This is a genomic window from Micromonospora sp. BQ32 (assembly GCF_059358895.1).
Genome location: NZ_JCADBI010000009.1, coordinates 1 through 57,671, shown reverse-complemented (window position 1 = coordinate 57,671; position 57,671 = coordinate 1). Strand labels below are relative to the sequence as shown.

Annotated in this window: 51 protein-coding genes and 2 pseudogenes (1 of these 53 running past the window's edge); 19 read left to right on the top strand and 34 right to left on the bottom strand. The window is 68.2% G+C overall.

Annotated elements, in window-relative coordinates:
• Both AC5L30_RS18440 and AC5L30_RS18435 read right to left on the bottom strand, forming a co-directional pair.
• Positions 1 to 1,194: the 5' end (the start) of a glycoside hydrolase family 3 protein gene (locus AC5L30_RS18440; protein ID WP_494868664.1), read on the bottom strand. 1,791 nt of this gene lie to the left of the window's left edge; 1,194 of the gene's 2,985 nt are visible here — the first part of the coding sequence; its start codon is at positions 1,192 to 1,194; the stop codon falls past the left edge of the window.
• Positions 1,195 to 1,390: 196 nt separating this feature from the next.
• Complete coding sequence (locus tag AC5L30_RS18435) at positions 1,391 to 1,861, bottom strand: S26 family signal peptidase (protein WP_494868663.1); 471 nt, start codon at positions 1,859 to 1,861, stop codon at positions 1,391 to 1,393.
• 163 nt (positions 1,862 to 2,024) lie between these two features.
• On the opposite strand from AC5L30_RS18435, the gene AC5L30_RS18430 reads away from it, so the two are divergent.
• The 5 genes from AC5L30_RS18430 to AC5L30_RS18410 all read left to right on the top strand — a co-directional run bounded on the left by AC5L30_RS18430 (position 2,025) and on the right by AC5L30_RS18410 (position 6,151).
• Positions 2,025 to 2,570: a MauE/DoxX family redox-associated membrane protein gene (locus tag AC5L30_RS18430; RefSeq protein WP_494868662.1), complete on the top strand. Its 546-nt coding sequence runs from the start codon at positions 2,025 to 2,027 to the stop codon at positions 2,568 to 2,570.
• A 64-nt stretch (positions 2,571 to 2,634) separates the two neighbouring features.
• The gene (locus AC5L30_RS18425) at positions 2,635 to 3,159 is read left to right on the top strand and encodes a TlpA disulfide reductase family protein (RefSeq protein WP_494868660.1); all 525 of its coding nucleotides are present in this window, start codon (positions 2,635 to 2,637) and stop codon (positions 3,157 to 3,159) included.
• 17 nt (positions 3,160 to 3,176) lie between these two features.
• Positions 3,177 to 4,970, top strand: a complete 1,794-nt coding sequence (locus tag AC5L30_RS18420) for an ABC transporter ATP-binding protein (RefSeq protein ID WP_494868659.1) — start codon at positions 3,177 to 3,179, stop codon at positions 4,968 to 4,970.
• A 20-nt stretch (positions 4,971 to 4,990) separates the two neighbouring features.
• A complete protein-coding gene (locus AC5L30_RS18415; RefSeq protein ID WP_494868657.1) occupies positions 4,991 to 5,737 on the top strand; it encodes an AfsR/SARP family transcriptional regulator in 747 nt (248 codons plus the stop codon).
• Positions 5,738 to 5,932: 195 nt separating this feature from the next.
• Positions 5,933 to 6,151 (top strand): hypothetical protein, encoded by a 219-nt coding sequence (locus AC5L30_RS18410; protein WP_494868655.1) that lies wholly within the window; start codon positions 5,933 to 5,935, stop codon positions 6,149 to 6,151.
• 182 nt (positions 6,152 to 6,333) lie between these two features.
• Here the strand turns inward: AC5L30_RS18410 and AC5L30_RS18405 are convergent, their stop codons facing one another.
• Entirely contained in the window at positions 6,334 to 6,903 is a 570-nt protein-coding gene (locus AC5L30_RS18405; protein WP_494868919.1) for a kinase, read from the bottom strand.
• Between the two features lie 28 nt (positions 6,904 to 6,931).
• Complete coding sequence (locus AC5L30_RS18400; protein ID WP_494868918.1) at positions 6,932 to 7,282, bottom strand: DoxX family protein; 351 nt, start codon at positions 7,280 to 7,282, stop codon at positions 6,932 to 6,934.
• A 126-nt stretch (positions 7,283 to 7,408) separates the two neighbouring features.
• On the opposite strand from AC5L30_RS18400, the gene AC5L30_RS18395 reads away from it, so the two are divergent.
• On the top strand, positions 7,409 to 10,531 hold the full coding sequence (locus AC5L30_RS18395) for a hypothetical protein (protein WP_494868653.1): 3,123 nt from the start codon (positions 7,409 to 7,411) through the stop codon (positions 10,529 to 10,531).
• 113 nt (positions 10,532 to 10,644) lie between these two features.
• Here the strand turns inward: AC5L30_RS18395 and AC5L30_RS18390 are convergent, their stop codons facing one another.
• The 13 genes from AC5L30_RS18390 to AC5L30_RS18330 form a co-directional block, all read right to left on the bottom strand.
• Positions 10,645 to 11,592, bottom strand: a complete 948-nt coding sequence (locus AC5L30_RS18390; protein ID WP_494868652.1) for an LLM class flavin-dependent oxidoreductase — start codon at positions 11,590 to 11,592, stop codon at positions 10,645 to 10,647.
• Positions 11,589 to 13,433 (bottom strand): ABC transporter ATP-binding protein, encoded by a 1,845-nt coding sequence (locus AC5L30_RS18385; RefSeq protein ID WP_494868651.1) that lies wholly within the window; start codon positions 13,431 to 13,433, stop codon positions 11,589 to 11,591. Before AC5L30_RS18385 ends, AC5L30_RS18390 begins: the two co-directional genes overlap by 4 nt.
• Positions 13,430 to 16,543 (bottom strand): lantibiotic dehydratase, encoded by a 3,114-nt coding sequence (locus AC5L30_RS18380; protein WP_494868650.1) that lies wholly within the window; start codon positions 16,541 to 16,543, stop codon positions 13,430 to 13,432. Before AC5L30_RS18380 ends, AC5L30_RS18385 begins: the two co-directional genes overlap by 4 nt.
• Positions 16,540 to 17,901 carry a lanthionine synthetase C family protein gene (locus AC5L30_RS18375; protein ID WP_494868649.1) on the bottom strand — a complete coding sequence of 454 codons (1,362 nt, stop codon included), beginning with the start codon at positions 17,899 to 17,901 and terminating at the stop codon, positions 16,540 to 16,542. Before AC5L30_RS18375 ends, AC5L30_RS18380 begins: the two co-directional genes overlap by 4 nt.
• Positions 17,902 to 18,005: 104 nt before the next feature.
• Positions 18,006 to 18,188: a hypothetical protein gene (locus AC5L30_RS18370; protein WP_494868647.1), complete on the bottom strand. Its 183-nt coding sequence runs from the start codon at positions 18,186 to 18,188 to the stop codon at positions 18,006 to 18,008.
• Between the two features lie 54 nt (positions 18,189 to 18,242).
• A complete protein-coding gene (locus AC5L30_RS18365) occupies positions 18,243 to 18,506 on the bottom strand; it encodes a helix-turn-helix domain-containing protein (RefSeq protein WP_494868646.1) in 264 nt (87 codons plus the stop codon).
• Positions 18,507 to 18,877: 371 nt separating this feature from the next.
• On the bottom strand, positions 18,878 to 19,396 hold the full coding sequence (locus AC5L30_RS18360) for a hypothetical protein (protein ID WP_494868644.1): 519 nt from the start codon (positions 19,394 to 19,396) through the stop codon (positions 18,878 to 18,880).
• 256 nt (positions 19,397 to 19,652) lie between these two features.
• Positions 19,653 to 20,060, bottom strand: coding sequence for an arsenate reductase ArsC (locus AC5L30_RS18355; protein ID WP_494868643.1), 408 nt, complete (start codon positions 20,058 to 20,060; stop codon positions 19,653 to 19,655).
• On the bottom strand, positions 20,060 to 20,242 hold the full coding sequence (locus tag AC5L30_RS18350) for a hypothetical protein (RefSeq protein WP_494868642.1): 183 nt from the start codon (positions 20,240 to 20,242) through the stop codon (positions 20,060 to 20,062). Before AC5L30_RS18350 ends, AC5L30_RS18355 begins: the two co-directional genes overlap by 1 nt.
• Positions 20,239 to 20,985: an aquaporin gene (locus AC5L30_RS18345; RefSeq protein ID WP_494868641.1), complete on the bottom strand. Its 747-nt coding sequence runs from the start codon at positions 20,983 to 20,985 to the stop codon at positions 20,239 to 20,241. Before AC5L30_RS18345 ends, AC5L30_RS18350 begins: the two co-directional genes overlap by 4 nt.
• A gap of 57 nt (positions 20,986 to 21,042) precedes the next feature.
• Positions 21,043 to 21,681, bottom strand: coding sequence for an arsenate reductase ArsC (locus AC5L30_RS18340; RefSeq protein ID WP_494868640.1), 639 nt, complete (start codon positions 21,679 to 21,681; stop codon positions 21,043 to 21,045).
• A 16-nt stretch (positions 21,682 to 21,697) separates the two neighbouring features.
• The gene (locus AC5L30_RS18335) at positions 21,698 to 22,399 is read right to left on the bottom strand and encodes an arsenate reductase/protein-tyrosine-phosphatase family protein (protein ID WP_494868639.1); all 702 of its coding nucleotides are present in this window, start codon (positions 22,397 to 22,399) and stop codon (positions 21,698 to 21,700) included.
• Positions 22,400 to 22,712: 313 nt separating this feature from the next.
• A complete protein-coding gene (locus tag AC5L30_RS18330; RefSeq protein WP_494868638.1) occupies positions 22,713 to 23,090 on the bottom strand; it encodes an ArsR/SmtB family transcription factor in 378 nt (125 codons plus the stop codon).
• Between the two features lie 86 nt (positions 23,091 to 23,176).
• Between AC5L30_RS18330 and AC5L30_RS18325 the strand changes: the two genes are divergently transcribed.
• The 9 genes from AC5L30_RS18325 (at position 23,177) to AC5L30_RS18285 (ending at position 28,515) form a co-directional block, all read left to right on the top strand.
• Positions 23,177 to 23,326: a hypothetical protein gene (locus AC5L30_RS18325; RefSeq protein WP_494868637.1), complete on the top strand. Its 150-nt coding sequence runs from the start codon at positions 23,177 to 23,179 to the stop codon at positions 23,324 to 23,326.
• 57 nt (positions 23,327 to 23,383) lie between these two features.
• The gene (locus AC5L30_RS18320) at positions 23,384 to 23,710 is read left to right on the top strand and encodes an ArsR/SmtB family transcription factor (protein WP_494868636.1); all 327 of its coding nucleotides are present in this window, start codon (positions 23,384 to 23,386) and stop codon (positions 23,708 to 23,710) included.
• Positions 23,710 to 24,204, top strand: coding sequence for a GNAT family N-acetyltransferase (locus AC5L30_RS18315; RefSeq protein WP_494868634.1), 495 nt, complete (start codon positions 23,710 to 23,712; stop codon positions 24,202 to 24,204). Before AC5L30_RS18320 ends, AC5L30_RS18315 begins: the two co-directional genes overlap by 1 nt.
• A gap of 76 nt (positions 24,205 to 24,280) precedes the next feature.
• Positions 24,281 to 25,699, top strand: a complete 1,419-nt coding sequence (locus AC5L30_RS18310; protein WP_494868633.1) for an NAD(P)-binding domain-containing protein — start codon at positions 24,281 to 24,283, stop codon at positions 25,697 to 25,699.
• The gene (locus AC5L30_RS18305; RefSeq protein ID WP_494868632.1) at positions 25,699 to 26,952 is read left to right on the top strand and encodes an MFS transporter; all 1,254 of its coding nucleotides are present in this window, start codon (positions 25,699 to 25,701) and stop codon (positions 26,950 to 26,952) included. Before AC5L30_RS18310 ends, AC5L30_RS18305 begins: the two co-directional genes overlap by 1 nt.
• Positions 26,953 to 27,086: 134 nt before the next feature.
• The gene (locus AC5L30_RS18300; RefSeq protein WP_494868631.1) at positions 27,087 to 27,419 is read left to right on the top strand and encodes a hypothetical protein; all 333 of its coding nucleotides are present in this window, start codon (positions 27,087 to 27,089) and stop codon (positions 27,417 to 27,419) included.
• A complete protein-coding gene (locus tag AC5L30_RS18295) occupies positions 27,416 to 27,862 on the top strand; it encodes a MerR family transcriptional regulator (RefSeq protein WP_494868630.1) in 447 nt (148 codons plus the stop codon). The genes AC5L30_RS18300 and AC5L30_RS18295 overlap by 4 nt, the downstream gene beginning before the upstream one ends.
• Positions 27,846 to 28,136 (top strand): mercuric ion transporter MerT, encoded by a 291-nt coding sequence (gene merT / locus AC5L30_RS18290; protein WP_494868629.1) that lies wholly within the window; start codon positions 27,846 to 27,848, stop codon positions 28,134 to 28,136. The genes AC5L30_RS18295 and merT overlap by 17 nt, the downstream gene beginning before the upstream one ends.
• 34 nt (positions 28,137 to 28,170) lie before the next feature.
• Positions 28,171 to 28,515: a YnfA family protein gene (locus tag AC5L30_RS18285; protein ID WP_494868628.1), complete on the top strand. Its 345-nt coding sequence runs from the start codon at positions 28,171 to 28,173 to the stop codon at positions 28,513 to 28,515.
• A gap of 234 nt (positions 28,516 to 28,749) precedes the next feature.
• On the opposite strand, the pseudogene AC5L30_RS18280 reads toward AC5L30_RS18285, so the two are convergent.
• The 17 genes and pseudogenes from AC5L30_RS18280 to AC5L30_RS18200 all read right to left on the bottom strand — a co-directional run bounded on the left by AC5L30_RS18280 (position 28,750) and on the right by AC5L30_RS18200 (position 51,778).
• Positions 28,750 to 28,859: pseudogene (locus AC5L30_RS18280) on the bottom strand.
• Between the two features lie 294 nt (positions 28,860 to 29,153).
• Positions 29,154 to 32,258, bottom strand: a complete 3,105-nt coding sequence (locus AC5L30_RS18275) for a type I restriction endonuclease subunit R (protein WP_494868627.1) — start codon at positions 32,256 to 32,258, stop codon at positions 29,154 to 29,156.
• Positions 32,259 to 32,261: 3 nt separating this feature from the next.
• Positions 32,262 to 33,491, bottom strand: coding sequence for a restriction endonuclease subunit S (locus tag AC5L30_RS18270; RefSeq protein WP_494868626.1), 1,230 nt, complete (start codon positions 33,489 to 33,491; stop codon positions 32,262 to 32,264).
• Positions 33,484 to 35,070, bottom strand: a complete 1,587-nt coding sequence (locus tag AC5L30_RS18265; RefSeq protein ID WP_494868625.1) for a type I restriction-modification system subunit M — start codon at positions 35,068 to 35,070, stop codon at positions 33,484 to 33,486. Before AC5L30_RS18265 ends, AC5L30_RS18270 begins: the two co-directional genes overlap by 8 nt.
• A 282-nt stretch (positions 35,071 to 35,352) precedes the next feature.
• The gene (locus AC5L30_RS18260; RefSeq protein ID WP_494868624.1) at positions 35,353 to 35,583 is read right to left on the bottom strand and encodes an AbiTii domain-containing protein; all 231 of its coding nucleotides are present in this window, start codon (positions 35,581 to 35,583) and stop codon (positions 35,353 to 35,355) included.
• 107 nt (positions 35,584 to 35,690) lie between these two features.
• Positions 35,691 to 36,788: a hypothetical protein gene (locus AC5L30_RS18255; RefSeq protein ID WP_494868623.1), complete on the bottom strand. Its 1,098-nt coding sequence runs from the start codon at positions 36,786 to 36,788 to the stop codon at positions 35,691 to 35,693.
• 123 nt (positions 36,789 to 36,911) lie between these two features.
• Positions 36,912 to 38,999 (bottom strand): methyltransferase, FxLD system, encoded by a 2,088-nt coding sequence (fxlM, locus tag AC5L30_RS18250; protein ID WP_494868621.1) that lies wholly within the window; start codon positions 38,997 to 38,999, stop codon positions 36,912 to 36,914.
• Between the two features lie 14 nt (positions 39,000 to 39,013).
• Positions 39,014 to 40,228: a lanthionine synthetase C family protein gene (locus AC5L30_RS18245; protein ID WP_494868620.1), complete on the bottom strand. Its 1,215-nt coding sequence runs from the start codon at positions 40,226 to 40,228 to the stop codon at positions 39,014 to 39,016.
• Between the two features lie 44 nt (positions 40,229 to 40,272).
• Positions 40,273 to 43,302: a lantibiotic dehydratase gene (locus tag AC5L30_RS18240; RefSeq protein WP_494868916.1), complete on the bottom strand. Its 3,030-nt coding sequence runs from the start codon at positions 43,300 to 43,302 to the stop codon at positions 40,273 to 40,275.
• A gap of 113 nt (positions 43,303 to 43,415) precedes the next feature.
• Complete coding sequence (locus AC5L30_RS18235; protein WP_328366546.1) at positions 43,416 to 43,550, bottom strand: FxLD family lanthipeptide; 135 nt, start codon at positions 43,548 to 43,550, stop codon at positions 43,416 to 43,418.
• Between the two features lie 328 nt (positions 43,551 to 43,878).
• The gene (locus tag AC5L30_RS18230) at positions 43,879 to 44,649 is read right to left on the bottom strand and encodes a class I SAM-dependent methyltransferase (RefSeq protein ID WP_494868619.1); all 771 of its coding nucleotides are present in this window, start codon (positions 44,647 to 44,649) and stop codon (positions 43,879 to 43,881) included.
• On the bottom strand, positions 44,646 to 45,494 hold the full coding sequence (locus AC5L30_RS18225; RefSeq protein WP_494868618.1) for a hypothetical protein: 849 nt from the start codon (positions 45,492 to 45,494) through the stop codon (positions 44,646 to 44,648). Before AC5L30_RS18225 ends, AC5L30_RS18230 begins: the two co-directional genes overlap by 4 nt.
• Positions 45,495 to 45,733: 239 nt before the next feature.
• Entirely contained in the window at positions 45,734 to 46,948 is a 1,215-nt protein-coding gene (locus tag AC5L30_RS18220; protein WP_494868617.1) for a histidine decarboxylase, read from the bottom strand.
• Positions 46,945 to 47,916: a hypothetical protein gene (locus AC5L30_RS18215; RefSeq protein ID WP_494868615.1), complete on the bottom strand. Its 972-nt coding sequence runs from the start codon at positions 47,914 to 47,916 to the stop codon at positions 46,945 to 46,947. Before AC5L30_RS18215 ends, AC5L30_RS18220 begins: the two co-directional genes overlap by 4 nt.
• A gap of 11 nt (positions 47,917 to 47,927) precedes the next feature.
• A complete protein-coding gene (locus tag AC5L30_RS18210) occupies positions 47,928 to 49,373 on the bottom strand; it encodes an APC family permease (protein ID WP_494868914.1) in 1,446 nt (481 codons plus the stop codon).
• Positions 49,374 to 49,865: 492 nt separating this feature from the next.
• Positions 49,866 to 50,573: an N-acetyltransferase gene (locus AC5L30_RS18205; RefSeq protein ID WP_494868614.1), complete on the bottom strand. Its 708-nt coding sequence runs from the start codon at positions 50,571 to 50,573 to the stop codon at positions 49,866 to 49,868.
• Entirely contained in the window at positions 50,570 to 51,778 is a 1,209-nt protein-coding gene (locus AC5L30_RS18200) for an FAD-binding oxidoreductase (protein ID WP_494868613.1), read from the bottom strand. The genes AC5L30_RS18205 and AC5L30_RS18200 overlap by 4 nt, the downstream gene beginning before the upstream one ends.
• Positions 51,779 to 52,261: 483 nt before the next feature.
• Between AC5L30_RS18200 and AC5L30_RS18195 the strand changes: the two genes are divergently transcribed.
• The 4 genes and pseudogenes from AC5L30_RS18195 to AC5L30_RS18180 all read left to right on the top strand — a co-directional run.
• Positions 52,262 to 53,605: an NsdA family TPR-like regulatory protein gene (locus AC5L30_RS18195; RefSeq protein ID WP_494868611.1), complete on the top strand. Its 1,344-nt coding sequence runs from the start codon at positions 52,262 to 52,264 to the stop codon at positions 53,603 to 53,605.
• Positions 53,602 to 54,309: an SDR family oxidoreductase gene (locus tag AC5L30_RS18190; RefSeq protein WP_494868609.1), complete on the top strand. Its 708-nt coding sequence runs from the start codon at positions 53,602 to 53,604 to the stop codon at positions 54,307 to 54,309. Before AC5L30_RS18195 ends, AC5L30_RS18190 begins: the two co-directional genes overlap by 4 nt.
• Positions 54,310 to 54,397: 88 nt before the next feature.
• Positions 54,398 to 56,296, top strand: a complete 1,899-nt coding sequence (locus tag AC5L30_RS18185; RefSeq protein WP_494868607.1) for an Hsp70 family protein — start codon at positions 54,398 to 54,400, stop codon at positions 56,294 to 56,296.
• A 22-nt stretch (positions 56,297 to 56,318) separates the two neighbouring features.
• Positions 56,319 to 57,671: pseudogene (locus AC5L30_RS18180) on the top strand (hypothetical protein); the annotation flags it as partial.

The window sequence follows — 57,671 nt, the reverse complement described above, 5'->3', positions numbered from 1 at the left end:
CAGCGTCTGCCGCTGGTTCTTCAGCAGCACCATCGCCTCGCCGGCGGCCTGTCGGGCGAGTCGCTGGTGTTCCGGGCTGTTGATGACGTCCGGGGTGATGCCGCCGTGCCGGCCGCCGCCCGGGTCGAACTCACCCAGCCGGAACCGGACGTTCAGGATCTCGCGGATCCGGGCGTCGATGTCTGCCTCGGTGAGCAAACCGGTGGCGAGGGCCTGCTTGATGGCGGTGATGGTCGGCTGCGCGTTGGTGTCGTCGGTGATGAAGCTGTTGAGGCCGGCCTTGATGATCGCGGCGTTCCCCTCGGCCTGGGTCGGGTAGTAGCCCTGGGAGGCGACGAGGTTGTTCGGCGCCCAGGCGTCCGTGACGTTCATCAGCGGCTGGTCGGTCCAGTCGCGGACCACCGTGGCCAGGTCCGGGTCCACCGTGGCCGGACGGCCGTTGACCAGGTTGTAGGCGGCCATCATCCCGGTCGCCGCGTCGGCGGCGATGGCCGGTTTGAAGGCGGCGCGGTCGTACTCGTTGAGCACCCGAGGTGGCACGTTGGAGGAGGTCACGTCGCGCCGGACCTCGTTGTTGTAGGCCAGGTAGTGCTTGAGGGTCGGTGCGCTCTTCAGGTGGTTCGGGTCACCGCCGGTCATTCCCGAGCCGTACGCGGTGGAGATCGCGGCGGTGAGCAGCGGGTCCTCGGAGTAGCCCTCCTCGTTGCGGCCCCACCGGGGGTCGCGCAGCAGGTTGACCACCGGCGCCCAGAGGTTGAGCCCCCAGACCCGCGGGTTCTGCGCGTGGTAGCCGCGTGCCTCGTCGCCGACGGCCGAACCGACCTGCCGGATCAGGTCGGTGTTCCAGGTGCTCGCCATGCCCACCGGCTGTGGGAAGACAGTGCCGCGAGCCTTGACCACCGCGCCGTTGTTGTCGATGTCGGTGGACCAGGCCACCCCGTGCAGCGCCTCGGTGCCGGTCTTGAACAGTCCGATGCCGAGCCGGGGAATGGCCGGCTGGTACTGGTGCAGCCAGGAGATCTTCTCGTCCTGGGTGAGCCGGCCGAGCAGGTCGTCGACCCGGGCGTTCACGGGCAGGTCGGGATTTCGGAACGGGTAGGTGGGTTCGGCGAGCGCGGGGCCGGGAACGGCCGGTAGGGCTAGCAGGGCGAGCGCGAGCGCGGTGATTCCGCGCCGAAGGCGCCAGTTCCGCATGCGGTTCTCCTCATGTCGTACGACAGACGCCCCTTGGGGCGCCGAGACCGGCGTGACCAGGCTCGACACCCGGCTGACGGGCCTGAACGACGAATCGTCGAAGCGCTTCGACGACCCGGCCGCGTCACCACGGCCATGATTGTTGTGATCCGCGAACTATAGATGCACGCCAATGACTCGGCAATACCGGCTCGCCCTACCCGCCCTTGGACCTCAGCCGCCCGACCATGACGCCCTCAATGTCTTCCAGCGGAACGAAGCCCCACCGGCGCGAGTCGACGCTGTCCGGATGCTCGCCGAGCAGCACGGCCATGCCGGCCGGCACGTGTCGCACCCCGGCACCGACGGCCGGGACAACCGCTTCTGGGACGGCGTCGCCCGGCAGCGCCACGAGGCGCTTGACGAGCCAGGCGGACGCCGGGGAGCCAGCGATGACAGCTCGGGGCCGACCCTCCTGATGGCGCGCGACGACGATGCCGCCCGCCCGGAGCCGGTGCGTCCGGCGAACCACGAGGCGGTCACCGTGGGCCAGAGTGGGCACCATACTGTCGCCCGTCACATCGACCAACATCAGTCGCCGACGCGCCACGACAACGCCGAGGACGGGTGCCACAAGCGCGGCAAAACCACCCAGGACGGCGAGCAGGAATTGCGACCCATCGGTCATGAGACCCCCTCCATGGGGTATTACTCTCATCCTTGCGCCATCAAATCAACCCGTTGACATCATCGAAGAGCGCCGATACTGTCGGGATTCCCAGCCGAGGTTCTTGAGACCTGCCTGACTCGCACCCCTCGGCACCTGGGCGCCACGGGGAATGGGGGACGATGTGGGCGTCGCTGTTATCGCGTCAATATTGACGCTGGCGGGCGTTCTTGCGATATCCGTCATCGGCAAAGTGCGCAGTCGAATGAGTTTCCATGCGTTTGCCGATGCCATTGCCGAACTGCGGGTCTCCCCCGCGCGTTGGTCCCGCCCGGTGGCGGTGGCGTCGATCGCGTCCGAGATTGTCGTACTGACCATTGTCGTCTGGCCCGGTGGCACAGTCGTCGGCCTGGCCGCAGCGGTGCTGCTCTTCGGTGCGTTCACCGTCGTGCTCGCGCGGGCCGTCCGACGAGGGTCCACGGCGGGATGCCACTGTTTCGGCCCGACGAACACGCCCGTTGCCTGGCGGCACGTCGTCCGCAGTGGTTTCCTCGCCGGCGTGGCCGGCGGTGCACTTCTTGGCGCAATCACCCTGCCCGCAATATCGCTCAGAAGTCTAGAGCCGCCCCACCTCATATTGACCCTTTCCCTAGCGGGATTCATCGTCACGACGCTGGTCAGGCTTGACGACCTCACCTGGCTCCTCGGTGGAGCGTCACACGCGCGCTGAATCTCCCACTGAATGCGCACTACTCGCGCGCTGCGTTTTGACGCACCGATCCAAGGAGCCCACCGTGCTGTTCCTGTCCACCGCTGTCGCCATACTCGCGGCGCTCGTCCTTGTCGATCTCGCGCTGAGCGCCGCGGTCATCCGGCGGCTCCGCGAGACGGAGACGAAACTCATCGAGATGACATCGCCGCCCGCCTCGGGCCTGCCGGTCGGCACCGCCCTGCCCGAGTTCGTGTCACCGGACGGCCAGATCTCCAGCGCCGACCTCGCGGGCAGTCCGGCCCTCATCGGCTTCTTCTCGGCCGGATGCCGGCACTGCCCCGCCCAGGCGGAGAAGCTGGCCGACCGCGCCGAGGTGTTCGGCGGCACCGGCGTACGCGTGATCAGCTTCCTCACGGTGGGTGAGGGCATGACCGACGAGCTCGGCCCGACGCTGCGAAAGGCCGGCCTCCTCGTCATGGACGACAGCCCGAGCGCGGTGATGGCCGCCTTCCAGGTGCAGGGCACCCCGTCATTCGTGCTGTTCGGCGCGGACGGACGGTTGGCCGCACGCGGGCATGACCTGAGCGAGGTATTGGGCAGCCGATGAGGCGGTCGGCAGCGTTGATGCGTCGCGCGTTCGGGATCTACTTCGGCGCCGCGCCCTGGGCGGCGGCGGTGAGCGTCGTGATCATGGTGGTGGGTGGCCTGACCGCGGTGGCCACCGCATGGTTCACCCGAGCGCTCATCGATGGCCTCTCCGCCGACGCCACGTCGACGATCTGGCTCGGTGTCGCCGGGTTCGGCGCCCTGGCCATCGTGTCGCCCCTCATCCTGCACGTCTCCCAGTACGTACAGCGGGACGCGGAACGCCGGGTAACGGTACGCACCCAACAGGAACTGTTCACCTCGGTGTCGGCGCACCCCCGGCTGACCGAGCTGGAGGACAGCAAGTTTCATGATCGGCTCCGGCTCGCCCACGAGGCGAGTCGTTTCGCGCCGACCCAGCTGAACAGCATGGTCCTGGGCATCGGGCAGGAGATGATCACCATTGTGGCCTTCGGCGTGACGCTGGTGCGCTGGTCTCCCCTGGTGAGCGCGCTGGTCATGCTGGCGGTGCTGCCCACTCTCGTGGCCCAGATCCGGTTGGCTCGGATGCGCGGGGCGATGCTGGAACGCACCGTGCCGATGTTTCGCCGGCAGACGTTCTACGCGGCACTCCTGCTGGACATGCGCGCCGCGAAGGAGATCCGACTGTTCGGGCTCGGCCAGTTCTTCCAGGGCCGCCTGCTGCGCGAGTTGCGAGCGGCGCAGGCACAGGAGCGACACCAGGATCGCCTGGCCCTGTGGGTCGACAGTGCTCTCGCGACGCTGACCGGCATCGTGTCACTGGTCGCCCTGGCCGTCTTCGTCGCTCGGGTGGCCGACGGCCACGGCACCGTCGGTGATCTCGTGGTCGTGATCGCGGCCCTGACCGCGCTGCAGATGTCCGCGTCAAGCCTGGTCCGGCAGATCGCGATGCTCGGCGAGACGTTGATCGTCTTCGGCCACTACGTCGACATCACCGCGGTGATCCGCGAGGCCCGACGTACCACTCCGCTGCCCGCCTTGCCGCCGCTGAAACGAGGCTTGGAGTTCGACGACGTCTGGTTCCGGTACGCCCCCGAGCACGACTGGGTCCTGCGCGGTCTCACGTTGCGGATCCCCTGCGGCTCGTCCCTCGCGCTGGTGGGCGACAACGGCGCCGGCAAGTCGACGGTGGTCAAGCTCCTCTGCGGCTTCCACGTCCCGGACAGGGGCGTCATCCGATGGGACGGCGTCGACATCACCACCATCGACCCGGCTTCGCTCCGCGCCCGTCTCGGGGCAACATTTCAGGACTTCATGACCTACGAGTTCTCCGCCCACGACAACATCGCGGTCGGCGACATCAGCGCGTTGGACGACCGCGCCCGGGTACGGGCAGCAGCCGCCACGGCCGACATGGACGCCACCTTGGGCGCGCTTCCGAACGGCTACGACACCATGCTGACGCGAGCCTTCAGCGACGGCGATCTGCCCGGGGTGGGGGTGGTGCTGTCCGGGGGGCAGTGGCAGCGGCTGGCGCTGGCCAGAGCCGTGCTCAGGGAGGGCGCCGACATGTTGATCCTCGACGAACCGTCGTCAGGTCTCGACGTGGCGACCGAGCACGAGATCAACCAGCGGCTGATGTCGCTGCGCCGAACGCACACCAGCCTGCTCATCTCGCACCGGCTCAACACCGTGCGGGAGGCGGACAGCATCGCTGTGCTGTCCGACGGCCGCATCCTCGAACAGGGCAGCCACGATGAGCTGATGGCATCGGGAGGACGCTATGCCGAGCTGTTCCAACTCCAGGCATCCGGATACGACGACGCGATCACGACTCGGACATTGATGTGAACGCTAACACCCTGCTCAGAGTGTCACTGCTGGGTCCGATCGAGGCAAGTGTCGGCGGGCAGCCGATGGCCGTCGGCGGCCTGGGCAGGCGGGCACTGCTGGCGGCGCTCGCCTTCAATCTGGGCACAGTGGTCGCCGTCGACCGTCTCATCGAGGTCATCTGGGACGACCACCCGCCGGTGACGGCGACGACGAAGCTGCAGGGCCACGTCTACGCCCTGCGGCGAAGCCTCGTACGGCTCGGCGGCCCGGATGCCGTGAAAATCCTGCAGACCCGCCCGCCGGGTTACCTGTTGTGCGCCCGTCTCGCGTCGACCGATCTAGCCCGTTTCGACGATCTGACCCAACGTGGTGCCGGCGCACGACTCCCCGAAGGCGCCGAACGCCGCGTTGCCGCCCTCTCCGCGGCACTGCGGCTCTGGCGGGGGGACGCCTGCGTCGATGCCAGGTCAGCCGGGGTGGCGGTCGTGGCAGCGTCACTGGACGAGCGACGGTGGCGGGCGATGGAGGATCTCGCCGAGGCGCAACTCGTCCTCGGTGATCACAACTCCGTCATCGATGCGATGGAACCTCTCGTCCGCCAGTGGCCGTATCGGGAACGGGCCTGGGAACATCTCATCGAGGCACACATGAGGCGCGGTGACGTCGCGTCCGCCCTGGCCGCCCACGACCAGTTGTGCGAGATCCTGGCCCGGGATCTCGGCGTCGCACCGGGTCGACGAATCAGCCGGCTGGTCGGCCTCATTCGCGAGAGCAGCCAGCGGTAGCGCCATCGCCCACCCGCCGTCGCAGCCGACCTCCCAGGGGGCAGCGTCGCCGTGCGATGTCGCCTTTACCAGTGAAAATGCCGCCCCACCGACGGCTGCTGTGGCATTAGCGCACCGTTAGCGGATCGTAAGCCGTCGATGACATCGTGACCCTGTCGACGAACCGCCGTACCGGCGGAGAAGGAGAGAGGTCATATGACTATCAACAGGCTGGCCGACAAACTACTGGCCACGCTGCTGCCGAAGGCCACGGCATCCGCGTGCAACGTGTGCTCCCTCGCCTATGTCGGGTGTGGAGGCCCGTACTGCTACTACTACTACAACAAGGTGGTCGCGGGACAGGTCCGCTGTTACGCCAACACGGCGAGGGACTGCAACGCGTCCTCGGTGAGCTACACCACGGGCTGCTGCTGATCGTCGATTCACGGCCGTCGGCCGGACGTCACCCATCCGGCCGACGGCCTCATGCCGAAGGACCAACGATGTGAGGCACGGTGCGTCATGGTCACCCATGACACCGGTATCGCCGCCCGCTGCGACCGGGCCGTCCAGATGCGGGACGGGTGCCTCACCAGCATCGACGGATGAGGCACGGGCTACGGGACGATCGGGAGCACGTCGTCGTCGCGGCCCGTCTGGGGCAGTCCGGCGGCTGCGGCGATGCCCGTCACGGCGTCCTCCAACGTGGTGGTCTCCGGGAGGACGAGTTCGTCGGGCCAGCCCAGGACGTCGTGGGCGGCGTACCAACCGCTCATCTGCTCGGCGGTGAACTCACTGACCTGCGGGCGCGTGAGGTGCCGACGCAGGGTTTCGGGCAGAGTCACGTCGAGGTAGCAGAAAAACGATCGTCCCCGGTGGTCGTCCCGCAGGCCCACGAGCATGCTCCGGTAGAGGCTGGCGTGCAGGATCCCCTCCAGCACCACGTGGTAGCCGTGGTCGAGCGCGAACCGGACGGTCTGCCCGATCAACGCCGGTGCGGCGCCGCCGGGACGGTCCCGCTCGCGCAACACGATCCGGCGCAGGTAGTCCTGCTCGACCAACGCACAGCCCCGGCCATGTCGACGTCGCAGCTCACGAGCGATGCTGCTCTTGCCCGAACCGGAATTGCCGCGAATACAGACGAGGATCGTTCCCGGGGAACCAGTCGGATCGACGCCTACGCCCATCATGCCCCCTCGCCTCGGAGCTGGCGATTCACCAGTGGTAGAGCACATTCACGGTCAGTGCCGCTACCACGGTGACGAAGAATACGGCCCAACCCGCCAGCTGACGGGAGCCGACGCGCAGATGCGCGATGAGCGCGCCGATGAAGTACAGCACCAGCCCGGCGGCGGCGAGAGTGCCCAGCAGCGGTACGGCGAAGCCGGCCAGCAGCCCCAACGAACCCGCCGCGAGCGCCATGCCCAACAGCGGTAACCACGACCGTGGCACGCGCTTCATGTCCGCCTGGGCCTTCGGATAGGCGTGGCCGATCAGGTAGGTGACCGCGGCGATGCCGGTGAAGACCGACGCGAGAATGGTGACCGTGAGATAGGCAGCGAACATTTTTCCTCCGGTGTGGTTGCTCGCCACCCGGACGATCTGGCGCGGCGGATTGTGACGGCTGCCGGGCGCCGAGCGCGAGTCAGCGCGGTTTCAGCGCCCTTTCCGGCCGCTCAATACGTTCGCGGCATGACAATCAAACGTTCCACGCGCACCAGGCGCGGGACCGCTGTGCTGGCGATGATCGCGGTCACAGCGGCAAGCGTGCTCTTCGGCGAACCCGCGTCGGCCGATCCCGTCCCCGTCCCCGTCCCCCAGGCGACGCTCACCGACCGGGCCTTCGGCCAGGTGGCCGAAGTCCATCTCCAGGGCCCCGCTCGGATCACGGCCGCCGTGCTGTCGGCCGAATTCGTCCAGTGGCACCGGCTGCACCCGAACGCCACGGCCGAACAGGCACAGACCCAGCTCACGGCACGCCGGCAACTGCTCGACAGCTCGCTGACCACGTTCGACCTCCTGCTGCCCGAGCAGGACCTGCTGCTCAAGTCCGTCGACATCCTGCTCGGCACGGCCGGCGGCGACACCCGGACCTCACCGGAGATCACCGGCCTGGTCGGGTCCGTGATCGGCAAGACGGTCGAACCGTGGGACACCCGCGAGGAGTTGGCCTCCGGCGCGCTGCGGACCGCCCAATGGCTCCGCGGCCGTGATGACGCTCTCGCCGCGGTGTGGTCCACGGCCCGGCAGGCGGGGGCAGCCAGCGCGCCGGTCGCCACCGCGTGGAACGCCGTTCTCGGTGCGCCCATCGGGGTGGACATCACCAGCAGCTACGAGGAGTTCCGGCAGGATCCCGGACTCTCGCACGTGGACCTCGACGCGATCCTGGCGCTGCGAGGCGACTCGGTGGCGTACGTCGCGGCAGCCAAGCAGCAACTGGCCTCCCTGCACGCGCAACTGCTCGGCCTGAGCCTGGAGATCCGTCTCGAGATCGGCGAGAACAACAGCACGTGCCCGCCCGAAGGGCCGCCGAGCGCCGCGTGCACCGCGGCGGCCAAGAAGGCCGCCGAGGACCGGGACAAGGAACGCCAGCAGACGATCTCCGACATCAAGGCCGGGGTGGGCATGGTGTCCACCCTCATCGGGTTCGCCGACCCCGACGCCGGCAAGAAGTCGAAGGTGATCGGCGAGGCGGTCCTCACCACGATCAGCGCGATCTCCAAGTACGCGGCGGCGATCACCGGCCGCGGACTGGCGGGCTCGATCTTCAGCACCGCGACCTTGGCGATGACCGGCAACATCTTCGGTGCCGTGATGTCGGTCGTCGGGCTCTTCGGCAGCAGCGCGCCATCGCTGGACGCGCAGATCCTCGCCCAGGTCAAAGCGTTGCGCGACGAGGTGCGGGCCCTGGGCGACGAGATGCGCGCCAGCTTCGCGCGGGTCGAGGCCCAGATCAACACGGTGTACGCGAACATGATGGCCCAGTTCGACAAACTGAACGCGGCGATCGCCGGCAACACCGCCCAGATCACCCTCGTCCAGCAGCAGGTCGCCCAGCTCGGCCTACGCCTGGAGGACATCGCCGCCACCGTCCTGGCCGCGATCGGCGACGCCACCCTGCACGACGCCCGCGCCGACATCAACAAGTACATCGGCTACCTGGAGAACTTCGGTCAACCCATCCCGACGTACGGCGAGTTCGTCGGCCCGGAGAACGAGTTCCATCTGACCTCGACGCAGCTGGCCAGCGGCGCCGCCTTCGTGGTGCCCAGGACCGACGCCGACAACCCGGCGGTCGACCCGACCACCGTACTGAACAGCTTCGGCGAGGCCCGGTCGATCAACTACCTGGCTCGGGTCGCCAGCGGACGTGACCCGTCGATGGTCGAACCGTCGACCCCGGTCGGCAACCCGACGGTGTGGAACCTCGGCGCGCAGGCGTACGCCATGTTGATGCTGCAGAACCCGGCGTACGCCGCCCAGGTCAGCGCCGGCCGCGCCGCGCAGATCGAGGCGGAGGGCACCCGCATCGCCGACCTCGCGGCCAGCTTCGGTCGGCCGGCCAACGGCAACGCCAACGGACTGATCACCGGGCTGGTCAACGAGTACGTCGCCGCCACCAACGAGCTGTCGACCGCGCTCGCCGCCGTCCGGACCAACGAGGTCCAGGCCCGCTGGGAGCCGGACGCCAATGGCGTACAGGTGAGGACGCTCAAGAACTACGACCTGTTCTGGGACACGGACAAGCCGCTCGCCCCGGCGCCGGCGAAGGCCGACGAGGCGACGGTGCCCTCGTGTGCGGGCAGCAGGCAGATCGACCGACCCAGCAACGTGCGCTACGACCTGATGTCGAACATGGTGCGGGCACTCCAGTACGCGTACACCCCGCGCCCCGACGAGCCGCCGGCCGGTGTGCGGGAGTTGCCCGAGGTCGGCTACTGCTACACGCCGAGCTGGGTCTACACACGAACGACGGGCTACGGCACCGGGGTGATCCGCCACTACGGCAAGCTGCGGTTGCAGATCCACAGCCGGTTCCGGCTGAACTCGACCGCCACCTGGCAGAACTCACGGACCGCCGACTACACCTGGCCCGACGAGCAGGTCTACCAGGTCGACTGCGAGCTGTTCAACTGTGACAGCGAGACCACGCCCGAGCAGGGCCTGACCCAGAAGTGGCCGTCCGGACGGTATGCCTTCGCAAGCGGCGCGACGGCCGTGAACAACACGGCGCTGGACACCACGCTGACGCCGACCCTGCGCGGTTTCCTCCAGGCCCGGCAGAAATTCATGTACGACCGGGTTCGGGACCACAGCACCCAGGTCAGCGGCGCGGTGCCGACCGCCCTGAAGAAGGTGAACACGGCGGCGCGGTTGCTCCAGGCGTACACCCGGTTGGGTCTGCCCAACGCCCTCGACTCGGACGACGTGTTGTCCGCGAACCTGTTCGGGCAGTACCAGATCCCGGTGAACATGCCGACGGACGCCAAGATCGGTAACGCCTATGCCAGGGCGAGCGGGAACTACGCCCTCTGCGGAGCCTCGCCCTGCTCGCTCGACCCCAGCCGCCCGCTACGCGACCAGGTCAGCCTCAAGGTGCCCTGCGAGCCCGCGGTCGACTCGTCCAACCTGCCCGGTGACCCACTGGGCGACTGTCTGATCACCAGCGCGCGGTCCCGCGCCAACACGCTGATGCAACGGTACGAGGTGTGGGCGGACCAGATGACCGCCGGCCTGCACCGCGAGCGGGTGCCGTGGATGAACGACACCCTCATGGGCCTGCGCATCACCACGCGCCTGACCCACGCCAACTGATCCACAGCGTTGCCGGCGCCTCCGGGCGCCGGCAACGCGCCGTTCCAGTGATCGACTGGCGGGCCCCCCGCCCAGATCCCGCCGCGACGTGAGCCAGCCCGTTCGACGCCGGCTCATTCATCGGCGAAAACGTCCGCGAGATCATCTGTGGCCGCTGCGAGGCCGTCGGTCAGTCCCACCCCGACGGTGTTGACGATCACCTCGTCGACGCCGGCGTCGCGATAACGGCGGATGCCGTCGCGGATCTGCTCGGGGGTGCCATGGAGGAACGTGCCGGACCGAACGAGGAGGCGCGCCCCGACCGACGGTTGTGTGTGGTGCACCCGAAGCCCGGCCCGGCGCAGCATGTCGACATAGTGCGGAGCCGAGAGGTGGTTCCGCGTCGCGTTCAGCACGACCTGGTGGAGGTCGCGGCCCGGCCGGTCGACGGCGGCGTGCACCACAGTGGCTACGCGCGGGCGCGGCCGGTCGGCGGCACCTTCGGCGAGCGCGGGAACGAGGACGTCGCGGACATACTTCGGCGGCGTCAGCCAGGTGATCGCCACGTCCGCGATCTCGCCGGCGAGCCGGGCCATCGCCGGGCGGAGTACGCCCAGTCCGAGCGCCACCGGGGGATGCTTCAGCGGGACCATCGCCCCGTGCATGGCGTGGTAGCGGCCGGCCCGGTCGACCTCACGACCGTCGAGCAGGTCGCGCAGTATGGTCAGATACTCGCGCATCGCGGTCAACGGGCTTGCGTAAGCGCTGCCGAGCAGTGTGCCGACGAACTCGCCAGTGCCCGGACCGACGCCGAACACCAGGCCGTGGCCGGTAATCGCGGCGAGCGAGCGGGCCTGCAGGGCGGCCTCGAACGGGTGGCGCAGCGCAGCCAGGGTCACGCTCGTCCCGACCGGAACACGCTGGCCGTGGCCGGCAGCGTAAGCGAAAGCCTGATGTACCTCTATCCCGAGAGTCTGCCCCTGCCAGAGGCGCTCGGCGCGGGTGCCGGCCACCAGCGCGGCAAACGGCAGCACGTCGTCCGCCTTGGAGGGAGCCGTCGGGATCAGAATCGAGGTCGTCATACCGGCTCCTGCTCGGTCTCCGGGTGGTATCCCGCCGCCTGCAGGTTGAAGAGGTAGGCGTAGTGCCCGCCCCCGGCGAGCAACTCGCCGTGCGTGCCCTGCTCGACCAGCCGGCCATCCTCGATCACGACGATCTTGTCGGCGATCCGGACCGTGGAGAAGCGGTGCGCGATCAGCAGACAGGTGGCCCCGCCGGCGATCTCGCGGAGCCGGTGGAACAACTCGGCCTCGGCCTCGGCGTCGATGGAGGCGGTCGGCTCGTCCAGCACCATCAGCTGCGCCGAGCGCATGAACGATCGGGCCAGCGCGACCTTCTGCCACTGGCCACCGGAGAGCTGGACACCGTTTTCGAAGTGCCGGCCGAGCATGGTCTCGTAGCGGGCCGGCATGCCTTCGACAATGCGGGACGCGCCGCTGGCCCGCGCCGCTGCCTCGATCCGATCGTCGTCGTCGAGCCAATCGACGTTACCGAAACCGATGTTGTTGCGGACCGTCATCTCGTACTTGATGTAGTCCTGAAAGATCACGCCCATATTTCGGCGAAGGTCGTCCAGGTCGTAGTTCTCGATCGGCATGCCGTCGAGCAGGATCTGCCCCCCGTCCGGCTCGTACAGCCGGGTCAACAGTTTGACGAGGGTGGTCTTGCCAGCGCCGTTCTGGCCGACCAGGGCCGTGCAGGTGCCCGCATCGAGCGTGAAGGTGACCCCGTCGAGCACGCGTTCGGTGGTGCCCGGGTACGTGAAGGTGACGTCGCGGAACTCGATGCCGCGGGTAAGCCTCGCCGGGAACGGCAGGTCACCGCCCTTGATGTGCCTCTCCGGCATGTCGAACAGGGCAAAGAGGTTGCCGACGAACAGTGCGTTCTGGAACAACATCGCCACGCCCAGCAGCATGGTGTGCGCGGACAACTGCACCACGCCGATGGCCTGGAGGTACCCGGCCAGCTGACCTATCTGACCCGCCGAGATGGTGCTGGTCATCGCATAGATGATCGCGCCAGAAGAGGCCAGGACGCTGATCAGGCCCAGCGCACCGAGCGCCATTGACTGACGGCGGGTGATCTGCCGGTCGATCCGCAGAAACTCTCGAACCAGGATGCGGTAGCGCTCAATCAGGTACGGCGCCAGCCCGAAGAGACGGACCTCCTTGAACGTGTGGTCCGTAGTGGTGAGGTACTGCAAGTACAGCAACCTGCGGCGGTCGTGGGCGCGGCCATACTCGATCTCATACATCTTCTTGCCATACAGCATCTGTGCCGCCGCCGATGGGATCGGCGAGAGCAGGATGAACAGGGCCACCCACGGATTCCAGGACACCAGCACGGCGGCGACCGAGATGATCGTGATGGTCTCCCGAACGAACTGCAGCGTGTCGGTGAACAGCTGATGCACCCGCGAGCCGCTGGCCTCCTGGTACGCCCGCTGCAGCTTGTCGTACGACTCCGAATTCTCGTAGTCCTGCAGCTCCATCCGCGTGCCCTTGAGCATCACCTGCTCGCTAATCGCGGTGGTGAGCTGCAGTCGCAGCACGGAGTCGAGGTACTGATGGACGACGCCGAACAGGTGTCCAGCGACCGAGGCCATCAGGATCAGCACGCCGATCAGCACCACGTCGCGAGCGTCGCCGGCGAGCGTGCCGGCCCCGATCGCGTCCGCCACCGACTGCACGGCGGCGGCGGTGAGCGCCAGCTGCACGGCCGGCACCACCGAGATCGCGAACGTGGTCAGCATGAGCAGGCTCACCCGGCCCGGGCTGAGCCGCCACAGCAGGCCGCCGATCCGAACCCAATGACTCAGCCGCATCCGGGGCTTGTCGTCGTCGATGACGCTCTCCTCGCTCATCCCGTCGGCCGGCCCCGAAGCGACCGCAAGACCTGCCGCCACATGGCGTAGCAGCGTGCCTCCCGGCCTAGGTCGACCGGCATCAACCGGTTGATCTGCATGTGCGCCAGGCTGCCCAGCACGGTGGCGTACCCACCGGCCAGCAGGCCGACCGCCTCCGCCTCGGCGACTGCCCTCGCCGCCTCCGCAGCGGCCTCCGCCTGCGCGTCGAGGACTGGTCGCAGCAGCGCGCGATGGGCGCGTCCCCGCTCGTCCGGCCGCCGATCCCAGGGCAGCAGCAGCTCACAGAGGTAGGCTCGGTGCTCCCGGTAGCGGCGACGGGCCTCGGCCGAGTCGTCGCCGCGCGGCATCAGCCCGCTCCGCGCGGCCACGTCGACCCCGAATTGCTCGTACAGGGCGTCCACCGCCGCGACCGCGACCAGCTCCGGGTCCAGGCCATGGCCGGCGCCGAGCAGCGTGACCAAGCCGGCGGTGGTGTCGCTGTTGGCCGAGAAGAACCGCTCGACCGCGTCGAACGTGTGTGGGCCGCCGTACCTGTCGATCTCCGGGCGGTAGCTGTCCACGGCGAACGCGGCCCCGCTGCCGGCGTCGACCATGCCGCGCGCCCACGCCATGAGCCGGACGAGCAGCACGGGCGCGGCGTCGTCGCTCGCCGCGCGCAGCCGGATCCGCAGGTGTGGCGCGGGATCGCCGTACCGCAGGTAGAACCAGCGGTCCAGCAGCCCTTCGTGCCGCAGCCCGGCGACCAGGTCGGGGAGCGGCCCACCGATGATTGCGTCGTGCTGCGGATAGGTCGAATAGAGCTTGAGGTACGCCCATCGCTGCCCCGGCAGGTGCAGGCGCGGCAGCTCGGCGGTGGACTGCACGGTCGGCGGTAGCGGCGTGCGGACGATGTCCTCGGGCCGGCGCACGATCAGTGGCACCACGATCTCGTCCAGATACGTCGCCCCAGCCGTGTTGGCCAGCCACTGTTCCCCGAAGGCCGGCAGCATCTCCTGCACGGTCACCTGGCCGGGGTCCTTGCGGACCTCGTCGAGCAGCTCGGCGGCGCCCATCCGGTGGTCGAGGTCGATGAGGAGACGGTTGTCGTCCTCAGTCAGGTAGACGTACCTGGGCACCCGCCAGCGTTCGCGCCAACAGGCTAGCGCGACGGTCGGGTCTGGGTCGAGAGCAGCGAGTTGCGACTGCCGTACCGTCCACTGCGCCGGCCGCAGCACAGCTTTGCCACGGGCGATCCGAGGCAGGAACGGCATGGACGTCAGCGGGCCCCAGCCGAAGCCGCCCGGCATCACGTACCCGTCGTTGGAGACCTCCAGCAGGAAGCGGGCCACATTCGGGGCGACTTGTGGGCTGAGCATGTGTGTCTGGGTCACCGCCACCTCCCGACCCAGGCGCTTCGACCAGAGGTACAGCCGGTTCTCAGCCGCACCGAGATAGATGTCGTCCAGAGTGAGGAGGTTCTCGGCGCTGACCGCTGGAGTGGTGTTCAGCGGGATCTCGTACCCGCGGATCTGCGGGCGCAGCGCCACGTTCGTGGCGCGGCCCACCGACGGAAGGTAGGCCAGCTCCGCGTACGCCACTTCGGGGTTGAGCTGTTCTTCTCGGCAGGCGTAGTCGCGCAGCTCCGCCACCTGGTGCTCGGGCAGCAAGTCGAAGAACCGGCCGTAGGTGCGCCCACCATACGCCAGGGCCTCGTCCCGAAGCACCACCCGCCAGTCGCCGTCATCCACGTTGCCGTGCACTTGGAGCTGGACGTACGCGTCCAGCGCGGGGTAGAGCGCCAGCCGGGGGTCGGCCGGCCCGGGAGCCAGCCGATCCAGCCACGCATCGGTGAGCTGCACCTCGTGCTCACCGCTCCACCACGCTTCAGCGGCGAACTCGGCGAGCACCCGGTCAGCGGCGCTGGTGTCCACCGGACGGGTCATCGTCGGTAGTGGATACGTTCGCGGCGGCGCCGTGTAAGTCGGTGGCGCGTCCAGCCCGCGCTCGGGATTGAGCACCTCGAGCACCGGCACGAGCGCGTTTGCGCCGTACCGGTCGGTGAAAGCCTCCCGGTAGCGGGCCAGGTGGTAGTTGTGCCCGGGCACCGCCGCGGTGAGCCGCATCAGGCAATCGATCGCCTCGGCGACCGCCGCGCCGACCTCGGCGGTGAGGGTGCCTCCGTGCAGGTCGAGCATCGAGTCGAGCTGGAAGGTGGGAGTCGTCAGCCCGGGCACCAAGCTCTGGTGCAGTCGCCCGAGTTCGACCAGCTCATCGGTGCCGCCGACAGCAGCGCGGCAGCTCACCTCGACGCTCTCGGCCAGTGTCGCCGCAACCCCGGCGGCGGGAACGACACCATGCAGGCGCTTGATCAGGTGCTCCTCCGGCCGGGCCGCGGTGAGCGGTGGCCGCAGGTCGCTGGTCAGGAAGTTGAGATCCCACAGCTGCCCGACCATGCCGGCGACCTGGCCCGGTCCGGCTTCCGGGAACTCCGCTTCCAGCTCGGCGATCAACTGGGCGTACCAGATCGGCGTGCGCACCAGCCGCATCGCCGCCTCGACCGCGACCGTGGCGCGCACACTGATCAGGCGATCGTCGTTCTGGCCGTAGACGTCCGCGAACGGCAGCACCGCTCGGCCGCCGCTGACAAAGACGCTGGAATTGAGGATCACCTGTAGCTGCGGGCGCACCTCCTCGTCCGCCTCAAGCTGCTTGATCAGTGCGAGCAGCAGGCTCATGTCCGCCCGCACCCGACTGCCGGCCAGCGCTTGCGGGCCGAGCCGAGCGGTCGTGGTGGCGCCGAATCGGCCGATCGCCACTCCTGAGAACGCCCCGAACGGCGTCGGCCGCGTGCACATCCGGGTGAGGTACCGCAATAACCGGGAGTGGACGCGGGCGGCCCGTTTACCCGTGAAGTCCGCACCGAGGCGGTCGAGCGCGGCCACGAGATCGGCGCTGGCCACGGTCAGCGCGCGGCGGATCGCCGGGTCGGCGGCCAGTTCCCGAAGCCGGTCTTGGGTTCGGACGACATCGGCGTCCGCAGTCAACTCCAGGAAGAGCGCACCCGGGTGGGCCGGCGCACGCAGCAGGAAGAAGTCGAGGTGCTCGTAACGGGCGGTCACTGTACTCACCGAGCCAGGAACGCGCGAAACCACGCCGGGCGACGCTGGCCGGTCGCGGCTAGCAGACCGAGCGCCACACCGGGTGCGCCATTGAGCAGCGAGGGGCTGTCCACCAGGTTGCCCGGCCGGTCCTCGTCGGCGAAGACCAGCGGTCGATCCGGCGCGGCGTAGTCCATCACCTCGGTAAGCAGGACAGGTACGAATTCCCTCGCAAGTTCACTGTTGGTCGTGGCGGCGAACTCCAGGCAGATCACCAACAGCCCGGCCAGCCCGTGACACAGCGTGGGTGAGAGCACCGGAAACTCGCGGGTGCGCTGCAGCACCGCCTCGTACCCCTCGACAGCGACCGTGCGCACCTCGTCGTCGCCCAACGCGTCCGCAACCGCGAGCAGGGCGGCCGAGACGCCGGCGGTCCCGTAGCACCAGGCGAGCTGATCGCGCAGGACGGTGTTGCCGGTACGCGCGGGAGGGATACCCACCGGCACATCAGCCGTCCACAGTGGTCCGTGATAATCGTTCTTGCGTACCTCAAGGACCCAGCGCGTCATCTCGCGCAGCGCCTCCTCGTGACCGGGCCGCCGCAGGCCGGCCCGCCACGCCCCGGCGAGCGCCGCGATCACCCCCGGCACACCGTGTGACATGCCGAGGTTGAGGTATCCGCCCTCGTAACCGCTGCGATCACGGACCTGCTCCGGCAACATCTCTGGCGCAATCAGGAAGCGCCACGGCAACACTGGGTCGTCCGGCGTCCCTCCCAGCCAGATCAGGTGGTCGACCAGGATCTCGGCGGCCTGGCCGAGCCGCTCGCCGGGGTCCGCCACCCCGCTGATGTACGCGAGAGCGCCCGCCGCGCCGGAGATCATGTCGTAGTGCTGGTCGGCGACGCCGCGCTCCACCCGTGGCAGGTCCCAGCCGATGACCCGTTCGGCGAGCTGCTCGTGTAGGCGGACCAGGCTAGGCCCGAACCGCGGCTCGTCCTCGACCGCCTCGCTCAGCACCAGCGCCAATCCGCTCATTCCGGCGAAGACTCCGGGGCCGTCCAGCGGCTCGGCCCGCGTCGCGCCGAACGCCTCGCGCAGCAGCCCGAACGCCGACTGGCGTAGCGCCTCCTGCCGGGCGCCGACGGCTTGCCGGGCCAGGTGCAGCGGCAGCAGTGCCAGCCCAGCGTGCCCCTGCCCAAAACTCGGGTAGTACCAACCCATCGGATGTTCGGCCTGCTCGGCGGAGGTCACGATCAGATCCAGCACTCGATCGCCGTCGTCGATTCGCTCGGCGACCTCGCCGGCTAGGTGCCGGGCCCGCTCGGCCAAATCGGCGGGAATTGCGCCGTGCCACGTCCACACCGACTTCTCAAACTTTACGTCCACGGCTTCCTCCTCGCCGACAGTTCGCTCGTCGCTCGACTGCTCCGATAGCCTGCTCCGGGGGTGCTGCCATGTCTAAGCCTCATGGCAGCACCCCTCGTCGCAGGTCAGTCGTCGCGCGCCGCGCAGCCCACCGTGCAGGAGAGGAGGGTGCACAGGCAGGAGAAGTTCGAGCAGATCGGCGTCCGAGTGCAGGCGAGCCGGGTCACGATGCTCGTGATCGAGGCTTGCGCGTGCGGAGCTTCGGTGTTGGGTCGGACGACCTGGGCGTCGAGGTCGAATGCGCTCATGCTTTGGTCCCTTCTCTTCACGGGGCCCCACCTCGTGGTGGCGGCCTTCTCCAATCAGCGTGCCGCAGCGCCCGAGGCTTCGTAATTGTCACTTCCGACAGTCCGGGGACCAGCTCGATCATGAATGAACACATAGGACGCCAGACACGCCTGCATGCGTGAGTCAAGGTTGAGCTTCGTCATTATGTTGGCGAGATGTGCCCGAACGGTCCGCTCGGTGATGAACAGCTGATCGGCGATGACCTGGTTCTGCTCACCCTCCGCCAACAGCGTGAAGACCTGCATCTCGCGGTCGGTGAGGGTGGCAGTCTTGGACAACGCGCCAACCCATCTGCAACAGGCGAACTTGTCTGTTGAACCCATTTCTCCCCCGTAATCGGCACAGTGTGGCCCCCGATAGCGACAGCAACACATGAGCGGGGACCCTAGCGACGGTCAGTGTTCGCTGCGGTAGGTCCTAGTAGTGCCTTTCCGCGGGAGGACCACGTTGCAGTGGGTATGGGCGAGCATCGAGACACATCGAGCTACCGAATCATGCAGAGGTGGCGTGTTCGACTGTTCGAGGCCACTGACCTTGTTCGGAACAGACCCGGACGCCAGGTTCTGTCCGGTACGGCGATGCTTTCGTTCGCCGTTCGCCGGAAACTGACCTCGGTTGCCGCGAGACACCGGTAGCCGGCTTGGCTGCCCTACTGGGACGGAACGCTCGGAGGAACGTCGTCGTCGCGTCCGGTCTGGGATAGCCCGGCCACAGCGGCGATGACCTCGACGGCCTCGTCCAGTCCCGTGGTCTCCGGTAGGACGAGCTCGCCTGGCCAGTCCAGGACGTCATGGGCGGCGTACCAGCCGCTCGTGTGCTCGGCGGTGAACTCACTGGGCTGCGGGCGGGTGAGGTGCCGGCGCAGGGTCTCGGCCAGGGACATGTCGAGATAGCAGAACAGCGACCGGCCTCGGTGGTCGTCCCGCAGGGAGATCAGCATGCTTCGGTAGCGGCTGCTGGAGGAGACGCCGTGGCCGAGCAGTTCGGTCTCGCCGGGCACGCTGAGGGGCCGCCACGCGGACCCGGTGGCGAGGATGACCGCCCGGGCCTGGTGGGCCTGCTGGCCAACCCACACGGTCTTGACGTCGCTGGTGAGGTCGACGCGGGTGACGTCGTCGGTGAGGAACTGGGCGCCGAAGCGGTCGGCCTGCTTGCGCAGGTTGTCCATCAGTTCGGGGCCGGTGATGCCGTCGGGGAAGCCGGGAAATTTCCACCTCGGTGGTGGTCATCAGGGAGCCACCGGACTGGGCGCCTTCGATGACTAGGGGTGTGAGGTTGGCGCGGGCGGCGTAGATGGCGGCGGTGTAGCCGGCGGCCCGGAGCCGATGATGATCAGCGGGTGCGGGTCGGACACGAAGGGCTCCTGCTCACAAGGGTGGACCGCCCGCCGTTGGTTGAGCCGGCGGGCGGCGGCGAGGGTGGCGTCAGGCGCTTTGGTGCAGCTCGGTGAGGAGCTTCTCGACCCGGGTGCGGATGTCGTCGCGGATCGGGCGCACGGACTCGACGCCCTTGCCGGCAGGGTCGTCGAGCTTCCAGTCCTCGTAGCGCTTGCCGGGGAAGACGGGGCAGGCGTCCCCACAGCCCATGGTGACGATGACGTCGGAGGACTCCGCGGTCGCGTACTCCAGGAGTTTGGGGGTTTGGTCGGTGATGTCGATGCCGACTTCCCGCATGGCCTGCACGGCGGCGGGGTTGACGGTGTCGGCGGGGGCGGAGCCGGCGGAGCGGACCTCGACGGTGTCACCGGCGAGGTGGCGCAGCCAGCCGGCGGCCATCTGGGACCGGCCGGCGTTGTGCACGCAGACAAACAGGACGCTGGGCTTGTCGGACATCAGGAGCCTTTCTGGCAGTGCGGTTTCCGGAGCCGGTTGACCGGCGCCTCATCGAGGATCGGTATCAGCGAGTTGCGGGGGTTGGTGTTGTGGTCGAGCAGCCGGTACCGGCCGGCGGGATGCGGCCGGTTGAGCACCTCGCGGTAGGGCTCGGCTGCCAGGTGCGCTGGCTTGCGGGTCATGAGCGCCGGTCGGCTGCGGGGTTGCGCTCGTCGGTGGGCACGAGCACCTGGTCGGCGGCCTGCCCGGCGTCGGGGTAGAGCGCGGCCAACAGGCCGATGCCGACGGCGAGGCCGATGATCTGGGCGATGACGAAGCCGGGCAGCGAGGCGGGGGCGATGCCGGCGAACGTGTCGGTGAATGCCCGTCCGATCGTCACGGCCGGGTTGGCGAACGACGTGGACGAGGTGAACCAGTACGCGGCTCCGATGTAGGCGCCCACAGCGGCCGGGGCCACGGGGGCGCGGCCGGAGCGTGCCAGGGCGAAGACGAGCAGGATCAGGCCGGTGGTGGCGACGACCTCGCCGAGCCACAGGTTGCCGCCGTCGCGGTCCTTGGCCGACCAGGTCACGGCGGCCAGGTCGAACATCAGGTTCGCCAGCACCGACCCGGCGATAGCCCCGGCGACCTGGGCGGCGATGTAGCCGCCGAGGTCGCGGACGGTGAGGCCGGTGCCGGCGCGGCGGCCGAGGAACCAGTCGGCCGCGGAGACCACCGGGTTGAAATGCGCGCCGGAGACCGGGCCGAAGATCAGGATCAGCGCGCCGAGGGCGAACGCGGTGGCGATCGAGTTCTCCAGCAACTGCAGGCCGACGTCGTCCGGGGAGAGGGTGGTGGCCATGATGCCGGAGCCCACCACGGCGGTGACCAGCAGCGCGGTGCCGGTGAACTCAGCCAGCAGGCGCCGCCATAGTGCGATGGTCATCAGTCTGTTCTCTCCAGTGTGGTGGGATCGCCGGCCGCGGGTCGGGCGGCGGGTGCTCTAGCGGGCGGCGGGGACGTTCAGGTCGTCGAGGAGCTGGCGGACGCGGCGTTCGATCTCGTCGCGGATCGGCCGTACGTCGGTGAGGTCCAGGCCGGCGGGGTCGTCGAGGTCCCAGTTCTCGTAGCGGGTGCCGGGGAAGACCGGGCAGGCGTCGCCGCAGCCCATCGTGACCACCACGTCCGCGGCGCGCACGACCTCATCGGTCCAGGGCTTGGGGAACTCCTCGCCGATGTCGATGCCACGCTCAGCCATCGCCGCGGTCGCCGCTGGGTTGACCTCGATGCCGGGCTCGCTGCCGCCGGACCATGCCACGGCGTGCTCGCCGGCGAGAGAGGTGAAGAAGCCCAGCGCCATCTGCGAGCGGCCGGCGTTGTGGGTGCAGAGGAACAGTACGACCGGTCGGCCGTCGCGGTGATGGCCTTCGACGCGGGCGAGGGCACGCAGGCGCTGTCGGGCGAATCGCTCGGCGAGCAGCGGCAGGAAGTTGGGGATGCTGCCGGCGGTGGCGAACTGGTCGTAGCTGGAGTGCAGGAACGCCTCGATGGTCTCGGCGCCGTAGATGCCGGTGAACTCGGCGGCGAGCCGGGTGGCGGCGGTGCGCAGGGCGACCTGCTGGTCGACGGAGATGTCTGGCATGGGGCGAGGGCTGGTGTCAGTCACGGTGCTCTCCCGAGCTCATGGCGGGGGTGATGACGGGGGCTACGCGCTCGATGCGGGCGGCGAGGTCGGCGAACGCCGTCTCGAATGCGTCGTCGGTGTCGAGGCGGACGGGGTCGGGCACCGACCAGTGCAGCCGGGGCCGGGCCGGGCCGGTGAGTTCCTCGTGGGCGTTGTCGCAGACCGCGATGATCAGATCGTCGTCGCGCACGATGTCGGCGACGTGGGAGGTGCCGACCGGGTTGAGCGTCAGCCCGTGCCGCTGGGCCACCGCGACGGCGCGGGGGTGAACCCGTTCGGCGGGCTTCGTCCCCGCCGACGCCGCTGGGGTGTGCGCGCGATCGGACCACAGGGCGGCGGCGAGCTGCGAGCGGGCGGAGTTGCGGGTGCACACGAACACCACCCGACCGACGCCGGCCAGCGGCGGCGGTGTCAGCGCGGCCAGGGCCTCGGGGCGCAGTCGCAGGTAGGTCCGGCGGCGGTCTCCCTCGGACCGATCTCGGATGACCAGGCCCGCCTCGGTGAGGACCTTGACGTGGTGAGCGATGAGGTTCGTCGGCATGTCCAGGTCGTGGGCGATCTCGCCAGGGGACGCGTCGCCGAGGGTGAGCGCGTCCACGATCGCCAGGCGCGCCGGGTCGCCGAGCGCGGCGTGGATCCGGGCGCGCCCCGACAGGGAAGCAAGCTCAGTAATCATTGACTCAATAATTGTTGAGCTTTCCGCCACTGTCAAGCGGAGGTGGGGCGACTGCCGGCGGAAGGCGGACGCGCGGGTCCTCCGCATGCGGCAGGCGGGCCCGCACAGGAGTGGAGGCGGTTGCCGCTACTAAGCGCCGGACGGCGCGGTCAGCAGCAGGCCAGGCGCACGGAATCTCCACCGACCCACCGGGCCCTGGTCTATCTGGGGCTGGAGTTCCAGCGATCGTTCGCCTCGAACACCCTGCGCGGTGTCGGCCGTGACGCCGCGCACGTCGTCGCCGCGCTGGCCGCGACCGCAGGTCGGTTCCGGCTCAGGCGACGGGCGTCGGCTGCACGCTGAGCAGCGCGGCGAGCTGGCGCAGGATGGCCGGGCGGGCGCGGTAGTAGACCCAGGTGCCGCGCCGCTCGGCGTCGACGAGGCCCGCTTCGCGCAGCGTCTTGAGGTGGTGCGAGATCGTCGGCCCGCTCAGGTCGAACGCCGGGGTCAGGTCGCAGACGCACGCCTCCCCACTGTCGGCGGAGGCGATCATCGACAGCAGCTGCAGTCGCACCGGGTCGCCGAGGGCCTTGAACGCCGGCGCCAGCACCGCCGCCGCCTCGGCGGGCACCCGCCGCTGCGCCAAGGGTGGGCAGCACGGCGTCTCGGCAGTCAGGTCGATCAGGGCGAGTGGAACAGCTTGATTCGACATTTCTCTAGATTGACACTTCCCTAATCAGTGTGCAACTCTCTGATTCGACGAACGTCAAGACAGGCGTTCGGGAGAAGGAGAACGCCATGCTCCGGTTCGCCCGTCGATCCGCGCCACCGGCCGCCGGTGTCCGGTTCTGCGACTCGTGCGCGCGGGTCACCACCACCGAGCAGCGCGCCCAGCGCCGCTACGACGCCACCCGCACCTTCGCCTACGCGGCGTACGGCCGATGGTGACGGACCCGCCCGCTAGGCTTCATCGTTAATCGGCGATAGACGACAGAGGGAGTGGCCGTGAGTGACCTGCTCGACCGGGCGACCGCGCAGACCTACGCCTCCTGGTTCCGGGCCCTGGCGGATGCGACGCGGGTGCAGATCGTGGAGTGCCTGGCCCGCCAGGCGCGCCCGATGAGCGTGGGCGAGATCGTCGCCGCCGTCGGCCTGGCGCAGTCCACGGTCTCGCAGCACCTGAAGATCCTCACCGAGGTGCGCTTCGTCCTCGTCGAGGCGGTCGGCACCGCCCGGCACTACCAGATCAACGACGCGTGCGTCGGCCGCTTCCCGTCGGCCGCCGACGTGGTCATGGGCCGCCCCGCCCCCACGCCGGTCGGAGCCTGCTGATGACCGAGGTCACCGTCCGCCCGATGAGCGTCGACGACGCCGACCGGGTCCTCGCGATCTACCAGGCCGGTCTCGACGGGGGCGACGCCAGCTTCGAGACCACCGCACCGACCTGGGCCGCGTTCGACGCCGCCCGACTGCCGCAGCACCGCTTCGTGGCCGTCGACGGCGACGGCGCCGTCCTCGGGTGGGTCGCGGTCTCACCGACATCGACCCGCCCGGTCTACGCCGGGGTGGTCGAGCACTCCGTCTACGTCGACCCCGCCGCGCGCGGACAGGGCGTGGCTCGACTGCTGCTGGACACGCTGATCACCTCCACCGAGGCGGCCGGCATTTGGACCATCCAGTCCGGCGTCTTCGGTGAGAACACCGCCAGCCTCACCCTGCACGAGCGCGCCGGATTCCGCGTGATCGGCGTCCGCGAACGGGTGGGACGCCACCACGGCCGGTGGCGCGACGTGATCCTGCTGGAACGCCGCAGCCGCAGCATCTGAACCCTCCCGGGCCCTGCCACCACAGCACCACCACACCCTCTTGATTCGACAATTCTCAACGCAGAGGAGTCACCTGATGAGCGCCCTGAACGAGTTGCCCGTCGTGGTCATCGGCGCCGGCCCGGTCGGCCTGGCCGCCGCCGCGCACCTGCACGAGCGTGACCTACCGTTCCTTGTCCTGGAGGCCGGCGACACCCCCGCCGCCGCCGTACGGCAGTGGGGACACGTGCGCGTCTTCTCCCCCTGGCGCTACAACATCGACCCCGCCGCCCGCCGCCTGCTCGACGACGCCGGCTGGATCGCCCCGGACCTGGAGGCCCTGCCCACCGGCGCCGAGTTGGCCGACGACTACCTCCACCCCCTCGCCCAGCTGCCGCAGCTCAAGCCGCACCTGCGCTACGGCGCCCGGGTCGAGGCGATCAGCCGCCTCGGCCTGGACCGCCTGCGCACCGCCAGCCGCGACACCACGCCATTCCTCGTCCGCCTCGCCGACGGCGAGGAGATCCACGCCCGTGCCGTCATCGACGCCTCCGGCACCTGGGGCACCCCGAACGTCCTCGGCGCCGCCGGCCTGCCCGCCCGCGGTGAGGCCGACGTCGCGGCGCACCTGGAGCATGCGCTGCCCGACGTCCTCGGCGTCGACCGGGACCGCTTCGCCGGCCGGCACACCCTCGTCGTCGGCGCCGGCCACTCCGCCGCCAACACCCTGCTCTCCCTCGCCGAGTTGGCCGAGTCCACGCCGGGCACCGCCGTGACCTGGGCGATCCGCACCACCTCACCGGCGCGCACCTACGGCGGCGGCGACGCCGACGCGCTGCCCGCACGCGGTGCGCTCGGCTCCCGGCTACGGGCGCACGTGGACGCCGGCCGGATCCGGCTGCTCACCGGTTTCGCCGTGCACGCTCTCACCCTCACCGACGGTCGGGTCAGCGTGCTCGTGCGCCACACCGGCGGCAGCGAAGAGCAGACCACCGTGGACCGCATCGTCGCGGCCACCGGTTTCCGCCCCGACCACTCGATCGCCGCCGAGCTGCGCCTGGACCTGGACCCGGTGATGGGTGCCACCCGCGCCCTGGCCCCGTTGATCGACCCGAACGAGCACTCCTGCGGCACCGTGCCCCCGCACGGCGTGGACGAGCTCACTCACCCCGAGCCGGGCTACTACGCCGTCGGCATGAAGTCCTACGGGCGGGCGCCGACGTTCCTCATGGCCACCGGCTACGAGCAGGTCCGCTCCGTCGTCGCCGCCCTCGCCGGCGACTGGGCCGCCGCCCGCGACGTTCAACTCGACCTCCCCGAGACCGGGGTGTGCAACAGCAACCCGGACGAGTCTGCTAACGCCGACAGCTGCTGCGGGCCGGCACCGGCCGCCCAGAGCGCCGGACGGGGCCTGGCCACCGGCATCTCCGGCGGGCTGCTCGCCGCACCTCTGAGCCTGCTCACCCTCGACGCCGCACCTGCTGACACGCAGAGCGGCGGCTGCTGCGGCAGCTGATGCCCACCACCACGGTGCCCGCCGACCCTGTTGTCGGCGGGCACCACGGGTGGCGCATCGTCGCCGCCCTCGCCGTCACCTCCACCATCGGCTACGGCACCCTCTACTACGCCTACGCCGTCCTACTCACCCCGATGGCCGCCACCCTCGGCACCTCCACCACCGCCGTCACCGGCGCGCTCACCGCGAGTGTCCTTGCCGGCGCCCTCGCGGCGATCCCCGTCGGCCGGTGGCTCGACCACCACGGCGGACGCGCGCTGATGACCGCCGGCTCGATCACCGCCACCGCCCTACTCGTGGCCTGGTCCCAGGTCCACACCATCGAACAGCTCTACGCCGTCATGATCGGCGTCGGGATCACCGGCGCGATGGTCCTCTACGAACCCGCGTTCGCCGTCATCGTCGCCTGGTTCACCCCCGACCGGCGCGCCACCGCCCTGCTGGTCGTCACCATCGTCGCCGGGTTCGCCAGCACCATCTTCATGCCCCTGACCGGGCTCCTGGCCGCCCACCTCGGCTGGCGCGGCGCGCTGCTCGCCCTCGCCGCCCTCCACGGCGCGGTCACCGTGCCCCTGCACGCCCTCACCATCCGCCAACCCCCACCGGCAGCACCGACTACGCCCGCGAACCCGCCCCGGCCAGGACCCGCCCAGCGGCGCGCCGCCGCCCGGGCCGCGATGCGCGACACCCGGTTCTGGATCCTCGCCGCGACCCTGATCGCCCACGGCGCGGCAACCAGCACCATGACCGTGCACCTCATCGGCTACCTCACCAGCCGCGGACACCCCGCCACCATCGCCGCCACCCTGACCGGACTGCTCGGCGTCCTGTCCGTCACCGGACGGCTCGTCCTCACCGCCGCGCGCCGACATCTGCGCGTCACCACCATCGTCGCCGCGATCTTCGCCATCCAGGTCACCGCGGTGCTCGCCATGCCGCTGCTCGCCGGCACCCGCACCGGCGCGATCATCACCGTCATCGGCTTCGGACTCGGTTTCGGCATCACCAGCCTCGCCACCCCCGCCCTGCTCACCGACCGGTACGGCACCACCGCCTACGCCACCATCGCCGGCCGACTCGCCGCGCCCGTCACCATCGCCAGAGCCGCCGGACCCCTCGCCGCCGCCGGGCTCCTGCACACCACCGCCGGATACACGCCCCTGCTCGCCGCCGTCGCCGGATGCTGCGCCCTCGCCGCCACCGGCATGCTCACCCGCGCCACCACCACGGCGCCAACCCACGGTCCGAGCTGACCCGCAGAACGAGGCACTACCGCAGGCAAAGGCGAACCGGTGGCGATCAGAGGACTGGCTGCGGCACCACGGCGGACCACGTCGAACAATTGGGCTTGCATCCGGTACCCAGGTACAGGCTTACCGTCATGGGTATGAGCAGCGATGACCAGGCATGGGCGCCCGAGGCGTGCACCCTGCCGAGCGTGCAACGGCCGCTGCGGCTGGCCGAGTTCGACGACCTGTTCACCACCGCCCTGTTAGCGCAGCAACGGCTGTCCCCCACCCACCTGCGGTGGCGCCTCGATCCGACCGCCGAGACGACTGCCCGGGACCTGACCGTTCGGGAAAACTCCTGCTGCTCGTTCTTCACCTTCACCATCGCCGCCGATGCCAGCGCGCTGCGGCTCGACGTGCAGGTGCCGGCCACGCACGTCGATGTTCTCGACGCCCTCGCGCACCGGGCCTCAGCCGGGATGACGGAGTGAACTGGTTGCGCAGCAGCCAGGTCGCCGCAGCGGCCGGGGTGAACCCGCAGACCCTGCGCTACTACGAGCGCCGCGGCCTGCTCGCCGAACCAGAGCGCACCCTGGGCGGGCACCGCCTCTACCCCGCCGAGGCGGTCACCGTACTGAGGGTGATCAAGGCGGCGCAGGGGCTCGGATTCACCCTCGACGAGGTCGCCGACCTGCTCGACGCGGGCCAGCACCGCCACGGCCGTAATCCCGACGCTGGTCTGCGGGTCCGCGCCCGAACAAAGCTCGCCGAGGTCGAGGCGAAGATCGCCGACCTGCAGGTCATCGCCGGCACCCTGCGGGCCGCGGTGGACGCCGGCTGCGACGACCTCGTCGAGTGCGCCGGACAGCCGTGCTGCCCCATCCCGTTCGCCACCATCGCCATCAGAGGAGTCCCCGATGCAGAAGACCGTTAACCAGAATGCTGCCCGAGCGCGCCGCGGGCTGCCCTTCGGCCTGACCGGTCTGGCGGGGTTGGCCTGCGCGGCGTGCTGCGCCATCCCGCTGCTGCTCGCCGCCGGGATCTTGTCCGGCGCCGGTTGGGCCGCCGTCGGCGCGTGGATGCCCGGTATCGCTATCGCCCTCGCCGCTCTCGCCGGGGGAGCCTGGTGGTGGGCGAGCCGTCGCACTCACGACGGCGGCTGCGTCGGTGGGAGCGGCTGCGGATGCTCGACCGTGTCACCGGCGTGACCGAGGGCCGCGGGCACATCGGTACCGTCCACGGATGACCGTCGTCCGCTCCATCCTGCTGTTCATCGTCGCGGCCCTGTTCGAGATCGGCGGGGCGTGGCTGGTCTGGCAGGGCTGGCGCGAGCACCGCGGGCTGTGGTGGATCGCCGCGGGTGTCATCGCCCTCGGCGCGTACGGATTCGTCGCCACCTTCCAGCCCGACCCGAACTTCGGGCGCATCCTCGCCGCCTACGGCGGCGTGTTCGTCGCCGGATCCCTCGCCTGGGGCGTGATCGTCGACAAGTTCCGACCCGACCGGTGGGACATCATCGGCGCCGGCATCTGCCTGATCGGCGTCGCCCTAATCATGTACGCGCCCCGGTCCGCAGGCGGCTCCTGATCGCCATAAGGACCAGTGACCCGAGATTCCACAAACTCGGCTGCATACACCGACACACACGGTGAGCGTTCCAGGGCCGCAGTGATGTCAAGCAAGAGTCCGCAGGCTCTGATCAATACTTCCGCAGGTCAGAGCGGCGATCTGACCCCTTAAAGGTGGGGGCAGCAGGCGGTCCCACCCGCACCCACATAATTCAGAGGGCATGGCCAATTGGCCATGCCCTCTGAATATCGCTGGTGCGCCGCCAGGGACTCGAACCCCGAACCCGCGGTTACCGAACGTCACGGTCCCGAGCTTGTCATTGATCGTCAAAACCCGTCGCTGACCTGCTCAGACGCGCTCGCCGATTTGTCAATGCTTGCCACTGCCAGACCACACTTGACAGGGGTTTTCGGGGGGTAAATGGGGGCATGAACCCGATGCCGGCGCCCGGTGTCCCTGGGTCGTGCGGGAGCGGGGTGCGTAGGCGACCACGCAGCCACTGTCCAAGGACGCCAACGAGGGACAGGGCAGCATCATGCTGCTCATATCTGACGTCTCTGCCCAAACGGCGGAAACTACTGATACTCGGTCACTTCGAGCTACCCGAAGGGTCCGGGCGACCGCCGCATGTCGCCGGGAACCTGGGAATCTGTCCGTCAGTCAACGAGGTAATGGGCTTCGATGTAGGCGACGGTGGAGTCATAGGGTTCCGCCACCGGCTTCAACATGTATCGGCGGAAGACCGCAGCGGTGGCGCGGCGGACGCCGCGGTTGCGCGCTTCTGCGTTGTCCCACGACTGGGAAAGGGTTCGGGTAACCACCTGGTCGATCTCCTCGGCCAGATTCCTCTCCGTAACGCTGAGTCCGGCTGGTGCGTGGTCTCGGATGATCCGCGAGAGGACGCCCACATGGTCGTCGTCTAGCACGACAATGGCTTCGTCCGGATTCTTTCCGGCGTTTACGACGGCACGGGCAACCCGGAGCGCTTCGGACAGGAACTCCAGGGCATCTTGGGCGGTCTGGATGATCCGGTCCCGCAGCAGTCTGATTCGCGCGGCGAGGGCGGTGTACTTCGCGGACTCCGGCTCAAGGTCCTGGTCGAGGGCTGCCTTGATGCGGTCGAGGATCTCCGCCGCAGACGGAGGCGTCTTCGTGTCGTCGGCGTCCTTGCCAGGTTTGGGTCGTACGAGGGAAAGCAGCTCTTTGAGGATGGCGATGCCCTGAGCGTCAAGAACGAGGGCTTCCTCCTGGGAAGCGGCGACGGAGAAGGAGTGGACGTGAGCGTTGATGATTCCCAAGACCATCGGCCCTAGCTCACTCAACCGTTCCTTCCGCTCGTCGTCGGAGGACTTCTTGAAAAGGGTCGTATAGACAGAGCCGAACAGCCCGAACCCGTCCCGGTACTTGGCGATCCGCTTGTCGGCGTTAATGAGTGGGTAGAGGCGAGCGAGGAAGCGGTATTCCCGGGCGAAGACCTCAGCTGCGCCAACGTTGGCGTCTAGGAAGACATTGATGGCTCGCACAGCTTCGTAGCCATGGATCGTGAGGTCTAGGTCATCGACATCGGCGAGGAGGTCTTCTATACGAGCGAAGGTATTGCGGAATTCAGTAACCAACTCGGACAGGTCGGTGACAAATCCTCCCCCTCTGCCTGTCCCAGCGGTTGCAGGGTCTACAACGGCTCGTTGGACCTCTTCGGCAAGACCGATGTAGTCCACGACCACACCGGAGGGCTTCACGAATCCGGTTGGTGAGACCCAGGTGCGGTTCGGGCGCGTGATTGTCTGAAACAAGGTGTGGGCCTTCAACGGCTTGTCCAGGTACAGCACGCCCTCGTTGGGAGCATCGAACCCGGTCATCAGCTTCGCTGTCACCACCAAGAAGCACAGGGGGTCGTCCGGCGTGAGGAACCGACGCTTCTGGTCCTCCTCCTCGGTTTCTGAGAGCCGGAACGGCCGCATGGCGCGGTCCTCGTCCTTGGAGTCCGAGACGGAGATGTTCACCTCGGCCGTGATCCGGCCATGCTTCCCAACCTCCGCAAGCGCCTGTGTTGCCTCGAATCCGGCGAGCAGCTCATTGATCTTGTCCGCATATGCCACAGCTAGCTCTCGGTTGTAGGCGACAACCTGGGCCTTGAGGCCGTTGCGATAGGCGCCAGCCAGATAATGATCAACGATGTCCTCGCAGACAGTGTGGATGCGGTCCGGGTTTGCGAAGACCGAGGTGAGACGACCGAACTTGCGCGAAAGCGCCTCACGGTCCGGGTTGTCGAGGTCGAAGTCATCTGCGAACTGATCGAACTCAGCCTGGAGCTCCTGGTCGTTCAGTTCGAAGGACACCGGATGAGGGTCCAGCACCACCGGTACGGTCGCCCCGTCCTGGAGGGACCGGGAAACAGAGTACCGATGCAGGACCCTGCCCGGGTCGCTCTCGTCGCCGAACAGGGCGAAGGTGTCTGTGGCGAGGTTCCTGATGGGCGTGCCAGTCATACCGAAGAATTTTGCGCGGGGCAATGCTGCGCGCATCTGCTCGGCCAGCGTCTTTGGCCTAACACCCTGTCGGCCACCATCTCGGGTGATGGACTGGGTGCGGTGAGCCTCGTCGACCAGCACGATGATGTTGCTTCGGTTCGACAGGTTTTTGCCGGCGTCGGCGAACTTGTGGATGGTCGTAGAGATGACGCCGCGCACGTCGTCGGTCAGCAGTGAACGCAACTCCTGACTGGTGGTGGGCTGGTGAAAGTACGTGTCCCCCATCGCGGACGTGAACACGCCGGAGGTTTGCCTGACTAGCTGGGTGCGGTCCGAGAGCAGGATGATCGTGGGCGACTCGGTGCGCGTGTCTGCAAGCAGGAGCGATGCGGCGAACACCATCAGCAGCGTCTTGCCGGAGCCTTGATGGTGCCAGATTAGGCCCTTCGACCCGCCTTCCAGGACGCGCTGGTGAATCAGGCGCGCAGCCTCCATTTGTGGGTAGCGAGGCAGGTATTTCTTGTCGATTCCACCACCTGAAGTGTCGAACAATGTGAAATTCGCCAGCATATCCAGGATGGTGGCAGGGTCGAGGAGCAGCTCAACAGAGCGCTGCACATCGGCCTGTCCCGAAAGACCTTCGTCGTCGGCGGTGGATCGGAACGGCTGCCACAAATTTATAGGCGCTCCGGCGGCGCCGAACCGCAGCTTCAGCCCGTCGGAGGCAACAGCAAAAACATTCGAGGTAAAAAACCACGGGTATTCTGTCACGTACACATCGTTGATTTCGCGGGCGGCGACGACCCACCCAGCCTTCGCGGTCGGCGACTTCACCTCAACAACCACCAGAGGCAGCCCGTTGACCCAATACACGACGTCAAACCGACGGGGGGTCTTGCCGGGCACAGCGATGGTCACCTCGTCCGACACCACCAAGGTGTTGGCGGGCGGGTGCTCGAAGTCGATGACGTTCAGGGTGTGCCATACGCCGTTGGTGTCGCGGAACTCTGTAGCCCCGCGCAGCAGCCGCAGAACGCGCTCGTTGGCTCGCACGAGGCCGCCTTCGACGGCGTTGACGGAGGCGACGATCTCCTCAACCACCGCGTCCACATCGAATCCGCCGATAACCTCAGGGTTGAGCCGCTCGATGGCGTCGCGTAGCTGGCCGACGATCACCGTCTGCGTCGACTCACGCGGTAGCGCCCGACCAGCGGTGAACTCCCAGCCCATCGGAAGAGACCAGCGAATTACCAGGTTCTGGAATTCGCGCTCTCTTACACCCTTAGCCACGGTTTAAGCCTCCAACTCGGCGGGGACAATCTCGGTGGTCCGATCCAGCCAACCCGCGAGCAGACCGGAGCGCATTTCTCGTAGGCGGGCAGCCTCAGCACGCGCCGCGTCTGCGTTAGCACGAACGGACATTACAACGGAGGAAACTCTCTGTTGCTGGTCGAGATCTGGAAGTGGAATCGGTGTCTCGCCAATGCGGTCCTGACTAATATTGACCATTGATGCACTGGTGCCTGTCGCCGATCTAGATAAATGTATCCGGGCCGACTTAAGCGCCATCGCTGTTACAAGGAAATCCGGATCCAGTTTGGGCGACGGCACGAGTCTAAGGGTTTTGTCAGCGAGGTAGAGGCCGCTTCGAACGTTGGCAGGGACTCGCGCGACGGCTCCTACTCGCGATGGCGTGTTTGCCCGCGTTATGAGTACATCACCGGCCTGCACCAGTGCGACTTCAGGCATGCGAGTACCGGGCAAGAGAGCTTTGGATTCCTCCGGTAGGAACCGGAACGGTGCTACCGCACTGACCTTCAACACGCCAAACTCACCGACACCCGGGGGCCTCGTGTCCGCCTGAGGGCTCTTGCCTCCACGGATATCTTCAAGCATCGTTCCGAGCGCCACAATTGGCTCATTCGCAAGCATGTCTCCTGCAACGGCCAACGAAACGTGCTCAAGCGCCGCAGCCTCTTGGATGAGAGCGGCGATCTGGTCGTCGACTGCGCTGATTGCTTCGACGATCCGTTTCTGTACCGGCAATGGCGGAATTTCGGTGACGATGCGGAGAAAGTCGGCTGGTTTCACCCGCTCGCGTCGACCCCCCATTCCCTTGGAGGCTGCCTGAAGCGCATCCCACATGCCCTGCGTTGTGGTGAGAATGCGGAAGAAAGCAGGTTCCAAGTCTGGCGCGAAGGAAAAGGTGGGAAACTCCTGCGAGGCGAATGATTCCGGAAGGTCATCGGGCGTCACGGTAATTGCACCTTCGAACGCCTTCAACTTGCTGTAGACCAGAGTACGTGGACCGATCCGATTGAGCTGTTTGTAGGCCGTCGAACTCCCCAATACGGGATCTCTGTAGAGCAGCCCTCGCCCCCTATTCAACACCCCTACTACTGGGTACATCTGCTCCGGATCGACATCGACGGGTTTCAGGCTCAGCGTCAGCAATTCGGCTAACGGCCGGCGAGGCCAGCCTTCTCGACTCCTCCCAGGACGATCATCGATCGCTTCACTCATCGAAGCCCTCGATGCCAGCGTCTGCGAGCGCGGCAAGCATGCGCTCCTCGGATTTCCGTCGCTCGGCGCGAGCAATATTGTAAGCCTCGATGAGGGTTCCGAGGTCTTCGCTTTCAGCGGCAGCCTGCCTGATGTAGCGCCCGATATTTAGGTCGTATTCGTTCGCCGCGATCTCGTCAAGGGGCACGAAGCGCGCAGCTAGGCCGCTACTACCTTCGACGTCAACCAGGCCACCGTCAGCGTCGAAGTTCGATCGGTACGCTGCCACAATGTTCGCGATGTCGAACTCCGTTATGATGCTGCGGTTCTTCGCCTTGGTGAAGCGCCTAGATGCGTCAACAAATAGTACGCCGGACCGCCGCTCAGGAGCCTTCGAGCCTGGCGCGCGAAACACCAGAATAGCCGTAGGGATGGGCGTGTTGTAGAAGAGGTTGGCAGGCAGGCCAATGACCGCTTCGAGCAGGTCGTCGCTCAAGACCCGCTTACGAATAACTGCCTCCTGACCGGCGCGAAAGAGGACGCCATGCGGCAGGACGACACCGGCCCGTCCCTTTTTTGGGCCCATCGAAGCGATCATGTGCTGCACGAACGCCCAATCCGCTGAGGCCGGCGGAGCAACCCCACCAATGGCCCGTGGATCACTCTTCCACGGCTTCCATTTCAACGAATAAGGCGGGTTAGCAACGATTACATCGAACTGCTCAATGGACCCATCCGGCTTCTTGAAGCGGGGGTCCTTCAGCGTGTCGCCGACCTCAATCTTAAATTGGGTAAGGTTGTGCATAAAAAGATTCATTCGTGCGACACCCGCAGTGTCTGGTACCGACTCTTGCCCGTAGAGGCGGAGTGTGTAGCTTCGACCCTTTCGAGCCTTTAGCAGATTCGCGGACGCGATGAGCATGCCGCCCGAACCGCAGGCCGGGTCGTAAACCGACTCGAAACCTTTCGGGTCTAGTAGCTCAACAATCAGCTCGACGACTTCACGCGGCGTAAAGAATTGGCCGGCACGGGTGCCAGACCCGTCAGAGAATCGCTTCAAGAGATACTCATAGGCGCCACCGAGCACGTCGTGGGACATGTTTCCCTCGTGCATCTTTGGGGTGCGGTCCATTGCCTGCATGACCGCTGCAAGCACCTGTCTCGGCAGCACCACTTCCGAGGTCCAAGCCATCGATCCGAACAGACGGGAGAACTTGTCCGGGTTTGCCGTCTCGATAGCCTGCAAGCAGGCGCGGACCCGCTGACCGAGACCGGGTCGAGTGATCGTGGCGAGAACCGACGACCAGGATGCGCGCCGCTGCTGGACGGTACCGATGTGGACGAACGGAATCTCGAACGACTGATAGTCCCGATACTCGATCTCGTAGGCTTCCTCGGCGGAGAGGTCAGCTAGGTCCTCGTTTTCCGCCAGGAACTCCTGGTGCTGGTGTTCCCAGGTATCCGACAAGTACTTCCAGAACATGAGCGGGAAGACGACCGAGGAGTACTGCGCTTCAGGCATCGCCACGCGCAGCTCGTCGGCGGCGTCCCACAACCGGGTCTCAATCTCCTGCTGCGTCACAACCATCAGTTCGGGCATCCTTGCTGGCCAAAGGGTGGCGGCTCGAGGCCGCACCGATCTCTGCTGATCACCCTATTTCGGGCGGACTCACCATGCACACGCAGGGCGTGTCCAAGCTGAGCCACACATGTGCTGTCGGCGCACACGTAGGCCAACCCCTACCTTTTGTAGTCGACCGAGAGCGCCTGGGTCACGTCCGCGCTGGTGCTGTAGGAGATGGTCATCGATAAGGCCGCTCCGCTGCTGCGGAGATGGAGAGGCTGAGGTTCGGGGTCGTCATGGCGGTTCGGGGGTCGAGGGTCATGCCGGCGCTCGCGAGAGCCGGGCACTAGATCTGAATACCGCTCGAACAAATGACCCTGGAACCTGGTCTCCGACGCCGTGCCCGTTGAGTTCCTTGCGTGCCCAGTGTCGCAGCGCCTCTGAGCCGGTCTCGACCCCGAGCAGCAGGCACTTACGGAGCAGCCCAGCGAGCGGCTCCGACTCATCGAGCAGGCGCTCACGCAGGGAACGGTGCAACGTGGCGGTCACCCGCCAGAGGCTAGAGGGGGGGTCCGACACCGGGCTGCAGTCAAACGGCTTGTTCCCGCGCCGTCTCGACCGCGGTGCGACACGACCGGACCTACGAAGTCGACAGGCTACGCGGGATTCGGCGCGCTGCCGATAACGGATTCGGCTAGAGCGAGGGCTATCGACAGTGATTCTTGTGCCGTGTCTGGCACGCTCCCTCGGTCCAATCCGCTCGCCTCGATTAATTGGCTCAGTGGTTGGCGGTGTTCGGGACCGACGGCTGGGTGGTTGAGGAGGTCGCGGGCCGCGTTGGCGTCCTCGTTACCGATGACGTCTGCCGTCAGCAGCTTGATGAGTTCATCTGCGACGTACGGCGGGACGCCGACGGCAAGGTCCAGAGCGGTGAGACTGAGGCGCACGCGGAACACCGGAAGTCCTCTGCTTGCCGCGGTGGCCGATGCTCGGTCAATCAGGCCAGCGTAATCAGTTGTGGGGGTGCCTCTGGTCGTCGTTGCGTGCCAACTCTGGAGGAGGTCGTGCACCGTTCGCTCCCATGGCTGTTCGATCTTCGTTCGGCTGAGCAGGTCGGCGGCTTCGACGTCGTCGCCCTGCATGAGGTGGGCGACGATCGTGACCTGTCGCCCGTCGAGCAGGGTGGGGCCGATTCCGTCGTAGTTGTGCACGTGAGCCAGTGCGTCGGCCCAGCGGCCGGACAGGGTGAGGGCGCGGGTTCCATCGGAGAGCAGGATGCCGCGTAGCCAGTTGATGATTTGTTGGATTTCGCCGGGGTCAGCAGTGAGTTGCTGGGGATGTATCTCCAGTTCGTCTATGACGGCGTGCCTGCCGCTGACGATCGCTGTGTGTAGGTCGGTGAGCAGGCGGTGTGCGCCGTCGCCGTCGCCGTCTCGGATGCGTAGGCGGGCGAGGTTGATGACGGGTTCGAGGGCGAAGCGGGCGGTGTGCCCGTTGAGCGGGGCTTCGCTGAGGTAGAGGTTCGCGTGTTGGTGGCACCAGGTGCGGGCGAGTTCCGCGTCGCCGCAGTCGGAGGCGACGAGGGCGGCTCCGTTGAAGACCATGGACGCCTTTTCCGGGTCGTGTTCGCGGTGGGCTGTCTCGGCGAGTGCAGCGAGTCGGTTCACTCGTGCGTCGAGAGGTTTGGCTGGCGGGCGTTTGCGGGGGACGAGGGGGTAACGGGCGGCGATGGTGGGTGCGAGGGGCAGGGTCATGGTGTCCTCAGGTACGGCGGAGGCGCGTGTTGGCATCGAGGTCTGTTCGGTGGTGCGTGGTGGTTGGCGGTGCTGGTGCCTGGGGTGGCCGGGGCGGACTGGGCACCGCCCCGTCGTGTGCCGTCAGAAGGAGATAGTGAAGGTGGTGTCGGGCCGTTGGACGTCGCCAGGCTCGGCAGGTCGCATTCCTGCTGGGTGGGCGGTGACGGTGGGTTGGTTGGGGCGGCCCGCTTCGTCCCATTGGTCGAGCAGGTTGGTGAGTTCGGCGGCGAGCTTGTCGGCGTCTGGTCCGTGTGCAATGGCGCCGAGTTCGTGGTGGCCTTCGCTGGTTGGTTGGAAGGCGAGGTAGGCGACGGTGCCGCCGTGGTAGATGGCGGCTCCGGCCCATCGGTAGGCGGGGGTGACAAGTCCGCTGGTGCGGGCGGTGTCGCCGACGCCGAGGCGGCCGAAGGGTGTGCTGGTGTGCACGAGTAGCCATAGGTCGAGATGGCCGATGGGGTCCGTGTCGGCGACTTCGATGCCGGTCCAGCGTTCGTGCCGGGGGTGGCTCAGGGCGTGGCTGAGGGCGGCTCGGTCGGGGTGGTCGGCGGCGTCGAGTTTGAGGGCCACGTCGGTGTCGAGGCGTACGTGGTGGTCGGTGTGTTCTGCGGTGCCGCGCATGGGGACGAATCCGCAGACCAGCGGTGTCGTGGTGCTGGTGAGTTGGTGGGTGTCGGTGCGGTCGAAGGCGAAGCATCGGGTCAGGCCGCTCTCGTGTACGCGCAGGGGTACGACGATGCGGCCGTGGTTGGCGAGTTGGTCCCACCAGGCGGCGGAGATGTCCCACGCTCCGGCCGTGACGATGATTCGGTCGTAGGGCGCGGTGTCGGGGTGGCCGAGGGCTCCGTCGGCGTGGATCACGTCGACGGTGTCGTAGCCGGCGCGGGTGAGGCTGGCGCGGGCGCCGTCGGCGAGGTCTTGGTCGAGTTCGATGGTGACGACCTTGCCGCTGGGGGTGGTTAGCTCGGCGAGTAGGGCTGCGTTGATGCCGGTGGCCGCGCCGATCTCCAGGACGCGATGTCCGGGGTGCGGATCGAGCTGTTCGAGCATGTCCGCGACGAGGCTTGGGCTCGACGCCGAGGACAGCGCGGCACCGCTGGGGTCGCGCTTCGTGACGATCTGGCGGCGGGTGTAGACGGTCTCCACATCGACACCAGGGAGGAACTGCTCGCGGGGCACCCTACGAAACGCCTGCTCGACGGAAGCCGAGCGGATGTGGCCGCGCTGTCTGAGAGCGGTGACGAGCTGTTCGCGAAGCACGGCTGCGCTGGGAGCGTCGGGTTCGGCGTCAGACGAGTGGACCATGTGTGTGCTTCTCTCTGTTGTTTGGGTGAGTTGATGCTTGTCGTAGGCGTCGGTGGACGAGTGGTGGAAGGTGATGTGCGTGGCTGCCGTCGCGAGGAGCCAGGCGTCGGCGGCCGAGATGCCGAGCCGATTGAAGAGGAACAGCAGGTGATGGGTTAGCACCCCGCGCAGGTCGCGGGTGAGCGCGCCGTGCCGGTCGAGGAAGCCGAGGTCTGCCCCCGCCCGCTCGTGGGATTGCGGCCATTGGGGGGTGGCTGCCAGCGGGCTACCCGGCGCGTCGGCGGCGGCGATGAGCAGCCGCTGCACGGCGGCGATCAGCTGAGGGCTTGGTCCTGGCGCGTTGGATTGGTGGCGGCGGTTAGCGAGGTGTCGCCAGACGTCGCCTTGCTCGGCGAACTCCAGTCCGGCGGCACGCATGAGGCGGGTGGCGAGCACGACACCGAGTTCGCGTCGGTGGGCGCCGCCGGCAGCGAGATGGCCGAGGATGTGGCGGCTGTCGGCGTGGAACAGGGTATGCGCGACCGTCATCGCTTGGTCGCCGCCGAACGCGTATGCCTCGGGCCGGTAGATGGGCTCGGTGACGCCGCGGACGCGGTCGTCGTTGGTGAGGTCGGCGAGGAGGGCGTAGACCCTGGCTCGCCGGTCGCCGGGCAGGAGCCGCAACCGCCATGTCTGCGTTTTGCGGATGAACCAGAAGGCGGTGATCACACCGCTGTCCTCGGCGCTGGTTAGTGCGGGGGCGAGCCGGGTTGCGGCGTACTTCTCGGCGGTGTGCCAGTCGGCGAAGGTCAGGTTGACCTGCCGCCATTGGCTTACCGGAACCGCCTGGATGGGTGGGGCGATGTCAGAGGCGAGGTCGAGGTCCATGGTGGTCTCCTCGTCTAGTGGATTAGCAGGCTGGTTGCCCAGCGGATGTCGGTGCCGGTGGCCATGGCGTGCAGGGTGAGCGCGACTCCGGCGGGGCCGGCGATCAGGCCGGATCGCGCCGGGGTGGCGTCGGTGGCGTGCTGGATCAGCAGGCGCATCACGTGGGGCATGTGGGTGTGCAGACTGGTGGTGTGGGCGTCAACGGCGGCGTACCAAGCCGTTGCGGCGAGTCCTGCCCAGCCGTGACACAGCGATGGGTCGACGAGTCGGTTGAGTTGAACGGGGTCGGCCAGGCAGCGGGCCAGGGCGTCTTCCGCTGCCTTCTGCGTGGCGGGATCGGGGAGGGCAATCCCGGCGAGCTGTTGCGCGCGGGCTATGCCGGGGGTGCCGTAGCACCAGGACGGCCGAGCCGGTCCCCGTGTCACAGACTTGCCGGCGTGCAGCTCGGCTGCCGTGATCCTCTCTGGCCACCATGGTCCGGTTGGGCTGGTCTGCCGCCAGTCGTCCAGCCAGGTGTTGATCCGGCCGATTGCTTCGGCCTGTCCCGGCACCAGGATGTTGTGGCGCATGGCGAGCGCCAGGAACGCCAAGGGGCCGGCGATGCCGTGCGCCATGCCGAAGTTGGCGTGCCCACCCGATGCGGAGCTGTCGGGATCGGGCGGGTCGGCGCTCCACCAGCCTGGCGCGAGCCGTCCGGCCTCGTCGTCGATGTCGACCGGGTCGGTGAGCCGCACCAGGTACGTCAGCACCTGCCGGAGCAGTTGTCCGTCTGGTTCGCGGCGTAGCAGGTGGGCACCGAGGCCGGTCAGCCCGCGTACGAGGTCGAACTCCGACAGCGTAGGCCGGGCACATGCCGCGATGCGCGCCTCGGCGGCGGCCAGCCGCCGTCTGGTCAGATCCGCGACCGAGTAATCGAGCGCGTCGAGGGATGCCGGACGGGCATGCGGCGCGGCCGTGGTCAGCGCGTGGGTGACTGCCGGCGCACCGAACCACAGTCCTGCTCCGCTGCCGTTGTTCAGGGTGTCAACGGTCGCGTGTCGCAGCCATTCGTAGGCCGGTTCCCATCCTCCGTGCCCAGTCTGGGCGCGCACGCCGTGCAAGATCGCTACCCCGGCGGCACCTCGCGATAGGGATTGGGCGTGCCAGCGGGTACATCGTGGCCCGTAGTCGTCCGTCGTGAAGTCCGGAGGGGGTGGCTGGGTGAGGGTGTCGGTGATGCACGAGGCCATCGTTTCGGCTGCCCGTAGCAGTGGGCTCGCGAGGGGCATAGCAGTCATTGGGGCGCTCCTGCGGTGCGGACGCGGCGGCGTACGGTCGCCAGCGCGATGTGGCGGGCGAGCCGATGCGTGACCTGCTCGGCACCTTCGTCGGGACCGTGAGCGCGAACGAAGTGCAGGTGTAGCAGCGAGGTGAGTACGGAGGTAGGGGTCAGCGGGCCGCGAGAGGCGGACAGTGCGTCGGCGTAGCGGGCTGCGGTCCGGGATCGCTGCTGCCATGCCTGCTGGACCTGTCCCGGCAGCACGGCCGGGTCAAGGGTGACCGCCTGGCGCAGCAGATACCGGTCGATGGGTGTCGGCGCGGCCTGCTCCGGGTGGGCGACCAGCCACTCGCATGCGTCGTTGCGGCTGCCGAGCATCGCGGCTGCCAGGTCGATCATGCTCGCGGCGGTGAGGACGTGCCGGTTGACCTGACGCTCGGGTTGCGCGCTGAGCTGCGCCACGGCTGCGGTGGAGTCGGCGGCGAACAACTCGTGTGCAGCGACCAGCGCCTGGCCGTCTCCGTACCGGCCTGACTCGGGATGGTAGGTGTCCAGGCTCAGGTCTCCGGCAAGGCCCTGCCGTCGAAGGGCAGCGGCCCACCGGCCGATCCGTACGGCCGCGTGGCCGTAGTCGTCGATGTGCAGCCGCAGCCGCAGGTGCGACGTGGGACGTCGGAGGCGGACGAACCACCGCAGCGGCGGCTCGGGCCAGTCGGCGAACAGCGGTGGCAGCCCCCGCAGCAAGACCAGCTCCATCATTGGCGGCTCGACGGCCAGCGACGCGGACACGATGCCGCCTGCTCCGGGCATGATCGGCGGGGCCGGAGCGGGCGGCGGCCCCGAGCCTCGTGCGGAGACGACGGCCGGCGCCACGGCGGGCTCGGCCGTGGAGGCGACCGGTACGACGATCTCGTGAGCACGCCCGGACAGCCACCCGAAGTCCTCCGGACCCGCCGCCTCGACCACGGTGATCGGTTCGGTGCTGGCGTCCAGGTGGGCACGCAACAGGGACCGGTCCATGGCCTGATCGAGGTTGAGCCGGAGCCTCTGGTCGCCGCCGCCGACCTGCACCCACCCGGGTAGCCGCAGCCTCGAACGCACTACCTCCCAGGCTGCCAGCCATTCGCCGTCGCTCGCGTCTGCAGCGGGCAGGCAGGCCGGGTCGATGCGCCACCGGGCGGCCGTGAGCAGAATCCGCCCGTATCGCAGCGCGGGCCGAAAGGGAAGGCAGGAAGCCGCGCCCCAGTCGAACGGTTTCAGCCGGGCATCCATGGCTCGGGGCAACTCCACGAGAAACCGACCGAGCAGCGGCATCGTGTGCAGGGCGGCGGCATGCGCCACCGTCGGCTCGACCACCCTCCCCCGCGACGTCGACACCAACACCAGCCGGTCCCGACCGGCAGCCACACCAAGATCACCAATGCTGATGACATCCTCGGTTGCCGGACGATGCTCAGCCAAGGAAATCAGCCACGGAAGGAGCAGCGGGGAATTCAGTACGTTCTGCGCATGCAGACGCTGTGGTGGGAAGCTCAACTGCGCCTGCATGGCCCCGTCCACCGCGACGGGTAGTCGCGCGAACTCCTTGTACATCCGCTCCCGCTCGGGAGCGGGCAGCACGTCGAAGAAGCGTCCGCTCGTCGCCATCGCCGAGCGACCCATGCCGGTCAGCGCGATCGTGAAGCGCCCTTTCGCCAGTGCGTCCAGCGATGCCGCGCGGATCTCTGTCGTGACGTCGACGTGAGGGCTGATGTGGCCCTCTTCGGGCGCAGGGTTGGCCAGGGCTTTCACGGCTGCGTCGTCGAGCTTCACCTCGTGGACGCCGTCGATCACTGCCTGCTGGGCCAGTGCCAAGAGCCGTTCGTCACGGCTGGACAACGAGGCTGGGGGTGCTTCGGCCGCGTGGGTGAAGTGTTCCGGGTAGCCCAGGCCAGTCATCGGATCGAGCAGCTCAGCCAGCGGCACTATCGCCGTCACGCCGTATCGGTTGACGAACCGGGCGCGGTACGTGCGCCACTCGGGCCGACCGCCCGGATGGGACGTCAAGCGTCGTAGCACGCCCACAGCGCTCGCGACCTCGGCAGCGACCTGGACCGGCAGGGTGACCTGATCCTCAAGCCGGAGATCCACCGCGATCGGCTGTGGATCCGCTGCCACCTGACGCATCCGGTCGGCCAGCTCACGAAGATGTGTCGTACTGGCTGCGATGCCACCCAGGTCCCCGTGCAACGACCCGAGTGCAGCCGCGACGGGCTGTTGTTCGTTGAGGTGGTCATCCTGCACGGTGGTGAGCTGGTCAAGGATGTGTCGCAGCGGGTCGGTGCAGGTTGACGGCGGTCGGAGGCTGGAGATCAGCACGCCGTGGTCGACCAGATCGGCAACCAGCGCGCCTGCGGACTCATGCGGAGTTCGTGGGAACGCGGCGGTCACCTTGTCGACCAACTCCGTCCACGACACCGGCGCGGCGGCTAGCGACACGGCCAGCCGCACGGCATCCGTGTTTCTCACCGAAGAGGTGCCGTCTGCTGGTAGCGAGGCATGTGGCCGGCGCCCTACCGCGAGCCGAAGTCCCTGTCCCACCGCCAGGTTGTTTGCCTGCACACGCAGGTTGCGGCGCACATGCGGGTCGGCTTCGAGCCGCGCGATCAGAGACGCGAGCCAGCCCGCGTCCGGCCGTACCCGGATGGTCGAGTCCTCTGACGGTACGACCGAGGCAGCCCGGTCGAAGCGCAGCGCGGCGACTCCCGTGAACAACCCGAAGGGCGTTGCCCGCCGCTGGGCACGCACCAGGTACCGCGCCAGTGCCAGAGCCATCCGCCAACCGCGGCCGGCATCGAGTGTCCCGCCAGCGCACACCGCCTCGATCCGGGAAGCGAACTCAGGGCTGGCGGTCCACACGGCTTCGGCCGCACCAGGGCGCTTCCACATTTCCCGCAGCCAACCATCAATGCCTGCGGCATCGCCCCGATGCGGCCACGGCAGGCCGCCGCTTCGCCACGAGTGCGCGGAGATGCGGATCGTGGCGGCATCAACATGCCGGTACAGACTGCGTCTCGCCGCCACGATCCACTCCTCACACGGGAACTTGCTCGGTTGCAGGGGGTCGCCGGTTCCGGTGAACGTTCGGGTCGCTCACCGGAACCGGCAAGGACAAGCGACTAGCAGTCGCCGTTCTTCTGGGTGTCGCAGCCGTCGTCCGTGTCGGCCAACAGTGCGGCGGCGACGGGACCCTCGGTGACGATCTGGACGTCCAGCTGGAACGGGTCGTCGTTGACGGCGAGCAGGTCGTTCATGGTTCCTCCTAGGGAGTTGGGATGAGGGGTGGGCAGGTAGCCCCCGCAGCTACCGGCACGGACTTTGCGGAGCGTCAGGCCGGGGGCGGCAGGGGAACGGGGGCACCCCTGCCGCCGGCCGGGACCGGCCACCGCGCCTATCTCGATGAGCGGCGGCCCGTCGGGTAGTCGTCGCACGGCGACTACCCGGGTCGGAAATGGCTGGTTGTAGGTGGCGGCCTGCCGGTGGCCCAAGTTCTTGACGTAGGAGATTGCGTTGATTTCCGTCGTGTCTGCCGCAGACTCAGTCGGAGGGATGGCACCCTGCCCGCGCCCCGTGCGGCGCATGTCATTCGGTTGCCTTGCGGGCGTGGATAGCCCTGCCCTCGTAGGAGCCCAGGAGCACGTTTGGGTCGGCCATGAGCGTGACGAACCGGTCGAGGTCGGCAGCGGTGACTTCGGGTGTGGTCAGGACGGGACGGAGGTCGTCGACCACGTTGGCGAGTAGCTGGCACCCGGGGCCGCCTCCGGTCCAGGTCTCGGTGGATGCGTGGGTACAGACCTGCGGCATGCCCTTGACGACGAGCAGGGCGGGGGTGTCGGCCGTCCAGGTGCCGGCACCGTCGAGTCCGGCGATGGTGCGGTAGACGCGTCGCATGACGGTGTGGATCAGCCAGACGTCGCCGTCGGTGGCCCAGAAGACTCTTGGCGGGGTGTCGGTGACGTCGGCCAGGACGAGCCAGCCACCGGGACGCAGCCGGGCGATCATTTGCTCCAGCGCCTCTGCGGGGTGTGGCAGTGCGCCGTGCAGCCACCGGGCGACGACGACATCGAAGCTGTCGGGCTCGCCGGGAAGGTCGTCACCGTTCAGGTCCCGCTGATAGACGTCGATGATGCTCGTTGGGTTGAGGTAGGTGGTGTCCTTGTCGACCGCGGTGACCCTGCCGTGGGGGCCGACGAGGCGGGCCAGGTAGGCGGTGACCTCGCCGCCACCCGCGCCGATCTCCAGGACGCGCTGGCCGGGTTGAATGTCGAGCCGGTCCAGCTGCTGCCGGATGATCGGGTTGAGCAGTTCACGCAGCCGGGCAGGGCGCAGTTGGCCGCTGTGAGTAGTCGTCATCGCGGTGATACCTCTCCTGGTTCGAGTTCGGGCGTGCAGGGGTGCTCGGCGGGGACAAGCCACACACCGGACCGGCGGGGCATCTCCCGTTGGACCGTTAAGGCCACGGGTGGCGTGTTGGTGGCGGGTGGCTCCCAATCGCGGTGGGGCGTGTGGGTGCGGGTGAGCAGGAGCAGGTAGACGCGTGTGCGCCAGCCGGTAGGCGTGAGGATGGCGCGTTCGTAGGCAAGGACCGCTGCGGTGCTGGGGTTCAGGATCAGCAGGTGGCGTTCACGGCCGTCGTCGCTGGTGGCGGCTACGGCGATGCCGGTGCGGCCTGCGTGGTCGAGCGTGTTGGGGTGTGCGGTCAGCCCGGTGGTGTCCGCAAGGGCCCGGGCGGCGAGGGCGCGTTGCTCTAGGCCGGGGCTGTTCCAGGTGGCGAGCGCGGCGAGACCGGCCACGAGTTGTGTGGTCCTGTTGATCTGCGCGTTTTGCAACCCTGACCGGGCGCGGAGCCAATCGGTGCTGCGATAGGCGTGGAACAGGTTTCTGTCGCTTAGCCACCCTGGCGGCCAGAAGTCCTTCATGACACCGAACCCATAACTCGGGTGCTGAGTCATCAACTCCGCACCGGAGTCGTCCTCGGCGTACCAGCGCACGTTGTCCCGCGTGCTCTGCTCGCCTTCGTTGTCGTACCAGGCTCGGTGGTGGACCAGATCGAATCGGCCGACCGCCGAATCGCAAGGGTCTGTTGCTGTATGGCGCGCTAGGTGGAGCAGGATCGGGCGAGCCGGTTGGCCAGGGCGCAGCATCGTCGCCATCGGGATGCGCGCGGTGGCGGCGAGATCATCGTTCGGTGACGGCACGCCGCATCCGTCGGCTGTGGCGAGCAGAAGTGGCGACTCCTGATTAGGCGGCGGGGGCACCTGCCCGGCGATGAGGGCCGTGACGAGGACGGCCGCCCCGACCTTCCCGCGATATGCCCATCGGCCAGAGTCGGCGACGGACGGCAGTGACGGAGTGCGGGTGCCCACACCGCCCGAAAGGACAGCACACCGTGCGGCCACGGCATCGCCGGAACGACTCTTAGCGGTGGGAATGGGGTTCACGACGTCCTGCTCGAGGTTGATAGATCGTCGCGTCGCGCCCGGGGTTTCGGGATCAACTGGGGTGGTGCGGTGGCGGTGAGGTCGGCGACGAAGGCGTCGACCTGGCCGTGGGTGATTCCGGGCATGCAGATGAGATGGCTGGTGGCTCCGTCGGTGGCGAGTAACCACTTCTTGCGCACCTGCTCGGGCGGGGTGGGCAGGACGACGGTGAAGGCGTGCGGGTGCCGCCAGGCCGGCCAGCCGGCGGCGTTCAGTTGATCGACGGTGTAAGCAGCGAGGCGGCGGGCTTGAGTGGCCCGCCAGCGGTGCCCTTCGTGGCCGTGGGTGGCGATGGCGTGCCAGAGCAGCGCTGCGGCCAGGCCGCAGCGGGAGCCGGTGACGGTGGTGTCGAGGGCGGCGGTATAGGCGATGTGGCTCGCCGGGTGCCGGGCGCTGTCGCGGATGAGGACAACTCCGCAGGGCGTTGGTACGCCCAGGAATTTGTGGCCGCTGATGGCGATGCTGCTGATGCCGCTGTCGTCATCGAGGCGTAGCCGGCCGTCGAGTGCGAGGGGGATGCCAGACAGCGCCGCGTCGACGTGCACGTGTCCATTGACCTGGTGCCCATCGAGGACGGCGCGAATGGAGGTGGTGTCGTCGACGGCTTCCGTCAGGGTCGTGCCAGCGGTGGCCACCACGATCGCGGGCCAGCGTCGACGGCGGCCGACCTGCGCAGCGAGGTGCGCGTAATCCATCTCCCCGCCCGTGTCGGCATTGACCAGTACGCCCCGCGCCCCGAGCATCCGGACGATCTTGGGTATCGAGTAGTGGGCGGCGGTCGAGTAGTAGATGCGGGCGGTGGGGTGGCGGTGGTGGGCGGTGTGCAGGGCGGACAGGTTGCCTTCGGTGCCGCCGGTGGTGACGTAGCCCCACCGGTCATCTCGCGGCATGGCGAGGGTGTCGGCGACCCAGGCGATGGCGGCCCGTTCCAGCACTCGGGTGTGAGCGACTCCGCCAAGGTCCGCGGGGTCACCGATGTTGTTCCACAGCCGGTTGCCGAGGCGGGTCATGACCTCGCCGTAGTCGAGGTCCACGGCGCCGGGAAACCCGATGCTCGTCGCGGCGGCGGCGTCGGCCTCGCGGATCAGGTGGTCGAGCACGGCCGTGACGTCGACCGGCGCTCCGCTGAGGTCCGCGGCGTCGGCGAGGCTGAGGCTCTGATGGTGGGTCACGCCCGCCGTCCCGCGAGTAGGTGCGCGGTGAGGGTGTGGTGCAGTGCGGTGAGCTGCCGCCAGATGTCGCGGGTTTCGTCGTCGCCCTGCTCGGTGAGGTGCTCGTACGGGTTGTAGTAGATGATCCGGTCCGGGTTGAGGGTTTTGTTGCAGCGCACGCCGTCGTCGGCAAGGCGGGCCTGCGGGTCACGGTCGATGTGCAGGGCCGTGTCGTCGGTCAACAGGACGTAGCACTGACCCTTGAGATTGAACGCCGACATGTAGCGGCCAGCGGCGGCGGCGTCGCGAAGTGTCCGGGCGACTTGGTACCAGCGGCCCTGGTCGGAGTCGAGGGTGCTGACACCCACGCCGACGTACCACGCACCTGGAGGCAGGGTCATGTCCCCGCCGTTGACCATGGAACCCTCTGGACCGAGGGGACTCCACTCGCGTCCGATGGAGGCGATGTTGTCCGCGGCGACCTCGGTCATATCCGCAAGCAGTTGCGGCAGGACGTCGGAGTCCGGCGACTGTGGCCACGTGCGGTGGGCGGTGTGCAACCGGTAGCCGTGTGGCTCGTTGGCCGCGTCGGAGACGAAGAACAGCATCAGCGCGTGCGGGCCGACCGCGCCGCGCCTCCCGAACGCCTGATCGGCTTCAATGAGGTGGCCGGTGTTCAGCCGCTTGGACCGGTAGACGACCTGTAGTCGCAGGTCCGCCCAGCGCAGGTCAGCCGGCACCTCACCGTCGGCATAGTGCTGGTGATAGCCAGCCGGGCCCGGGGGCGGGATCGGGGGAACGGTGGCGTCGGGTGGCCGCTGGTAGCCGCTGGGGACAGGTGCCGCGCCGTAGCCGGGCGGCGGCACCGTGACTGCCGGCTCGCGGTGACTGGCAGGTGGTGCTGCGGGTGGGTAGCCCGCTTGCCAGCGCGGGTCCAGTGGGTCGGCGCCGTACTGCCCACCATGTGACGTAGCCGCGTGACTCCTCATCATCGCCCTCCTCAGATCGCGAGGTTCATGGGGTCGGGAACGGCATGCCTCTTGGGTGTGCCACGGCCGATGCCGTCGTAGACCTCCGGGCGGGCCTGCCGCAGATGCCCAGCCCACACTCCGCCCGCGACCGCGGTGGCAAGGAGGATCAGGGGCAGCAGGAACGGTTTCAGCGATCCGGGCGCGGCGCCGAGCAGAGACCCGGCGTTGCCGACCATCAGCGCGAGCACCACTGACCCGCCGAGCACGCCCAGGGCGGGCGCGAGCCGCCACTCCCACGCGCCGGCCTGCGGGCCGCGCACGCTGGCCGGTGCCGTCATCGCGGCCACCGACGCGGCCAGCAGTAGACACAGCAGGCCCATCGCCCCCAACGCCGACAGCCAGGTGAACATCACCGCCACCGGGTCAGCGCCGCTGACCCCGAACACCCCCACCACCACCGCCGCGACGGCCGTCTGCATCAACGACCCACCACGCGGCGCACTGACCCGGGTCGCGCTACTGGTCCGGGCAAGACCCGCCGGCAGCACCTTCTCCCGGGCCATGGCGAACACGTACCGGGCGAGCACCGCATGAAACGCCAGCATCGACGTGACGATCGCGAAGATCAGCACCACGCTCGCGAGGGCCGTCCACCAGCTGCCCAGGCGCGCCAGGACCGAGAACGGCAACCCGACTGCCGGATCAGCGGCCACCTCCGCAACGACGTCAGGGCCGACCGCCACCCCCATAGCGAACGCGGCAACGGCATACACTCCGCCGAGAACGAGGACCCCGCCGATGGTGGCCCGGCCGACCGACCTGCGGTCGACGGCCTCCTCAGCGAGCGACCCCGGCGCGTCGAAGCCCATCACCGCGGCTACGCCGAAGGCGACCGCACCGCCGATGCCGCTGACCGCCAGACCCGAGGCGTGGAAACCGGCCCAGGACACCTCACCGTCCGCAGGCTGTCCCACCCCGGCGAGGACGAACGCCGCGACGATCAGCAACGACATGGCCAGCACGACGGCCAAGACCCGGGTCGACAACATGATCGCCCGTACACCGAGCACTCCGATGACGACCAGTGCGAGGCCCGCCCACACCCACCACGCGCCGCCCAGGTGCGCAGCGATCGTCGCCCCGAATAGCCCGTACAGGCTGATCTGGATGGCGTTGTAGGCCACCACCGCGACCATGCCGGCAGCGACACCCCAACTCCGGCCCAACCCGTGCGCGAGGATCGCGTAGTAGGCCGCCGGATGCCCGAGCTGGCGGGCCATCGCCGCGTACCCCACCGCCAGCAGCGCGACCGTGCCCGCCACGACCACGAAAGTCAGAGGAAGAGCCGTCACCTGCGTTGTCTTGTACGTCTCGACGATGCCTCCGGTAAGCACCACCATGGGCGCCGAGGCCGCCGCTCCAAACACCCACAACCCGAACGGCGTCAGCGTCCGCCGCGCGAGCCCCACCTGCACCTGCGCCGACTTCACCGCTGCCCCCGCTGCGGCGAGTCCGGGCACCCCGACCTGCGGCAGCCGTCCACCGGATGCGCGCCCACATCAGCGGCATTGGCGGGCACGAGGTAGACCACCGTCGGCCGCACCGGACCGCCGCGCCAGAAGCTCCGATCGCGGTGAAGTCGGCGAATCGCGGTGTCGGTATCGGGCGTGAATCCGAACAGGTCGTGAGTCCCGTCTGGCCACTCGCGCCGGATCGCATACCCCCACGCGTACTCCGACGACGTCACCTCGCCTGCGAGCGTGAGGTCGGTACCGGTGCCGGCAGTCGCGATCCGTGCTGGCAGCCTCAACCAACGCCCCGAGGCGGGACTCCGCGGTCGCAGTGCGGCAGTGGGCTGAGTGGCTCGGGTCAGCATGAGGGGTGCCTTCCTTCGGTATGAGGGTGTAATGGCGTGGCGCGCTAGCCGAAACGTCGCCGCCAGCAGGTCATGAATTGGTGCTGGGTGGTCAGGGAGAACGCGACGGTGCCGCCGGGATGACGCGGCCAAGAAAAGGAGTCGCGGCGCGGTCCAGGCGGACTCGTCGCGGCAGCCCACCGCCAGCCGATCCACAGGGCTGCACGTCGCAAGGTTGAGGGCGCCACATCCGCCACAGAGCCGGACCTCCTGGCGCGAGCAGGACCGGCGAGCGCGGCTGATAACCGACTCGCGCGAGCAGTCCGTCTCCGGGCTGGTCGCCGCTGTACTCCGCACACGACGGCAGCCCCGCAAGGTCCAGGGTCTGGTGATGGGCGGCCAGCAACGCCTGCACGGCGTCCCCGTGCCCGGGACGGATCGCGACGTGAGCGAGCTGGTGATGCGGACGATGGGGACGCAGCCCATCGACACAGGCATGCAGCAAGGCGAACCGGGCCGCGTGCCGGCCGAGGAGCCTGTGCAGGTCGTACACCCATGCGGCAGCCGGCGGGGATGGCTCCAACCGCGCGTGCCACACCGCCACCGCCGCGCGATCGTCGGTCGTATCGACTCGACCGCGCTCCAGCCCTTGCAACAGCACAAGCCGTGCCCAGCGACGCAGAACCACTGCGCGGTTGGCGACATCGGGAACCAGCCAAACGCCCATGGGCTGGGCCATCAGCGCGTCAGCCATAACCGAGGACAGAGCGTCAACGTCCTCGCTGGTCGCGCGACGGACCGCCGTCTCCATCAAGCTCATGGCGCATCCCCCGGGAACTGGCCGAGCCCACTACCGCCGCTGGCAGCCCCCAGCATCCTTCCCAGGTGGGCAGCGTGCGCTGAGCGTTGCCGAGACACCCACAGCGCCGAATCAAGCGCGCGATGGAACGTCGCAGCGAGATGCAGGCTGTCCGCGGCGACCCCTGCGGCTGGCAGCCGGTTCCGCGCCGCCTCGATCAAACGCGGCGAGCCGCAGACATAGACCGCCTGCCCCGGCTGATGGTGATACAGGGCCACGCTGAGCAGATCGCCCTGCGCGGCGGGCTCCACATCGCAATCGTTCGAGAACGCCAACACGACCGTGAGCCAGTCAGCATGCGCCTGTTCAAGCTTGTCCAACGCGACCGCGTCGTAAAGGTCCAGAAGCGTCCGCACGCCCACCACCAACGTCACCCGCCGCCCGTTGGGCGATGCGGCAACTTGCTCGACCAACGCCCGCAACGGCGCGAGACCAGTACCCCCGGCCGCCAACAGCAGATCGGCGTCACCAGCGGCCTCCAGCGACAACCCGACATCGGAAGCCGGCCCCAGCCACAACAGCTCCCCCGGCGCGACCCGCTCGACCAGAACAGGCGACACCACACCCTCCGGTACGGCACGAACGTGGAACTCCACCCGCCCATCCGGGCGCGGAACGCTCGCCGGCGAATACCACCGCCACAACCCCGGCAACCGAGGCGTACACACCGGCATTGCCTGACCAGGCAAATACCGAAGCCTCCGCAACGGCCGGACAGTCAACACCGCGACACCATCAGAGGCCGCCTCGCACGCCTCCACCTCGCCGAACGTCACATGCGGACCATCACCCAACACCCCCGCCGCCCGCTCCGCGAGCCGAAGCGCCCGCCGACACCCCACCTCCCACTGACCCGCCAGCTCGGGCTCCCAACCCTCGCCCGCGAACCGGCGCACCGTATCGACCAACGCCGCCGCGACGGCCGTACCGTGATAGGGCTGAAGATCGAAACGCCGGTACATCCGACCCAACACCGCCAACGCCGCGCGCCGACCGGCCGGATCACCCCGACCCGCGACTAACTGCCCAAGCGTCGAGAAGAACACCGCCGCGAACTGGTGCGGGAGTAGCCGCACACTGCGGTCCTCCATGAACGACCAGAAGTGGTCGGCGGCTCGGCCATGCGAGGCGAGGGCGACCGCCAGCGAGAGCCCCAGGTCAGCCATCGCGCCGGCTGGTCCTGGGTGCGCGGCCAACGCTAAGCACCACCCGCCTGGGCTTCGGATCTTCCGCACACGTCTTTACCCGTGCCTCGATAGCCCTATGCCGCGTCACGTTGCTGCCTACGGGATCGAACGACCTATCGTCGGCCGGAACAAACCACTTTCTCCGGTGCATCTTTAAGCCACCCCTCTCTCGGCCCCAACTTGACTCCTCCATGCAGGAGGCTCGCCAGCGCCTCTAGGGCGGACCTCCCCTGCTCACCGCCGAGCCGGGCGACCTGAGTTCTGCGCGGTCCAATCACCGACAGCGACCGGTCGACACCGAAACGGATTGGCCCGTTCAGGAAAGCCGAACGACCAGAGCAAATCGACGCCTAGCTTGTTGTCTCGCTGTTGTCTCATGACGAATCCGAGCAGTTTCCGCAGCTGAGAGCACGTTTCTTTGACCGGATCGGACTAGAGTGACGGCGACGATCGGGAGGCAGGATGACGCGGACACCATCGCCACGGAATCAGCTCTTGGTGCATCCGTTGAGCTACGTTCGAGAACAGCGAAGCTGGACGCAACAAGATCTCGTCGATGTCATCGCGCGCCGTCTAAACACTGCAGCCCGGCGCGAGAAGGCTTGGCGCTGGGAGCGATGGGGCGTGGTGCCGGATGAGGATTCACAGGTCGCATTGGCCGACGAACTCGGCGTCGATAGGCAAACAGTTAGGGCGCTCGGGTGGCCCCACTGGCTCCCTACCGGTCCCGCGATCAGCACGTCAGCACCCTGGACCGTCAACGGAGCAGTCGCCTTGCTTGACGACACTGCAGGACCAGCAGTGCTAGATCGCCGAGGGTTTCTGATCATGCAGGCCGGGTTAGCCGCTGCGATAGCCGAACGGTGGCTCGCAACCGAGCCTCCGAAGATCAACGCAGCGCTTGAGGGAGGCCGCGTCGACACAGACCTCCTAGATTGCTTTGAACAGCGACTGCCGGCCCTGCGCCGCATGGATGCCAGCCTCGGCGGCGGGAGCGTGCGGTCACTGGTTGACGCTGAGCTTCGGCTGGTAACGGATCTCCTGCGCCACAGCAGTTACTCGGAGGTTGCCGGCAATCGCCTGCTGGTTGTCGCCGCCGAGTTGGGGCGGATCGCTGGTTGGGCTAGTTTCGATGCAGGATTCCACGCGGCGGCCGAGCGCTACTGGTTTGCGGCCCTCCACGCTGCCCACTCCGCAGCCGACCGAGCGGCAGGCGCGAACATCCTGAAGTGCATGAGCCTTCAGCGGGTCGACACGGAACGCCCCACCGAGGCCCTCCGTTTGGCCGATGCTGCGCGAGCTGGGGCGAAGGACGCGCCCGCCCGCGTGCGAGCGATGCTCACTACCCGTTTGGCTCGTACACACGCAGTGCTTGGTGAATCGGTAGCGTGCGAGCGCCGACTCGCAGAGGCCGACACAGAAATGTCACGCGCTGATGATGAAGCAAGCCCAGCCTGGGCCAGCTATTTTGATCATGCGGAGTACGCCGCCCAGGTTGCGGCCTGCTACCTACTCCTGCAGCGCCACCATGCCAGTGACTACTGGCTTCAGCAGACCCTCGCACTCCAACCGGCCGAGCGCAGCCGGGACCGCGCAACCTATCTGATCTGGCGCGCCGATTCCGTACTGAATCTCGGAGATGTCGAGCAGGCGTGCAGCCTCGTTGCCCAGGCTGCTCCAGATGTCGTCGCCACCCGATCCGTGCGCAACCATCGCCGCTTGCTGGACATCCATGGTCGCCTCGTGGCGCATCGACACCCCGCCGCAGGGGCGTTGGATGAGCGCGTGCGTAGTCTGCTGACATGAGCGAGGCCAATAGGGTCGCAGTTGTCACCGGCTCCAATCGCGGACTAGGCAAAGCCATCGCCCGCGGCTTAGCCGAGACCGGCGCCCACGTGGTCGTCACCGCCCGCACCGAGGAAGCCGCACATCGGGCCGCCGATGAGCTTCTCGCGGATGAACTCTCCGCATCCGGCCAGCAACTAGATATCGCCGATCCGGCAAGCGTCGCTCGTGCCATGGCAGACGTGGGCTACCAGTACGGCCGGCTAGACATCCTCGTCAACAACGCCGGCATCGCCATCGACCGAGGCCAGGCAGCGGCCAGCGCCGACATCGAGAAGGTGCGAGCCACCCTGGACACCAACATCATGGGGACCTGGCGCTGCTGTACCGCAGCCATCCCTGAGATGAGAAAGAACGGGTACGGCCGGATCGTCAACGTCACCAGCCACATGGGCACCTTCGGCGAGATGGGAACCGGAAGCGTTTCCTACCGAGTGTCCAAGGCTGGGGTGAACGCACTAACCTGCATTCTCGCAGCTGAGCTCAAGGACGACGGCATCCTGGTGAACGCGGCGTCTCCGGGAAAGGTCGACACCCGCCTGGCCTACGGGAAGGCGAACTCCACGCCCGGCGAAGCTGCGGACACCTTCGTATGGCTTGCCACACTGCCGTCAGACGGCCCGACCGGGGGACTCTACTTCCAGCGACGACCACTCGCCTGGTAGCGGCATCACCGGCAGCCTGGGCGGCACCGAGCTACCTCTGCGTGATCAACAGATGACGTGAACGAGATCTTCATGTTTGACTGTGTGCATGCAGGCGGGGGAAGCGCGGCTGTCGATCGATTGTGGTGACGCCAGCACCGTGGCTGTTCTTGCCTGGGCTGATGGCGGCGCGTCTGCGCTCTCGTTTGAAGGGTTGCCGTATCTGCCGAGCGCTGTATACGTGGGCCCCGACGGGGAGGTACGGACAGGGCAGCGGGCGTGGCAGGCAGCCGTAGAGCAGCCGAGCAGATTCATTCCGAGCCCTCGCCGCGCCGTCGATGATGACGCCACGGTCGACAAGACGCCGGTGGAGGCACTCGCGCTAGCGGCGGCGCCGTTGCGCACGGTCGCGGCCGAAGCCGAGCGAGTTGCCGGCGGGCCGGTGCGGGATGTGCGGCTGGTAGTACCGGCAGGTTGGGGACCGCGTCGGCGTACCTGGATGAGGCAGGCCGCGCATCGGGCCGGTCTTGCGCAGCCGCGTCTCGTCGAGGCCCCGGTAGCCGTTGCCGAGCACCTGCTGGCGACCGGTCTGCAACTGCCGGTTGGGGTGTTCATCGTCGTCTGTGACGTCGGCGCGGGCGTGGAGGTGACGGTGCTTCGCCGCGGCCCGGCGGGGTTCGAGGTTCTCTCGACCCTCGCTGACCCTGCCGCCGGCGGCACCGCCGTCGACCTGGCCTTGACTGCCGCTCTGACAGGCGGCCGGGACGCACCCGGCGACAGCATGGACGATTGGGCGACGACGCAGAGCATCCGCGCTGCGAAGGAGACGTTGGGCGCGCACCCTGCCGTCACGGTACCGCTCGCCGGGCAAGCACCGGTCATCGCGAACAGCACCATGCTCATCGAAGCCGCTCTGCCAGTAAATCGACGCGTGGCGCAACTCGTCGGGCAGACCATCGCCGCCGCCGAACTCTCCTCCAGCGACCTGGCGGGGATCTATTGCGTCGGCGGCAGCGCCCACCTGCCGCAGTTGGACACGGTCGTCGCCGAGCACACAGGCATCACCACCACGGTTGTTCCCGAGCCTCAGCTCGTGGCCGCCCGGGGTGCTGCGGACGCTGGTGCCTCAAACCCGGGGATGGCGGTCGCAGTGGAGGTGCCGATACCGCCGGTGCGACGGGCCGTGGCGATCGCGGTGCCGGGCTTCGCGTCGCTGGCGCTGATCTGGCAGGTCCTCCTGACCGCCGAACAGTTCAATCTGATGAACGTCTACCGCTCGGTGAGTTTGAACTGGGGCGAGTTCACGATGGCCGCCGTGTTCGCCCTGCTGGCCTGCCTCGCCGCCGGGACCGTCCTCGGTTCCCTGATCGCCGCGCACAGCCCCTCCCCGAGTGCCCGCACCGAGGGCGGGAAGGTCAGTATCGGCATCCTCGCCGCAGTCAGCCTCGGTGCGGCGATCGCCGGCCTCTACGCGGTCGTCGCCAGCCAGTACTTCGGCGAACCCGTTGGCCCGTTCCTGAAATGGGCGTTGTGGCCGATCGCGCCGATCGTGGTGATGGCCGTGGCGATGGCGGTGGTTGCCGCCCGGCAATGGCGTGCCCCGCACGGGGGCTGGTCGGCGCTGCTGGCCGCACCGACCGGATCGATCGTCGCCGCAGCGCTCGGCATGGGGTTGATCCAGTACTCGCTGACGGCCGACAGGTGGCCCGACCGGCTGTTGTTCATCGACATCGCCGGGCGCGTCGGTGGGCTGCTCCTCGGCGTCGGGTTGGTCATGGCGCTGGTGGCGCCGCTGATGTTCCGCCTCATTCTCAGCGCCCCCGTCGCGGTCATCAGCGCCGCGATCGTCAGCAGGCAGGCCGCCGGCATTCTCGGCGTCAGCTACGCCGTGGCCGTAGCGATGTGGTGGGCGGCCCGGCTGTGGACCCGCATCGTCCGCCCCGCCACCACGAGCCCTGTCGCTGCCCAGCGATCAGCGGGTGCCGGGCCCTCGGGTGGGGGTGGGTGAGGTGCGGTGGCCGCGCCAGCTGATGTCGCTGCTGGTCGTCCTCGCGCTCTTGGCCGGCCCGCCCGTGGTGCTGCTACTTCTGATCGGCCCACCCATACACGGGTGGCCGAGCACCGAGCAGGTACGGGCGTGGGTGCAGCAGCCCTTGACCGAGCAGACACTCACCGCCGCGTTGACGATCGGTGCATGGCTGCTGTGGCTGCTGCTCGCCTACACCGTCGCCGTACGGGTCTTAACCCGCCTGCGGACGACCGTGGGATGGTTGCGCCGGCTTCCGCTGCCGACGCCGCTGCAGGCGACGGCAAGCGGCATGGCGGGAGCCGCAGTGTTCAGCGTCGCCACCAACACGGTCACCATCGCCTCGCCGCAACCATCGCCTCCGCTTGCAGCAGGGATGCCCGAGGATTCCGACGGGGGCAGCCCCATTCATGAGGACACGGCGGCCAGCGATGATGGGATTCTCCTGGCCGGCGGGTGGCTTCCTAATGAGGTCGCCGGGCAGGTCGCTGCTGCCGCAGCCCTCGTCTGGCTGCGCCGCCGCCGCGACTACCGACCCCTCCCGCCCGGCCCACACCGCCGCGAGGAACTCGATACAGCAGGACTGCCCCCGACCGTCGCGGCTGTGCAGGCAGCCTTCGCAGACGCTACTGCCCCGTCGGTTGCACCGGAGCCGTCGGGCAGCTTCGCCGCTCTTGTCGGTGCCCTCCCGGTTAGCGGTTTGGGCGTCAGCGGACCAGGCACGTTATCGATCGGCCGAGGACTGCTGATTTCCGCCCTGCTGGCCGGGCATCACCTCCGCACCCCAACGCTGATCACCACCAGGGCAACGCTGACCAGTCTCCTGGGCGGCGACGCGCAGGCGCTCGACCGGCGTCTACCACAGCTCACTACCGTGGAGACCATCCACGACACAACGCGGCTCGTCGAGTCCGCCCCCTCACCGAGGATCGTCCTCCTGCTGACGAAGGAGTGCGACGGCTACGACGTGAGACACCTCGCTGATATGGCGGCCACGGCCGGTGGCCGAGTCGTTGTGCTGGGAGGATGGCCAGCGGGCCCAACCTGGCAGGCCGCCCCGACAGGCCATCTGCACGACCCCTTGCGCCCCGAAAAGCCTGGACCTCGACTGTGTGTCCTCGACCAGGTGGCGGCGACTGACCTGCTCGCCGTCATCGTCCGCCCCGACCCGGCACCGCCCGCCCCACCGATCCCGGGCCCTCCTCCCCTGCCGCACGTGGTGCCACCGAAGGCTCAGCTACCGCGGCAAGCGACCAGAGGCGAGCCCCGCAGCCGGCCCGATGCTTCCTCGCGGCGGCTTCGCCTACGTGTCTTGGGCGAGCCCACCCTTCTCGTCGATGGCGAACCCCTCACCATC

Coding starts and splice junctions, on each gene's coding strand:
- AC5L30_RS18435 (WP_494868663.1), bottom strand. CDS start 1,861: ATGACCGATGGGTCGCAATTCCTGCTCGCCGTCCTGGGTGGTTTTGCC.
- AC5L30_RS18420 (WP_494868659.1), top strand. CDS start 3,177: ATGCGTCGCGCGTTCGGGATCTACTTCGGCGCCGCGCCCTGGGCGGCG.
- AC5L30_RS18410 (WP_494868655.1), top strand. CDS start 5,933: ATGACTATCAACAGGCTGGCCGACAAACTACTGGCCACGCTGCTGCCG.
- AC5L30_RS18405 (WP_494868919.1), bottom strand. CDS start 6,903: ATGGGCGTAGGCGTCGATCCGACTGGTTCCCCGGGAACGATCCTCGTC.
- AC5L30_RS18400 (WP_494868918.1), bottom strand. CDS start 7,282: ATGTTCGCTGCCTATCTCACGGTCACCATTCTCGCGTCGGTCTTCACC.
- AC5L30_RS18395 (WP_494868653.1), top strand. CDS start 7,409: ATGACAATCAAACGTTCCACGCGCACCAGGCGCGGGACCGCTGTGCTG.
- AC5L30_RS18390 (WP_494868652.1), bottom strand. CDS start 11,592: ATGACGACCTCGATTCTGATCCCGACGGCTCCCTCCAAGGCGGACGAC.
- AC5L30_RS18385 (WP_494868651.1), bottom strand. CDS start 13,433: ATGAGCGAGGAGAGCGTCATCGACGACGACAAGCCCCGGATGCGGCTG.
- AC5L30_RS18370 (WP_494868647.1), bottom strand. CDS start 18,188: ATGAGCGCATTCGACCTCGACGCCCAGGTCGTCCGACCCAACACCGAA.
- AC5L30_RS18360 (WP_494868644.1), bottom strand. CDS start 19,396: ATGGACAACCTGCGCAAGCAGGCCGACCGCTTCGGCGCCCAGTTCCTC.
- AC5L30_RS18355 (WP_494868643.1), bottom strand. CDS start 20,060: ATGTCCGACAAGCCCAGCGTCCTGTTTGTCTGCGTGCACAACGCCGGC.
- AC5L30_RS18350 (WP_494868642.1), bottom strand. CDS start 20,242: ATGACCCGCAAGCCAGCGCACCTGGCAGCCGAGCCCTACCGCGAGGTG.
- AC5L30_RS18345 (WP_494868641.1), bottom strand. CDS start 20,985: ATGACCATCGCACTATGGCGGCGCCTGCTGGCTGAGTTCACCGGCACC.
- AC5L30_RS18340 (WP_494868640.1), bottom strand. CDS start 21,681: ATGCCAGACATCTCCGTCGACCAGCAGGTCGCCCTGCGCACCGCCGCC.
- AC5L30_RS18335 (WP_494868639.1), bottom strand. CDS start 22,399: ATGATTACTGAGCTTGCTTCCCTGTCGGGGCGCGCCCGGATCCACGCC.
- AC5L30_RS18330 (WP_494868638.1), bottom strand. CDS start 23,090: ATGTCGAATCAAGCTGTTCCACTCGCCCTGATCGACCTGACTGCCGAG.
- AC5L30_RS18325 (WP_494868637.1), top strand. CDS start 23,177: ATGCTCCGGTTCGCCCGTCGATCCGCGCCACCGGCCGCCGGTGTCCGG.
- AC5L30_RS18315 (WP_494868634.1), top strand. CDS start 23,710: ATGACCGAGGTCACCGTCCGCCCGATGAGCGTCGACGACGCCGACCGG.
- AC5L30_RS18310 (WP_494868633.1), top strand. CDS start 24,281: ATGAGCGCCCTGAACGAGTTGCCCGTCGTGGTCATCGGCGCCGGCCCG.
- AC5L30_RS18305 (WP_494868632.1), top strand. CDS start 25,699: ATGCCCACCACCACGGTGCCCGCCGACCCTGTTGTCGGCGGGCACCAC.
- AC5L30_RS18300 (WP_494868631.1), top strand. CDS start 27,087: ATGAGCAGCGATGACCAGGCATGGGCGCCCGAGGCGTGCACCCTGCCG.
- merT (WP_494868629.1), top strand. CDS start 27,846: ATGCAGAAGACCGTTAACCAGAATGCTGCCCGAGCGCGCCGCGGGCTG.
- AC5L30_RS18285 (WP_494868628.1), top strand. CDS start 28,171: ATGACCGTCGTCCGCTCCATCCTGCTGTTCATCGTCGCGGCCCTGTTC.
- AC5L30_RS18270 (WP_494868626.1), bottom strand. CDS start 33,491: ATGAGTGAAGCGATCGATGATCGTCCTGGGAGGAGTCGAGAAGGCTGG.
- AC5L30_RS18265 (WP_494868625.1), bottom strand. CDS start 35,070: ATGCCCGAACTGATGGTTGTGACGCAGCAGGAGATTGAGACCCGGTTG.
- AC5L30_RS18255 (WP_494868623.1), bottom strand. CDS start 36,788: ATGACCCTGCCCCTCGCACCCACCATCGCCGCCCGTTACCCCCTCGTC.
- fxlM (WP_494868621.1), bottom strand. CDS start 38,999: ATGGACCTCGACCTCGCCTCTGACATCGCCCCACCCATCCAGGCGGTT.
- AC5L30_RS18245 (WP_494868620.1), bottom strand. CDS start 40,228: ATGGCCTCGTGCATCACCGACACCCTCACCCAGCCACCCCCTCCGGAC.
- AC5L30_RS18235 (WP_328366546.1), bottom strand. CDS start 43,550: ATGAACGACCTGCTCGCCGTCAACGACGACCCGTTCCAGCTGGACGTC.
- AC5L30_RS18230 (WP_494868619.1), bottom strand. CDS start 44,649: ATGACGACTACTCACAGCGGCCAACTGCGCCCTGCCCGGCTGCGTGAA.
- AC5L30_RS18215 (WP_494868615.1), bottom strand. CDS start 47,916: ATGAGGAGTCACGCGGCTACGTCACATGGTGGGCAGTACGGCGCCGAC.
- AC5L30_RS18205 (WP_494868614.1), bottom strand. CDS start 50,573: ATGAGCTTGATGGAGACGGCGGTCCGTCGCGCGACCAGCGAGGACGTT.
- AC5L30_RS18200 (WP_494868613.1), bottom strand. CDS start 51,778: ATGGCTGACCTGGGGCTCTCGCTGGCGGTCGCCCTCGCCTCGCATGGC.
- AC5L30_RS18195 (WP_494868611.1), top strand. CDS start 52,262: ATGACGCGGACACCATCGCCACGGAATCAGCTCTTGGTGCATCCGTTG.
- AC5L30_RS18190 (WP_494868609.1), top strand. CDS start 53,602: ATGAGCGAGGCCAATAGGGTCGCAGTTGTCACCGGCTCCAATCGCGGA.
- AC5L30_RS18185 (WP_494868607.1), top strand. CDS start 54,398: ATGCAGGCGGGGGAAGCGCGGCTGTCGATCGATTGTGGTGACGCCAGC.